The 56,973-nt window shown below is 57.0% G+C and carries 57 protein-coding genes (2 of these 57 only partly in view); 24 read left to right on the top strand and 33 right to left on the bottom strand.

The features are described from left to right. On the bottom strand, positions 1-776 hold the start of the coding sequence (gene aspS / locus AACZ19_RS15140; RefSeq protein ID WP_339635317.1) for an aspartate--tRNA ligase. The gene continues 1,009 nt to the left of window position 1, outside the view; the window shows 776 of its 1,785 coding nt (coding positions 1-776); its start codon is at positions 774-776; the stop codon falls past the left edge of the window. A gap of 201 nt (positions 777-977) precedes the next feature. On the opposite strand from aspS, the gene rnd reads away from it, so the two are divergent. Further along, positions 978-2,126: a ribonuclease D gene (gene rnd / locus AACZ19_RS15135; RefSeq protein WP_339635316.1), complete on the top strand. Its 1,149-nt coding sequence runs from the start codon at positions 978-980 to the stop codon at positions 2,124-2,126. Here the strand turns inward: rnd and AACZ19_RS15130 are convergent. The 8 genes from AACZ19_RS15130 to AACZ19_RS15095 form a co-directional block, all read right to left on the bottom strand. Continuing rightward, entirely contained in the window at positions 2,107-3,627 is a 1,521-nt protein-coding gene (locus tag AACZ19_RS15130) for a Ppx/GppA family phosphatase (RefSeq protein ID WP_339635315.1), read from the bottom strand. The two genes, rnd and AACZ19_RS15130, sit on opposite strands and share 20 nt — an antisense overlap. 36 nt (positions 3,628-3,663) lie before the next feature. Then, a complete protein-coding gene (locus AACZ19_RS15125; protein WP_339635314.1) occupies positions 3,664-5,823 on the bottom strand; it encodes an RNA degradosome polyphosphate kinase in 2,160 nt (719 codons plus the stop codon). 125 nt (positions 5,824-5,948) lie between these two features. Beyond that, a complete protein-coding gene (locus tag AACZ19_RS15120; RefSeq protein WP_339635313.1) occupies positions 5,949-6,377 on the bottom strand; it encodes a DUF2147 domain-containing protein in 429 nt (142 codons plus the stop codon). 27 nt (positions 6,378-6,404) lie between these two features. Further along, positions 6,405-7,184, bottom strand: coding sequence for an SDR family oxidoreductase (locus AACZ19_RS15115; protein ID WP_339635312.1), 780 nt, complete (start codon positions 7,182-7,184; stop codon positions 6,405-6,407). A gap of 3 nt (positions 7,185-7,187) precedes the next feature. Beyond that, positions 7,188-7,862 carry a DnaA/Hda family protein gene (locus AACZ19_RS15110; RefSeq protein WP_339635311.1) on the bottom strand — a complete coding sequence of 225 codons (675 nt, stop codon included), beginning with the start codon at positions 7,860-7,862 and terminating at the stop codon, positions 7,188-7,190. A gap of 8 nt (positions 7,863-7,870) precedes the next feature. Beyond that, positions 7,871-8,950, bottom strand: a complete 1,080-nt coding sequence (locus tag AACZ19_RS15105; RefSeq protein WP_339635310.1) for an AI-2E family transporter — start codon at positions 8,948-8,950, stop codon at positions 7,871-7,873. An 18-nt stretch (positions 8,951-8,968) separates the two neighbouring features. After that, positions 8,969-9,496: a CDP-alcohol phosphatidyltransferase family protein gene (locus tag AACZ19_RS15100; protein WP_339635309.1), complete on the bottom strand. Its 528-nt coding sequence runs from the start codon at positions 9,494-9,496 to the stop codon at positions 8,969-8,971. Between the two features lie 50 nt (positions 9,497-9,546). Further along, positions 9,547-10,692: a DUF2066 domain-containing protein gene (locus AACZ19_RS15095; protein WP_339635308.1), complete on the bottom strand. Its 1,146-nt coding sequence runs from the start codon at positions 10,690-10,692 to the stop codon at positions 9,547-9,549. 66 nt (positions 10,693-10,758) lie between these two features. On the opposite strand from AACZ19_RS15095, the gene purM reads away from it, so the two are divergent. The 3 genes from purM (at position 10,759) to AACZ19_RS15080 (ending at position 13,707) form a co-directional block, all read left to right on the top strand. Continuing rightward, positions 10,759-11,841, top strand: coding sequence for a phosphoribosylformylglycinamidine cyclo-ligase (purM, locus tag AACZ19_RS15090; RefSeq protein WP_339635307.1), 1,083 nt, complete (start codon positions 10,759-10,761; stop codon positions 11,839-11,841). Continuing rightward, positions 11,829-12,482, top strand: coding sequence for a phosphoribosylglycinamide formyltransferase (purN, locus tag AACZ19_RS15085; RefSeq protein ID WP_339635306.1), 654 nt, complete (start codon positions 11,829-11,831; stop codon positions 12,480-12,482). The genes purM and purN overlap by 13 nt, the downstream gene beginning before the upstream one ends. Positions 12,483-12,555: 73 nt before the next feature. Beyond that, positions 12,556-13,707 carry an ABC transporter substrate-binding protein gene (locus AACZ19_RS15080; RefSeq protein ID WP_339635305.1) on the top strand — a complete coding sequence of 384 codons (1,152 nt, stop codon included), beginning with the start codon at positions 12,556-12,558 and terminating at the stop codon, positions 13,705-13,707. Positions 13,708-13,731: 24 nt separating this feature from the next. Here the strand turns inward: AACZ19_RS15080 and AACZ19_RS15075 are convergent, their stop codons facing one another. After that, positions 13,732-14,151 (bottom strand): cupin domain-containing protein, encoded by a 420-nt coding sequence (locus tag AACZ19_RS15075; protein WP_339635304.1) that lies wholly within the window; start codon positions 14,149-14,151, stop codon positions 13,732-13,734. Between the two features lie 92 nt (positions 14,152-14,243). Here AACZ19_RS15075 and AACZ19_RS15070 point away from each other — a divergent pair, with 92 nt between their 5' ends. Continuing rightward, positions 14,244-14,525, top strand: coding sequence for a DUF202 domain-containing protein (locus tag AACZ19_RS15070; RefSeq protein ID WP_339635303.1), 282 nt, complete (start codon positions 14,244-14,246; stop codon positions 14,523-14,525). A gap of 68 nt (positions 14,526-14,593) precedes the next feature. Here the strand turns inward: AACZ19_RS15070 and rpsD are convergent, their stop codons facing one another. From rpsD to gabD, 12 genes are all read right to left on the bottom strand, one after another. Further along, complete coding sequence (rpsD, locus tag AACZ19_RS15065) at positions 14,594-15,211, bottom strand: 30S ribosomal protein S4 (protein WP_339635302.1); 618 nt, start codon at positions 15,209-15,211, stop codon at positions 14,594-14,596. Positions 15,212-15,298: 87 nt separating this feature from the next. Further along, the gene (locus AACZ19_RS15060) at positions 15,299-16,216 is read right to left on the bottom strand and encodes an alpha/beta hydrolase (RefSeq protein WP_339635301.1); all 918 of its coding nucleotides are present in this window, start codon (positions 16,214-16,216) and stop codon (positions 15,299-15,301) included. Then, positions 16,197-16,976: an RNA methyltransferase gene (locus AACZ19_RS15055; protein ID WP_339635300.1), complete on the bottom strand. Its 780-nt coding sequence runs from the start codon at positions 16,974-16,976 to the stop codon at positions 16,197-16,199. The genes AACZ19_RS15060 and AACZ19_RS15055 overlap by 20 nt, the downstream gene beginning before the upstream one ends. Further along, the gene (cimA, locus tag AACZ19_RS15050) at positions 16,966-18,573 is read right to left on the bottom strand and encodes a citramalate synthase (RefSeq protein WP_339635299.1); all 1,608 of its coding nucleotides are present in this window, start codon (positions 18,571-18,573) and stop codon (positions 16,966-16,968) included. The genes AACZ19_RS15055 and cimA overlap by 11 nt, the downstream gene beginning before the upstream one ends. Next, complete coding sequence (gene cysS, locus AACZ19_RS15045; RefSeq protein WP_339635298.1) at positions 18,573-20,030, bottom strand: cysteine--tRNA ligase; 1,458 nt, start codon at positions 20,028-20,030, stop codon at positions 18,573-18,575. Before cysS ends, cimA begins: the two co-directional genes overlap by 1 nt. 15 nt (positions 20,031-20,045) lie before the next feature. Further along, positions 20,046-21,377, bottom strand: a complete 1,332-nt coding sequence (gltX, locus tag AACZ19_RS15040) for a glutamate--tRNA ligase (protein WP_339635297.1) — start codon at positions 21,375-21,377, stop codon at positions 20,046-20,048. After that, a complete protein-coding gene (locus tag AACZ19_RS15035) occupies positions 21,374-23,035 on the bottom strand; it encodes an NAD+ synthase (protein WP_339635296.1) in 1,662 nt (553 codons plus the stop codon). Before AACZ19_RS15035 ends, gltX begins: the two co-directional genes overlap by 4 nt. Positions 23,036-23,116: 81 nt before the next feature. Then, the gene (locus AACZ19_RS15030; RefSeq protein WP_339635295.1) at positions 23,117-24,472 is read right to left on the bottom strand and encodes an MFS transporter; all 1,356 of its coding nucleotides are present in this window, start codon (positions 24,470-24,472) and stop codon (positions 23,117-23,119) included. A 103-nt stretch (positions 24,473-24,575) separates the two neighbouring features. Beyond that, the gene (locus AACZ19_RS15025; RefSeq protein ID WP_339635294.1) at positions 24,576-25,730 is read right to left on the bottom strand and encodes a hypothetical protein; all 1,155 of its coding nucleotides are present in this window, start codon (positions 25,728-25,730) and stop codon (positions 24,576-24,578) included. Positions 25,731-25,742: 12 nt separating this feature from the next. Continuing rightward, entirely contained in the window at positions 25,743-27,122 is a 1,380-nt protein-coding gene (locus tag AACZ19_RS15020) for a 3-deoxy-7-phosphoheptulonate synthase class II (protein WP_339635293.1), read from the bottom strand. A 147-nt stretch (positions 27,123-27,269) separates the two neighbouring features. Then, positions 27,270-28,625, bottom strand: coding sequence for a glutathione-disulfide reductase (gene gor / locus AACZ19_RS15015; protein WP_339635292.1), 1,356 nt, complete (start codon positions 28,623-28,625; stop codon positions 27,270-27,272). A 70-nt stretch (positions 28,626-28,695) separates the two neighbouring features. After that, positions 28,696-30,177, bottom strand: a complete 1,482-nt coding sequence (gene gabD / locus AACZ19_RS15010) for an NADP-dependent succinate-semialdehyde dehydrogenase (protein WP_339635291.1) — start codon at positions 30,175-30,177, stop codon at positions 28,696-28,698. A 136-nt stretch (positions 30,178-30,313) separates the two neighbouring features. Here gabD and AACZ19_RS15005 point away from each other — a divergent pair, with 136 nt between their 5' ends. The 5 genes from AACZ19_RS15005 to AACZ19_RS14985 all read left to right on the top strand — a co-directional run bounded on the left by AACZ19_RS15005 (position 30,314) and on the right by AACZ19_RS14985 (position 34,689). Continuing rightward, positions 30,314-31,333 (top strand): cation diffusion facilitator family transporter, encoded by a 1,020-nt coding sequence (locus tag AACZ19_RS15005; protein WP_339635290.1) that lies wholly within the window; start codon positions 30,314-30,316, stop codon positions 31,331-31,333. Positions 31,334-31,355: 22 nt separating this feature from the next. After that, complete coding sequence (locus AACZ19_RS15000) at positions 31,356-31,850, top strand: PAS domain-containing protein (protein WP_339635289.1); 495 nt, start codon at positions 31,356-31,358, stop codon at positions 31,848-31,850. Between the two features lie 311 nt (positions 31,851-32,161). Further along, positions 32,162-33,397, top strand: coding sequence for a cyclopropane-fatty-acyl-phospholipid synthase family protein (locus AACZ19_RS14995; protein WP_339635288.1), 1,236 nt, complete (start codon positions 32,162-32,164; stop codon positions 33,395-33,397). Between the two features lie 99 nt (positions 33,398-33,496). Then, the gene (locus AACZ19_RS14990) at positions 33,497-33,733 is read left to right on the top strand and encodes a DUF2795 domain-containing protein (protein ID WP_339635287.1); all 237 of its coding nucleotides are present in this window, start codon (positions 33,497-33,499) and stop codon (positions 33,731-33,733) included. A gap of 17 nt (positions 33,734-33,750) precedes the next feature. After that, on the top strand, positions 33,751-34,689 hold the full coding sequence (locus AACZ19_RS14985) for an SDR family oxidoreductase (protein ID WP_339635286.1): 939 nt from the start codon (positions 33,751-33,753) through the stop codon (positions 34,687-34,689). 27 nt (positions 34,690-34,716) lie between these two features. Here AACZ19_RS14985 and glmS read toward each other — a convergent pair whose 3' ends face one another. Then, positions 34,717-36,540: a glutamine--fructose-6-phosphate transaminase (isomerizing) gene (gene glmS / locus AACZ19_RS14980; protein WP_339635285.1), complete on the bottom strand. Its 1,824-nt coding sequence runs from the start codon at positions 36,538-36,540 to the stop codon at positions 34,717-34,719. A 37-nt stretch (positions 36,541-36,577) separates the two neighbouring features. Next, positions 36,578-37,915 carry a bifunctional UDP-N-acetylglucosamine diphosphorylase/glucosamine-1-phosphate N-acetyltransferase GlmU gene (glmU, locus tag AACZ19_RS14975; protein WP_339635284.1) on the bottom strand — a complete coding sequence of 446 codons (1,338 nt, stop codon included), beginning with the start codon at positions 37,913-37,915 and terminating at the stop codon, positions 36,578-36,580. A 99-nt stretch (positions 37,916-38,014) separates the two neighbouring features. On the opposite strand from glmU, the gene AACZ19_RS14970 reads away from it, so the two are divergent. Continuing rightward, on the top strand, positions 38,015-38,692 hold the full coding sequence (locus AACZ19_RS14970) for an HAD family hydrolase (RefSeq protein WP_339635283.1): 678 nt from the start codon (positions 38,015-38,017) through the stop codon (positions 38,690-38,692). Here AACZ19_RS14970 and AACZ19_RS14965 read toward each other — a convergent pair. The 5 genes from AACZ19_RS14965 to AACZ19_RS14945 form a co-directional block, all read right to left on the bottom strand. Continuing rightward, complete coding sequence (locus AACZ19_RS14965) at positions 38,689-39,120, bottom strand: DUF2846 domain-containing protein (RefSeq protein ID WP_339635282.1); 432 nt, start codon at positions 39,118-39,120, stop codon at positions 38,689-38,691. The genes AACZ19_RS14970 and AACZ19_RS14965 overlap by 4 nt on opposite strands. 84 nt (positions 39,121-39,204) lie before the next feature. After that, positions 39,205-40,185 carry a lysophospholipase gene (locus AACZ19_RS14960; RefSeq protein WP_339635281.1) on the bottom strand — a complete coding sequence of 327 codons (981 nt, stop codon included), beginning with the start codon at positions 40,183-40,185 and terminating at the stop codon, positions 39,205-39,207. Next, complete coding sequence (locus AACZ19_RS14955) at positions 40,185-40,787, bottom strand: uracil-DNA glycosylase family protein (RefSeq protein ID WP_339635280.1); 603 nt, start codon at positions 40,785-40,787, stop codon at positions 40,185-40,187. Before AACZ19_RS14955 ends, AACZ19_RS14960 begins: the two co-directional genes overlap by 1 nt. An 18-nt stretch (positions 40,788-40,805) precedes the next feature. Further along, positions 40,806-41,084 carry a hypothetical protein gene (locus tag AACZ19_RS14950; protein ID WP_339635279.1) on the bottom strand — a complete coding sequence of 93 codons (279 nt, stop codon included), beginning with the start codon at positions 41,082-41,084 and terminating at the stop codon, positions 40,806-40,808. Then, complete coding sequence (locus AACZ19_RS14945; RefSeq protein WP_339635278.1) at positions 41,077-41,877, bottom strand: crotonase/enoyl-CoA hydratase family protein; 801 nt, start codon at positions 41,875-41,877, stop codon at positions 41,077-41,079. Before AACZ19_RS14945 ends, AACZ19_RS14950 begins: the two co-directional genes overlap by 8 nt. A gap of 158 nt (positions 41,878-42,035) precedes the next feature. Between AACZ19_RS14945 and AACZ19_RS14940 the strand changes: the two genes are divergently transcribed. After that, positions 42,036-42,923 carry a DMT family transporter gene (locus AACZ19_RS14940; RefSeq protein ID WP_339635277.1) on the top strand — a complete coding sequence of 296 codons (888 nt, stop codon included), beginning with the start codon at positions 42,036-42,038 and terminating at the stop codon, positions 42,921-42,923. Between the two features lie 176 nt (positions 42,924-43,099). Then, positions 43,100-43,987 (top strand): DMT family transporter, encoded by an 888-nt coding sequence (locus tag AACZ19_RS14935; protein ID WP_339635276.1) that lies wholly within the window; start codon positions 43,100-43,102, stop codon positions 43,985-43,987. A 6-nt stretch (positions 43,988-43,993) separates the two neighbouring features. Here the strand turns inward: AACZ19_RS14935 and AACZ19_RS14930 are convergent, their stop codons facing one another. Next, entirely contained in the window at positions 43,994-44,662 is a 669-nt protein-coding gene (locus tag AACZ19_RS14930; protein WP_339635275.1) for an ureidoglycolate lyase, read from the bottom strand. Positions 44,663-44,857: 195 nt separating this feature from the next. Between AACZ19_RS14930 and AACZ19_RS14925 the strand changes: the two genes are divergently transcribed. Beyond that, positions 44,858-45,757, top strand: a complete 900-nt coding sequence (locus tag AACZ19_RS14925) for a hypothetical protein (RefSeq protein ID WP_339635274.1) — start codon at positions 44,858-44,860, stop codon at positions 45,755-45,757. A 9-nt stretch (positions 45,758-45,766) separates the two neighbouring features. On the opposite strand, the gene AACZ19_RS14920 is transcribed toward AACZ19_RS14925, so the two are convergent. The 3 genes from AACZ19_RS14920 to AACZ19_RS14910 form a co-directional block, all read right to left on the bottom strand. Further along, positions 45,767-47,002 carry a Zn-dependent hydrolase gene (locus tag AACZ19_RS14920; protein WP_339635273.1) on the bottom strand — a complete coding sequence of 412 codons (1,236 nt, stop codon included), beginning with the start codon at positions 47,000-47,002 and terminating at the stop codon, positions 45,767-45,769. A gap of 70 nt (positions 47,003-47,072) precedes the next feature. Then, on the bottom strand, positions 47,073-48,893 hold the full coding sequence (locus AACZ19_RS14915; RefSeq protein ID WP_339635272.1) for an ATP-binding cassette domain-containing protein: 1,821 nt from the start codon (positions 48,891-48,893) through the stop codon (positions 47,073-47,075). A 93-nt stretch (positions 48,894-48,986) separates the two neighbouring features. After that, positions 48,987-49,529 carry an ATP-binding protein gene (locus AACZ19_RS14910; RefSeq protein WP_339635271.1) on the bottom strand — a complete coding sequence of 181 codons (543 nt, stop codon included), beginning with the start codon at positions 49,527-49,529 and terminating at the stop codon, positions 48,987-48,989. Between the two features lie 324 nt (positions 49,530-49,853). Here AACZ19_RS14910 and AACZ19_RS14905 point away from each other — a divergent pair, with 324 nt between their 5' ends. The 10 genes from AACZ19_RS14905 to AACZ19_RS14860 all read left to right on the top strand — a co-directional run. Further along, positions 49,854-50,327, top strand: coding sequence for an SUF system Fe-S cluster assembly regulator (locus tag AACZ19_RS14905; RefSeq protein WP_339635270.1), 474 nt, complete (start codon positions 49,854-49,856; stop codon positions 50,325-50,327). A 4-nt stretch (positions 50,328-50,331) separates the two neighbouring features. Further along, complete coding sequence (sufB, locus tag AACZ19_RS14900; protein WP_339635269.1) at positions 50,332-51,801, top strand: Fe-S cluster assembly protein SufB; 1,470 nt, start codon at positions 50,332-50,334, stop codon at positions 51,799-51,801. A gap of 24 nt (positions 51,802-51,825) precedes the next feature. After that, complete coding sequence (gene sufC / locus AACZ19_RS14895) at positions 51,826-52,569, top strand: Fe-S cluster assembly ATPase SufC (protein ID WP_339635268.1); 744 nt, start codon at positions 51,826-51,828, stop codon at positions 52,567-52,569. An 11-nt stretch (positions 52,570-52,580) separates the two neighbouring features. Beyond that, positions 52,581-53,879 (top strand): Fe-S cluster assembly protein SufD, encoded by a 1,299-nt coding sequence (gene sufD, locus AACZ19_RS14890; RefSeq protein ID WP_339635267.1) that lies wholly within the window; start codon positions 52,581-52,583, stop codon positions 53,877-53,879. Between the two features lie 12 nt (positions 53,880-53,891). Then, on the top strand, positions 53,892-55,115 hold the full coding sequence (locus tag AACZ19_RS14885; protein ID WP_339635383.1) for a cysteine desulfurase: 1,224 nt from the start codon (positions 53,892-53,894) through the stop codon (positions 55,113-55,115). Positions 55,116-55,126: 11 nt separating this feature from the next. Continuing rightward, a complete protein-coding gene (gene sufU / locus AACZ19_RS14880; RefSeq protein WP_339635266.1) occupies positions 55,127-55,582 on the top strand; it encodes a Fe-S cluster assembly sulfur transfer protein SufU in 456 nt (151 codons plus the stop codon). Positions 55,583-55,585: 3 nt separating this feature from the next. Beyond that, positions 55,586-55,954 (top strand): SUF system Fe-S cluster assembly protein, encoded by a 369-nt coding sequence (locus AACZ19_RS14875; RefSeq protein WP_339635265.1) that lies wholly within the window; start codon positions 55,586-55,588, stop codon positions 55,952-55,954. A 31-nt stretch (positions 55,955-55,985) separates the two neighbouring features. After that, on the top strand, positions 55,986-56,324 hold the full coding sequence (locus AACZ19_RS14870) for an iron-sulfur cluster assembly accessory protein (RefSeq protein WP_339635264.1): 339 nt from the start codon (positions 55,986-55,988) through the stop codon (positions 56,322-56,324). 37 nt (positions 56,325-56,361) lie between these two features. Next, positions 56,362-56,757, top strand: a complete 396-nt coding sequence (locus AACZ19_RS14865) for a rhodanese-like domain-containing protein (RefSeq protein WP_339635263.1) — start codon at positions 56,362-56,364, stop codon at positions 56,755-56,757. A 110-nt stretch (positions 56,758-56,867) separates the two neighbouring features. Beyond that, on the top strand, positions 56,868-56,973 hold the 5' end (the start) of the coding sequence (locus AACZ19_RS14860; protein WP_339635262.1) for a hypothetical protein. The gene runs 1,187 nt beyond the window's last position; 106 of the gene's 1,293 nt are visible here — the first part of the coding sequence; the start codon lies at positions 56,868-56,870; its stop codon lies off the right edge, out of view.

Here is a 56,973-nt window from a genome sequence, read left to right as displayed (position 1 = left end):
TTGGTCAGCACAGGCTCAACGGCCGCGAAAACATCTTCCTGCGTCACGAACGCCATCTCGATATCGAGCTGGTAGAACTCACCCGGACTACGGTCGGCGCGGGCATCCTCGTCGCGGAAACAGGGGGCGATCTGGAAATAGCGGTCGAAGCCAGACATCATGATCAGCTGCTTGAACTGCTGTGGCGCCTGCGGCAGGGCGTAAAATTGCCCCGGATGCAGACGGCTCGGTACGAGAAAGTCGCGGGCGCCTTCGGGCGAAGAGGCCGTCAGGATCGGGGTCTGGAATTCCTGGAACCCTTGTCCGCGCATCTGGTCGCGCAACGCCGAGATAATTTCGGAACGGAGCACGATATTCTGGTGCAGCCGCTCCCGCCGGAGGTCGAGATAGCGATGGCGCAGGCGGATTTCTTCCGGATACTCCTGCTCGCCAAAGACCGGCATGGGGAGTTCTTCTGCCGCGGATTGCAGCTCGAATTCCTCGATATCCACCTCAACCGCTCCGGTTGGCAGGTTCGGGTTGATGGTCTCCGCGCTCCGGGCGACAACCTTCCCGGTAATGGTGATGACACTCTCCGAACGCAGGCTTTCCACCTTCTCAAAATTCGGAACATCATGCTCGATCACGCATTGGGTAATGCCGTAGTGATCGCGCAGGTCCACGAACAGCAGATTGCCATGGTCGCGCTTGCGATGAACCCAGCCCGACAGGCGGACGGTTTTGCCAACATCACTCTCGCGCAGTTCCGCGCAAGTATGGGTTCGGTAGCTATGCATCGATACTCTCTTAAATCTCAGGGGCCCGAAAACGGCCAAAATGGATAATGAGCGCCTGTCTTACATGGTTTTTCGCGCCTCGCCAACCTTCCTTTATCGAGAAATATGGTCTATTCTGCGATCAAATGAGCTTAGCAACGTAACAAGTAACGTTTGGGTGCCTCCGGACGTGGTTTTGTTTGGAAAGGGCACTGGAAGTTAATGCAGATAATAACAACGACAACCGCGCTCCAGGAATTGGCCGCCCGGTTCGCGAAATACCCCTATATGACCATCGATACCGAATTCCTCCGCGAGAGTACTTTTTGGCCCATCCTTTGCCTGGTACAGGTGGCAACGGACGATGAGTCGGCGATTATTGACCCGATGGCGGAGGGGATTGATCTCCAACCTCTTTTCGATCTGCTGCAGGATGAGAATGTGCTGAAGGTCTTTCATGCGGGCCGGCAGGATCTCGAGATTTTTCATCACCTGAACGGCGAAGTGCCGAAACCGATTTTCGATACGCAGGTCGCCGCGATGGTCTGCGGCTTCGGCGAATCCGTGGGTTATGATACGCTGGTTGCCAAGATTACCGGCAAAGGGATCGATAAATCCTCCCGCTTTACCGACTGGTCGCGCCGTCCCCTTTCCGAGCGGCAGCTCACCTATGCCGAGGCCGATGTGACCCATCTTCGGGATGTTTATAAATTCCTTGCGAACAAGCTGAAGGAACGCGGCCGCGAGGAGTGGGTGGCGTCGGAGATGGAAATCCTGCGCGCGCCGGAAACCTATTTCATTCCGCCGATGGAGGCATGGCAGCGCATCAAGGCCCGCAACAACAATTCAAAGTTCCTCGGTATCCTGCAAGCTGTCGCCGCCTGGCGGGAAGAGCAGGCCCACCGCCAAGATATTCCGCGCAACCGGGTCCTTCGGGATGAGGCGTTGCTGGAGATATCCTCCAATCCGCCGAAAAGCCCGGAGGCGCTTTCCCATGTTCGCGGAATCGGCCAGAAGTTCGCCGACGGCCATATGGGCCGCGGATTGCTGGCGGCGGTCGAGGCCGGGGTCAATCTGCCGCCGGAACAACGACCAACGCAGGCGAAAAAATCACCTCCGCCAAAGGGAATTGGCCCCCTAATGGAGCTTTTGCGGGTTCTTCTTAAACTGAGATGTGAAGAGAACGAGGTCGCCCAGAAGCTGGTCTGCAACATGGCCGACCTGGAAAGGATCGCCGCCGAAGACGACGCGGATATACCGGTGCTCAAAGGCTGGCGCCGTCGGGTCTTCGGGGAAGATGCACTGAAGCTGAAAAACGGGGAAATTGCCCTCTCTTCCGAAAACGGGAAGATCAGGATAATTTCCCTGTAACCACCTCGATCCCTGACTCAAGATCCAGTTCTGCCGCCAGATTTTCCAACTGGTTTACCACATGATGCCCGACCAGCGGCGACAGTGATGTCGGGATTTTCAGGATAATCGTCGTCGAGGACACCTCAAGCCGTGTCTGTGACAAAATACCGATCGTTCCGCCGCTCAAGGTATGTGAAAGGCGAAGAGCAAGGCCAATGACGAGCGCATTTTTTGCTTCCTGTTCATTGAGCAGGCGCAGGCTGTCATCCGGCGCGGGCCCGGAAAAATCACCTTTATAGCGGGCATAGACCGAAAGCGCGACCATGGCCCGGCCGCGATGGCCGATGCCGTTGAAGGGCGCGCGGAAAATCCGTCGGAATGCCTGCGCCGCGCGGTAATCCGAGTTTGCCCACCAGGCAATATCAGAGAGCGTCGCCGCCGCCAGGGTCAGCCGCTTGCTCTTGCGGTCGACCGGGCGCAGCAGATCCTCCAGCCAGTCAAAGATTTCCTCGCCATGCTCGGCGAAACGGCCCTCGCTCGCGGCCATGTCGCGGCAGGCATCCAGCAGCGGATCCCGCTTTCGGACGGATTTCTTGAGCTCGGAAAAAAGCATCCCCTCGCGCAAGCCATTGCCGGAGAAGATAATGTTGGCCGGGGTCACCTTCTCCATCAATTCCTGCATGATGATGGCGGCGGTATGCATTGTATTTGCGCGGGATTTCGGAATTCCGTTGGCGTTATAAAGTTCCTCTGGCGTCATGGCGAGAATCTCGTTGAGGAGGGCCGTCATTTCCTCCGCGCTCAGGCGATAGTTGTGGATGATGGTGAGCGGATGGTTCGTCTTGATGATGTGGTATTTAGCGAGGACACGCCAGGCGCCGCCAACGGCATAGAAATCTTTTGCGTCCAGGGCGTCGAGCCAATCGGCCTTGGCAAATTTCTTGTTGATAAACTTGCGGAGCTTTTTCTCCGGCATATTCATGTATGAGAGACGCAGGGCGCCCAAGGGGAGCGTCGCCGTTTCATGAATGCGAAAATCCGATATTTCCACAAGTTCCAGACTACCACCGCCCAAGTCCCCGGCAAGGCCATTGGCATGGGGAATGCCCGAAAGCACGCCAAGGCCAGAATAGCGGGCCTCCTGACGGCCGCTCAACACCTGGACATTGAGGTCGCATTGCTGCTCGATCTCGGAGACGAATTCCGATCCGTTGTCGGCCTCACGCACGGCGGCGGTGGCCGCGACCATGACCCGCTCGATTCCCATGTGATGGACGAGCGCGGCATAGCGCTTAAGGGCCGCAAGGGCGTCGGCCATGGCCTTCTCGCCCAGCAGCCCCGTCGTGCCGAGCTCCCTGCCCAGACCACACAAAACTTTTTCATTGAACTTGGGAAGCGGTACCCGCTGCGGTCCGTCAAAGACAACCAGCCGGACTGAGTTTGACCCAATATCGATGACGGCAGTAGACTTGTCGGACACCTTGACGACAGGGTCCAGCTCTCTATCCCGATCTTCCATTCTTTCTCAGCACCTGTGACTTAACAAGGTTCTCTCTTAACTTGGTGGAACAAGTTTGGGTACAGGTTCCTTTACAAGTAAAGCCTTGCCGCGTCCAGACAAAGACGGGTTGGTCATGAAATAATTATGCGCCGAGAAAGGTTTGCCGTCGCCCGATATACGCTCATATTCCCCGTTTTCCAGCAGTTTCCAGCTTTGCTGTGTATCTTTCAGGCAGACCACCATAATCTGGTCGAGTACCTGACGTTGGATGGTTTCGTTGGTGACGGGAACCAGGGTCTCCACTCGCCGGTCGAAGCTGCGCTGCATCCAGTCGGCGGAGGAAATAAACACCTTGGCATCGTCCGAGGGCATCTTGTTCCCTGCCCCGAAGCAGACTATGCGCGAATGCTCCAGAAAGCGGCCGACGATGCTGGTGACCTGGATATTCTCCGACATGCCCTTGATGCCGGGCCGGAGGCAGCAAATACCGCGGATCACCAGCCGGATATCGACCCCGGCGTTGCTCGCACGATAGAGTGCATCGATAATGTTTGGATCGACAAGGGAGTTGAGCTTTGCCCAGATAGCCGCCGGTTTCCCGGCCTTGGCAAACTCGATCTCCTCCTCGATCATCTCGATCAGGGAGTTGCGCAGGCTATAGGGAGAAAGGACCAGTTTCTGAAGGCCCTTCGGCTTGGCGTAACCAGTGACATAGTTGAACATCAGCGCGACATCCGACGCCAGCTCCGTATCGGTGGTGAACATCGAAAGATCGGAATAGATCGTTGCGTTGACCGGATGATAGTTTCCTGTCCCGAAATGCATGTATGTCTTCAGGTTTGTGCCCTCCCGCCGGACGACAACCGAGACTTTGGCGTGGGTTTTCAAATCGATAAAGCCGTAGATCACCTGCGCCCCTGCCCGTTCCAGGTCGCGGGCCCATTTGATATTCGCCGCCTCGTCAAAGCGGGCTTTCAACTCGATCAGCGCCGTCACGGATTTCCCCGCCTCCGCCGCCTCGATCAGGGCGCTGACAACCGGGGAGTTGGTCGAGGTCCGGTAGAGTGTATGCTTGATCGCCACCACATTTGGATCGGCTGCCGCCTGGCGCAGAAACTGGACCACGACATCGAAGCTCTCATAGGGGTGATGGACGATAAAATCCTTGTTGCTGATCGCCGAGAAAATATCGCCGCCGGTATCGCGCACCCGCTCGGGATAACGCGGCGTATACGGCTTGAAACAGAGATCGGGCCGGTCGGCGGTGATGAGCTGTGACGTGTCGGAAAGCCCCAGCAGGCCGTCCACGACGATGATGGCTCGGCCGTCAAGAGCCAGTTCAGCACTGAGATATTCGATAAAGGAGTCGGGCATTTCCTTATCCACCTTGAGGCGGATAACGCTGCCCCGGCGGCGGCGTTTCAGCGCCGTTTCAAACAGCCGGACGAGATCTTCCGCCTCTTCCTCCACTTCGATATCGCTATCACGGACAACTCGGAACATGCCCTTGCCGGCCGCCTTGTAGCCGGGAAAGAGATGATGCAGGAACAGCATCACGATATTTTCAAGGCTGATGAAGCGGATTTTCGGCCCCGGCAGGCGAACAAAGCGATCCAGCGCCTGCGGCAGGAGCAGCAAGGCTTTCAGATTGCGCTCGGACTCCTTTCGCACCAGTTCCAGGAACATGCCGAAACCGAGGTTCTGGATAAAGGGGAACGGATGCGCCGGATCGAGCGCCATCGGCGTCAGGACCGGGTAAATCTGTCGTTTGAAATAGTCCTCCAGCCAGAGATGCTCCTGCTTGGTCAGTTCCTTTGGCGTCAGAACATTGACCCCCCTGTGACGCAGCTCCTGCGTGAGGCGGATCCATTGCTGATTCTGCTCGCCGATCAGGAGGCCGGCCTTGTGGTCGACCTGCTCCAGCTGTTGTGTCGGGGTCAGGCCATCATCACTGACGGTCTTGATATTTGCCTTGATCTGGCCCCATAGGCCCGCCACGCGCACCATGTAGAATTCATCGAGGTTGGCGGCTGAAATCGACAGGAAGCGCAGCCGTTCGAACAAAGGATGAGCGGTATTCGCGGACTCCTCAAGGACCCGCCAATTGAAGGACAGCCAAGACAGCTCGCGGTTGATGAAGCGTTCCGGGCTCTCCAGAAGGCTCAGCTTGTTTTCTTCTACCTCTTTGTCCGTGTTCTTGATTTTTGTCGACATTTACATCCTGCCCTAACCCGAATCCTCACCTTTTCCGATAATATATAGGGCCTGCATCATCGAATTATGACAAAGGCTGTCACAATTATACCCCTGAAATCTTAGCCAATGCTGAACGGCGGTGATTATTCCACCCGCGTCCAGACCTGTGTCTTGCAGAATATCATCACGCATCCGTCCACTTCGAGCTCGTCCGGCTTGGTCAGGGTCAGGGTGGAGGAATAGGTCTTGCCATCTTTCGGGTTATAGATTGTGCCGTCGTCCCATTCGTTTTTGTCCTCGGGAACAAACCCTTTGAGGATTTGAAGTCCGTTGATCGGTTGGCCGCGCAGGCTGACATTCTCATTCTTGATGTCCGTCTTGGCGATCTTCTTTTCGGTCAGCGGCTCTTTCAGCCAGATGATCTTGCCACAGATCTTTTCCCCGCAAGGCTCTATTTTTACGTGACTTTCTCCGTCCACCGTCGACCAGACGCCGGTCACATCCTTGGCGGAAGCCGCAGACGAAAACAGCAGCGCCATTGCCAGTCCAAAAAAGAGTATGGAACGTCGCATCAATAGTCTCCGGTTGATTTCGTGTCCCTACAATGTACCCGGAAAGGCGCCGCCATCCAACAGGATATTCTGACCGGTAATGAAACCGGCCTTGTCGCTGCAAAGGAACGCGCAGGCCGCGCCGAATTCCTCGGCGGTGCCGAAACGTCCGGCGGGATTGCTTGCCGCCCGTTCTTTGCGGATTTCCTCGATCGATTTGCCACTCGATTTGGAGACGGCGGCGAAATTCCCGCGCAGACGGTCCGTATCAAAGGGGCCGGGCAGCAGGGCGTTTATCGTGACATTGTCGATAACGGTCTTGCGGGCAATCCCGGCGACAAAGCCCGTCAGGCCCGCCCGGGCGCCATTGGAAAGGCCGAGGATGTCAATCGGCGCCTTGACCGCACTGGAGGTGATATTGACGACGCGACCGAATTTCCGCTTCCGCATACCGTCCACAGTGGCCTTGATCAGCTCGATCGGGGTCAGCATATTGGCATTGAGGGCCTTGTTCCAGTCCTCCAGCGTCCAGTCGTGGTAATCACCGGGCGGTGGCCCGCCGGCATTGTTCACCAGTATATCCGGCGCCGAACAGGCTTCGAGGACTTCTGCCCGTCCTTCCGGCGTCGTGATGTCTCCGGCAACAGCAATCACCTCGACCGGGTTCTGGTCGCGGATATAGCTCGCGGTTTCCTCTAATGTGCTTTTGGTGCGGGCAGTGATGACGAGATTGACCCCCTCCGCCGCCAGTGCTTCGGCGCAGCCGCGACCAAGTCCCTTGCTGGAGGCGCAGACAATTGCCCATTTTCCTGATAATCCGAGATCCATGTTCTATTCCTGTTCTTCCCTGAAAACGTCACGCAGGAGCGAGACTGTTATTTTTCTTTTTTTGGCGAGCGCGCTATTGTCGAGGAGCGTGACGAACCGCCGCGCCTCGGCGAAGGAACGCTCCAGCCGCCGGACGATATAGTGAATGACTTCCGGTGTGACGGCAAGTTGCCTGTCGGAAAAAAGTTTGATCACCAGCGCCGAAAAAAGCGCGTCGTCAGGTTCGGCAATGCGGGCGACGGGAATGGTTCCGAGGCGCGATTGAAGATCACGTAGAGACAGGTTCCAACTGCCAGGCGGCGTCAGGGAGGTAAGCAAGAGGCTGCCGCCGCGCTCCTGCAGCAGGTTATAAAGATGCAGCAAGGCTTCTTGCTTGAGCCCCGGCCCTACATCCTCGATAACGAGGGGATTTGCGGCATGGCTGCTGATGTCCTCGATATCCAGTAGTACAAGTTCATCGGCGCTGAGGGCCTTTGCGCCGCTCATAGTTTGCCAGACCTGTGCAAGATGAGACTTGCCGCAGCCATGTGGGCCGACCAGAAGCAGCGCCCGCGTCGGCCAGTCCGGCCATTTGTCAATCCAGGCTACGGCCTCCTCATTCGCCTCGGTGACCAGAAAATCTTCCCGGCCCGTTACGGCGCGAAAGGAAAAATTCATTGGTATTTGAGAGGGTTGCATGAGACTTCTCAACTATCGCTTTGATTCGGCGGATGGTCACCATAAAGCGGGCTTTGCAGATACTGGTCGATCGCGAAGCGGCTGAGTACGCCGATAACCGCGGCCATCGGCACGGCAAGCAGGACACCGACAAAGCCGAACAGGCTGCCGCCCGCCAGCAATCCGAACATGACCCACACCGGATGCAGCCCGACCTTGCCCCCGACCAGATTGGGCACCAGCACATAGCCTTCCAGTATCTGACCGACGATAAAGATACCGACAACCGCGCCGATCATGATGTAGTCGGGCCAGAACTGGATCAGCGCCACCCCGACCGAGGCAATGAAGCCGATGATCGCGCCGACGAACGGAATGAAGGAGATGAGCCCGGTGATAATGCCGATCAGGAAGCCGAACTCCAGCCCGGTGAACATCAGCGCCAGCCCGTAATAGGCAGCGAGAATCAGGCAGACCAGGGATTGTCCGCGGACAAACCCGGCCAGCACATCATCTATCCGTTTCGCCAGCATGCGGATCTGTTTCGCATGTTTCTTGGGCAGCCAGCCGTCGATCCGCTCGACGATATGGTCCCAATCCCTGAGCAGGTAGAAGGCGACCACCGGGGAAATGACCAGCAAGGTGATCAGATTGACGAAGGCAAGCCCGCCGCCAACGATATTTTCCGAAAATGATGCCAGCTTCTTGGCCATTTCGCCGATATACTGCCCGACGGTGTCATTGAACTCCTCATTCTGGCGCCAGGCAGGAAGGTCAACAAACCGGTCAATAATGGGTAACAGGAAGTTGCGGATATTCTCGTAATATTCCGGCACATTGTCCATGAAGCCGAGGACCTGTTCGATCAAGATCGGGACGATCAGGATGAGGGCAATATTCACCAGAATCAGAAACATGCCGATGATCAGCGCGGTCGCTGCCGTGCGGCTCATCCCCTTCTCTTCCAGCCGGTCGGCCACGGGATCGAGGAAATAGGCAACCCCCATGCCAAGCACGAAAGGCAGCAGGATATTACTGAGCAGGACCAGGAACAGGACAAAGGCGACAAGCGCAATTACCCAGAATTTCAATTGTTGTTTCAACGTCATCGGTTACTTCTGTTCCTTTCAGGAATTCTGCCGCGCCCATTGCAGGATATAAGTAAGTCCTGACAGGACAGTAGTACCGGCAACAATAAAGACAAACAACTCGATTCCCTCGGTAAAGCCGACGTCAAACCCTATGTCGCCGAGCACAAGGGCGGCGAGCGCAATCTGGCAGAAGGTATTGAGCTTGCTGAGCTTTGACGGGACAATGGTGACACTCAGCCCCAACAGGGATGTCAGGATAATGGCGCCGACAATCAGCACATCCCGGCTGACCACCAGTATGACAAGCCAGCTTGGCAAAACTTCCTGGATACCGAGCGTGATATAGATCGACACCAGAAGCAGTTTGTCTGCCAGCGGATCGAGATAGGTGCCAAGCGGCGTAACAAGGTCGAACTGTTTGGCAATCAGCCCGTCCAGCGCGTCCGAGATTCCAGCCAGCGCAAAGACGATGAACGCCGCGAACATTTGCTCCGCAAGGATCAGCCAGACAATCACCGGCACCATTATCATCCGGATCAACGTGATACTGTTGGGGATATTCAACGCGCTTTCCAAACTCTGATAAATTAATATAAATCAATATATTACAGCAATTACTTCGGATTGAGCGTCCAGTAACCACCCTGATCCGCGAGCGTAAGGTTCCGCTGGGCCAGAGCGGCTGTCAACCGTTCCATACTGCCAACGAAGGTCACATGCCAGAACGCCTTTTGAACGGAGAGGTCCTTAATCTCGGTCTTGCTGACGGCAGAGAGGCCCTGTACCTTTTCCTGAATGGTGAGCCAGTTCGCGAGACTGGAAATATCCGTTGTCACGGCCAGCGTGTTCTCGACGCTGAAATCCAGGACATTCTGGCGCTTCCAGTCTTCCTGCATCCGCGCGAGGATATCGAAAATCACACTTTGCATCAGGGCTTCCATGTCCTCGCTTCCCCGGTAGGTCTGGACAACAGGCGGGGTCTCCTGATCAAGCCGGTTCCGGGTCACATCAAGAAGCAGGGTTCCGTTCGCATTGGTGCGGGAGCGGGCTGTGATCACCTCCACCGCAGCGGCTCCGTATATTTCCTGAATGGCACCAAGAGCCGCGGGATTGAGGTTAAGCGCCTCCGAGACATTGATCGCCTTGATATCCGTAAGGTCGCCCGACGGGACAAGTACCGGCTGGATCAACGGCTGTGCCCAGTCATCGCGTAAGCTGTCCGGTTCCTGCGGGCGCAGGCCGTAATCGACAATATCGACCCAGACTGTGCGCCAAGGATTAGGATACTCCCAAAGGTAGGCGCGATCCTCCAACTGATAGACCGGCAGAATCAGCACCGGATCGGCAACAGATTCGCTGAACGGCAGCATATTGTTGCGCAGCAGTTTGCGAATGTCGTCGCGCTTGAACTCGAACGTCAGGTCGGCGAGATAGCGTTTTGCCGACGTCCGTTCATTCGCCACCTGGAACGACGCCACCAGCGGCGTGATCATGGAGTCGTCCAGCGCCGGCAGACTGCTGTGGTATGGCATTGGTACCAGACGGCGGAAAAGCGCGTTTACCGCCCGTTCCTGCCCTTTTCTGACGGCAATTGTACGCGCTGCTGACGCCGAAGCGGCAGTTTCATCCACCGCAATATCGCGCACCACATAGAAATTATCTGCGGCCCCTGCTGACGATATTATTCCGGCGAAAGCGATCACCAGTACAACTGCGGCAGCAAGGCGCGAAAAGATTGGTTTTGGTTGTGTATCCGTCATTGCAAACCACTGGAAAAAAAGTATGTTGGCCCGATCATAGTCATAAACTCGGGTGCAGCATAACTTATGAAGACCGATAGCTCCAAAAAAAGTTACAGCTATAAAGAGGCGGGCGTTGATATTGTGGCCGGAAACTCACTGGTCGAGGCCATCAAACCCCTCGCCGCCGCTACCCGGAGGCCCGGCGCAGACGCGGATCTGGGCGGGTTTGGCGCTATCTTCGATCCAAAAGCTGCCGGGTTCAAGGATCCCCTGCTCGTCTCCGCCACCGACGGCGTCGGCACCAAGCTGAAAATCGCCATCGATATGAACCGTCATGACACGGTCGGCATTGATCTGGTGGCCATGTGCGTCAATGACCTTGTGGTTCAGGGCGCTGAGCCGTTGTTTTTCCTCGATTATTTTGCGACCGGCGGCCTTGATGTCGCGGCGGCGCGGGATATCGTTGCAGGGATCGCGGACGGCTGCAAACAGGCGGGCTGCGCACTCATTGGCGGGGAAACGGCGGAAATGCCGGGCATGTATGCCAAGGGCGATTATGATCTTGCCGGATTTACCGTAGGTGCTGTGGAACGGGATCAACTGCTGAAGGCCGATACGCTGAAGGCCGGCGATGTCCTGCTCGGCCTTGCCTCTTCCGGTCTGCATTCAAACGGTTTCTCTCTGGTGCGAAAGCTTGTCGCGGATTTCAATCTCGATTATGCCGCTCCGGCGCCATTCGATTCGTCTCGCACCCTGGGCGATGCCCTGATCGCGCCGACACGAATTTACGTGAAAAGCTGCCTTGAGGCGATCCGCGCCGGGCATATCCTCGCACTTTCGCACATTACCGGAGGCGGGCTGTTCGAAAATATCCCGCGGGTTCTGCCGAAAAACCTGAAAGCCGAAATCAATGCCAAAGCCTGGCCCCTGCCGCCGCTCTTCAAATGGTTGGCGGAAACAGGCAATATTGCGCCGCGCGAACTCGCGACGACCTTCAACTGCGGTCTCGGCATGGTTGTCGTGGTCGATGCCAGGAATGTGGCGGCGGCAACGGCGATGCTTCAGGCCGCCGGTGAGACGGTGTATTCCCTTGGTGAATTGGCTGCGCGTGAAGAAGGTGACGAGCAGGTGGTTATTTCTGAGTTGGACGAAACGTGGCAAAGCTGAAAGTCGCCGTCTTTATTTCGTCGCGCGGGACGAACATGCAATCGCTCGTGCGGGCCTGCCAGACGGCGGACTTTCCGGCGGAAATTTCCTGCGTACTCTCCAACAATCTTGAGGCGGCGGGCCTTAAGTTTGCGGCCGAAAACAGCATTCCGACCCGCACCATCGACCATCGCGACTATGAGACCCGGGAGGAATTTGAGGCGGAGATCACCGGTTATCTCGAAGAGCTGAATATCGATCTTATCTGTCTTGCCGGTTTCATGCGGCTGCTGACGGAGGAGTTTGTCAATCGCTGGCGGGATCGCATTCTCAATATCCACCCGTCCCTGCTGCCCGCCTTCAAGGGGCTGCATGTGCATGAACGGGCGATCGAATCCGGGGCGCGTTTCACCGGCTGCACCGTGCATTTCGTCCGCCCGGAAATGGATAACGGCCCGATTATCGCGCAGGCCGCAGTTCCCATTCTTGAAACGGACACGCCCGAAGAACTCGCGGCGCGCATCCTGGAGCAGGAGCATCAGATCTATCCCCTCGCCCTCCGTCTGGTGGCGGAAGGACGGGTGAAAATTCACGGTCCCCGTGCTATGATCGAGCGCGCCCATGAACAAACGCTCTCTCTATTAAATCCGAAGGTTGAATAATTCTGAAATGCTTGTATTAATTGCTTTCTAAACAACCTTAAAATTTCAACCAAAATATGGATGAGGGATGGTTATGAAACTCAGATCTTTTGCACATTACGCCCTCATGGCCATATTACTTGTTCTCGCCGCGTGTGACGATAAGAACGAGACCGTGAATATCGGCGCAATTTACAATCTGACGGGCGGTTTAAGTTCGCTCGGCGTTCCCTCGTCGGAAGGGGCGGCACTTGCGGTTGAGGCACTGAACGAGCGCGGCGGTATTCTGGGCAGAGAGGTCAATCTTGTTCTTGTTGATGGTGAAACCAATCCTGACGTCATCTCGGAGAAAACGCAGGAGCTGATCGAGGCAACAGAAAATATGCCGGTGATTATTGGCTTGACGGGGACGGATACAGCCCTGGCGGCGGCGCGCGTTGCCGCCGGGAACAAACGGGTTTTTATTACGTCGGGCGCAACGTCCCCCTTGCTACCAACGGATGTGCCGGAATATCTGTTTCTTGCCTGTTATGGAGATAATGTACAGGCAGCTGTGGCCGCCGAATGGGCGATTTCGGAGCTGAAAGCCAAGACCGTTGCAGTTCTTTATAAATCCGACATGACCTACACCAAGCTGATCCGGAAATATTTTGAAGAGGTTTTCAAGGAAAAGGGCGGCGATGTCGTTTTAAGTCAAGGCTATACGGCAGATAGCCTGAACGATGTGGCTGCCGGGCTCCCCGATGCCGACCTTATCTACTTTGCCGCCTCACCTGATGACGTGATCCCCGGAATTACGGCGATACGCGGAACGGGCTACACGGGACCCATCGCCAGCGGTGACGGGTTTGATATTGATGAAAACTGGGGAAAACTTCCGACGGAAGACAATGCCTTCTTCACCACCCATGCCGATGTAAGTGCCAGCAATACGAATTCACAGATGATTGCCTTTCGCAAAGCCTATGCCAGCAAATACCCGGATCAGGAACCAAGCGCCTTCTCGGCGTTAGCATATGATGCTGTCATGCTTATGGCAGAGGCAACCGAGAAAGCGGGCTCGCTTGACGCTGAAGCGATTCGGGAAGCGTTATCCACGTTACAGGACTATCAAGGCCTGACAGGCACGATTTCCTATAAGAATGGCAGTCGTATCCCGGTCAAGTCCGTGGCTCTGTTCAAGGTGGAGGATGGAAAGGAAGTATTTGTCCGTGAAATCACGCCCGATTCTGTTCCTGCACCCTGACCTGTTCCGGCCGTAACCGTCCTTCTATTTGTCGACTACGGTATTTTTCGCACCATCGGCGCCCATGAAGACGGCGAGGATGCGCACGGGTGTTGTTCCCGTGTTCTCGCCGACATGCCAGACATTGATTGCCTCTATCAGTGAATCGCCTGTTTTATAGATCTTTTTACCATGGCCATCATAGGAAACAGTCAATTCCCCTTCCAGCATATAACCGAAAAGAGGCACTTCATGCAGGTGTTTGGCTGTTTTCTCTCCGGGTTGCATGGTGACGATAACGGCGGTGACGCTGGCCGTGCCCGTATTTGGATATTGAAACGGCTGACCGAGAACTGTCGTCGAGCTATCCAGGAGCTTTTCAACTTCTGTATAGGGCTCCTCAGCTTGGGCAAAGCCGGTTACACAGGTGAAAACAAGTACAGATAGAAGAGCGCGGATAACCATTGATCAAACCTCTTTCAATTTTACATAGCAGTGGATTTTGCTATGCTTCTGGGGGAAATTTATTTTACTATCATACTGAGATGTCAGAGCAAATGGAAATCACGCAGAACGAGCGACGCAATGTCGATACGTTCAAACTCGCGGTGCATCGCACGGAACTTGCCAACCGGCGTACGCTGATGGCCTATATCAAAACCGTCATTGCGCTTGTCGCCTCCTCGCTCGCGCTGATCAAGCTGGTCGAGGATCAATGGCTCACGGTGGTGGGATGGGGCCTTCTGCCGCTGGCGCTCATTTGCCTGTTGGTCGGGCTTGACGACTATGCCCGCGTGAAAAAATCCATCAATGAGGAAAAACGCGACGGTGGATTGTAGCCGCAAAATTCAGGCATAAAAAAAGCCGGAGGCGGTGACGCGCTCCGGCTTTTCTGAATTGTATCTGCTTAGCGTGAGTAGAACTCGACGATCAGGTTCGGCTCCATGACGACCGGATAGGGCACGTCAGAGAGTTTCGGGATCGCGTTGAAGGTGCCCTTCATCGCCTTGTGATCGACTTCGATATATTCCGGGATGTCGCGCTCCGGGCTGTCGGCCGCTTCCAGAACGAGGGCCATCTGCTTGGATTTCTGGCGAACTTCGATAACGTCGCCCGGTTTCACCTGGTAGGAAGCGATATTCACCTTCGTACCATTGACCATGACATGGCCGTGGTTCACGAACTGGCGCGCGGCGAAGACGGTGGGCACGAACTTCATGCGGTAGACAACCGCGTCAAGACGCCGTTCCAGCAGGCCGATGAGGTTTTCCGATGTATCGCCTTTCAGGCGGACGGCTTCTTCATACAGGCGACGGAAGCCCTTCTCGGTGATGCTGCCGTAATAGCCTTTGAGTTTCTGCTTGGCGCGGAGATGGATGCCGAAGTCGGAGATTTTTCCGCGGCGACCCTGGCCATGCTGGCCCGGTCCGTATTCGCGGCGGTTAACCGGGCTCTTCGGGCGGCCCCAGAGGTTTTCACCCATGCGGCGGTCAATTTTGTATTTCGCTTGAATGCGTTTGCTCATTTACTTGATCCAGTTTTTGGTTTCAGGAAAAAGGCATGCCGACGAGGCTTGCACAAGCCGCGCATAATAGGTTTCGCGCCCGGCTTGTCAATCCTTTTCCGGCGCTTTTTTGCCGTTAAGCCCGTCAAGGAAGCTGATTATCTCAAAGGACGCGCGTTCCGGCGCCTCATGTGTGACCCAGTGGGTGATGCCGGGCAGCCGGACGATGGTGAGATCATCGACAAAATCCTCCAGTCCGTCGATATTTTCCGGAACCAGCATCTTATCCCCCTCGCCCCAGACAATCAGGGTCGGCACATGAACCCGGAAGGCATCGGGGTCAAGTCCAAAGCTCTTACCCTTTGTCTGCTCCGTCGCCGGAACCAGCGGCGAGGCGCGATAATAATTCAGCATGGCCGTCATAGCGCCGCGCTGCGCCCACGCGGTCTTGTAGGCGAATTCATCCGCCTCCGTCATCTCGCTGGTCGGGATCAGGTCGCGGAAGGTCCAGTCCCAGAGCTGTTTGCAATCCTCCGCAAGCAGTTTCGTCTCGATACCCGGAATCTGAAAGCGGGCGATATACTGGCTATGGGCGATCTGCTTGTCGTTATGGCGGAGCAGCTCGGAGAAGATATAGGGATGCGGTCCGTTGAAGATGACGAGGCCCTTCACCCGGTCCGGGTTGGCAATGGCGACGGCCCAGGCAATGGCCGCGCCCCAGTCATGAGCCACCAGATAGAATTTTTCCGCCTTGAAGTAATCCGCGAGACCGATAACGTCACCGATCAGATGCCTGATGCCATAAGCCTTGATGCCGTCGGGCTTGTCGGAGAGGTTGTAGCCGCGCATGTCCGGTGCGACCGCGTGGTATTTCTCCCCTATCGCAGGCAGTTGATCTTTCCAGCAGTACCAGAATTCCGGAAACCCATGCAGCATAAGCACCAGCTCATCATTCTCCGCCCCGCATTCCGCAAAATGCAGCGTGATGTCGCCGAGTTCTGCCCGGTCATGGTTTATCGCCGTCATCCCTGTTTTCCTTTACCTTCATGGTCAGGCCCTTGATGATGCCCTGAAAGGCGCGCACATCGGATTCCATCAGGCCGAGCCGCTGGAACATATTGCGCATATTCTGCAGGATGACCTGCTTTCGCTGCAGGATCGGATCAAAATACCCGCGCGCGTCCAACTCCTGCTCGATCCGCGCAAACAGATGCGCGAGCTCCGCCTTGTTGGCCGGGCGTTCCGCGTTATTGATGCGGACGGGCGGCGTCTCATCCCCCGCCTGAAACCATTCATAGCCGACGAGCAAAACCGCCTGCGCGAGGTTGATGGAGGAGAAATCGGGATTGAGCGGCACCGAGATAATCGTATCGGCGAGGGTCACATCCTCCTTCGAGAGGCCGACGCTTTCCTTGCCGAACAGGATACCGGTCGCGGTTCCGGCGGCCGTATGTCCGCGAAGCTCCGCCGCCGCGGCGCGGGGCGTAGCGACCTTCTTGATCACGTCGCGCGGCCGGGCCGTGGTTGCATAGACATGCTGCAGATCGGCAATGGCGTCACCGGTGGTCGCATAGACGCGGGTATTCTCCAGCACGATATCCGCTCGCGAGGCCATGGCGACGGCGCGCTCGTTGGGCCAGCCATCGCGGGGCGCGACAAGGCGGAGGTCGGTGAGGCCGAAATTCAGCATCGCTCGCGCCGCCGCGCCGATATTCTCGCCCATCTGCGGTTCGACCAGAATAATGGCGGGCATGGCGGCGTCCGTCATGGGCAGGCTACTTTCCACCCGCCGGAGCGCCTGCGCGATAAAGCTTGTAGGTGATACTGTCGATCAGCGCGGCAAAAGACGCATCGACGATATTGGGCGACACGCCGACCGTGAACCAGCGCTTGTTGGTCTTGTCCGTGCTCTCGATCAGGACGCGGGTCACCGCTTCGGTGCCGGAGGTGAGGATACGCACCTTGAAGTCCACGAGGCGCAAATCGTCGATATAATCGGAGAATTTACCTAGATCCTTGCGCAGCGCACTGTCCAGCGCATTGACCGGGCCGTTCCCCTCACCCACCGACATATATCGCTCCCCGTCGATGATCAGCTTGACCACCGCATCGGAGACGGTAAGCAGTTCGCCCCTGGCGTTATGCCGCCGCTCGACAGATACGCGGAAGCTCTCGACATCGAAATATTTCGGCACCTGCCCGAGGCGGCGGCGGGCCATCAGCTCGAAACTCGCCAGCGCGCCGTCATAGGAAAAGCCCTCGAACTCCCGGTCCTTCACCTCTTCCAGCATCCGGTCGACCTTCGGGTCCTTGGGGTCGATATCGAGGCCGAAATCACGCAACTGGGCGAGGATGTTCGACCGGCCCGCCTGATCCGAGACCAGCAGGTGCCGCTTGTTGCCGACCAGCTCCGGCGCCACATGTTCGTAGGTTTTCGGGTCCTTCTCGACCGCCGAGACATGCAAGCCCCCTTTATGAGCGAAGGCGGCGGAGCCGACATAGGCCTGATGCCGGTTCGGGGAACGGTTGAGGATATCATCGAGCAGCCGGGAAATGGCGGTGACATTCTTCAGCCCTTCCTCCGTGATGCCGGTATCGACCGTGGATTTAAACGGCTCCTTCAGCATCAGCGACGGGATGAGGGAGATGATATTGGCATTGCCGCACCGCTCGCCCAGGCCATTGAGGGTGCCCTGCACCTGCCGCACGCCAGCCTTTACCGCCATCAGCGTGTTGGCGACGGCATTTTCTGTATCGTTATGGGTATGAATGCCGAGATGGCTGCCGGGGATATGCTCTATCACCTCGGTGACGATGCGCTCCACCTCATCGGGCAGCGTGCCACCATTGGTATCGCACAGCACCATCCAGCGGGCGCCCGCGCCATAGGCCGCCTTAAGGCAGGCAAGCGCAAATTCCGGGTTGGACTTGTAGCCATCAAAGAAATGCTCCGCGTCATACATCGCCTCCCGTCCCTGCCGGACAATCTCCGCAATGCTGTCGGCGATCAGCTCCAGATTTTCTTCCAGGGTGATGCCGAGGGCGACATCGACATGGAAATCCCAGCTCTTGCCGACGATGCAGACGGCGGGTGTCTTGGCGTCGAGAATGGCGCTGAGACCCGGATCGTTGGAAACACTGCGCCCCGGCCGACGGGTCATGCCGAAGGCGGTAAAGGTTGCGTGCTGCAACTCGGGCGGATTGGCGAAAAAGGCCGTATCGCCGGGATTGGCGCCGGGCCAGCCGCCCTCGACATAGTCGATCCCGAGATCGTCCAGCGCCTTCGCAATCGTCGTTTTATCCTCGACACTGAAATCCACGCCCTGCGTCTGCGCCCCGTCGCGCAGCGTTGTGTCGAATAGATAAAGTCTCTCGCGTGCCATTAAACTCTCTTCCATGTGGTGCCGCCCGGTCCGTCTTCCAACAAGACGCCATGCGACTTAAGTTGATCGCGGATTTCATCCGCTCTCGCAAAATTCTTTTGTTTCTTTGCCTCATTACGCTCCGCGATCAGCAAGTTAATTCCGTCTTCAGTGATAGTGCTCGCGCCAACGGCTTCGGCTGTGAATTGAATTTTTGCTATCCCAACGCCTTGAAAATACTCTTGCCACGTTTTCTCCAATAGTCCCATAAGCTGACCACTTGCGATTAGTTGGCCTTTTAGTCGAGATTGCTCCGCTATATTTTTTTCTCGCCGTAACTGCTTGGCTAAATTCTGTATCGTAATAAATGCGGCATGAGTATCGAGATCATCTGATAGTGCCGAAACAACTTCGGAGTTTGGCTCAAGCGGTCCAGTTTTGACTTCATCAAAATCTTTGAGAACAATATACAGTTTACTCATTTCAGTTTTAGCTTGATCTAATCCATAGTCAGTCCAGTTCAAAGGCTTCCGATAAGGGGTCTTCAGCATATAGAGACGAACCGCCTCCCCCGGGGCATCCTCTAGAACATCCTGCACGGTGCGAAAATTGCCAAGTGATTTCGACATTTTCTTGCCATCAACCATTAGAAAACCGTTATGCACCCAGTAGCGGGCGAAGGGCGCGCCGTCATGGGCGCAGCAGCTTTGCGCGACCTCGTTTTCGTGATGCGGGAAGATCAGGTCACGGCCGCCGCCATGGATATCGAAGGTGATGCCGAGCGTCGCCTCGCTCATGACCGAGCATTCGATATGCCAGCCCGGCCGCCCGCGTCCCCAGCGGCTGTCCCATCCCGGCATGTCACCCGTTGAGGGTTTCCAGAGAACGAAATCGGCGGGATCATTTTTATGAGGTGCAATCTCTACGCGAGCACCCTCAATCATTTCTTCTCGACTACGGCCCGACAGCTTGCCATAGTCGTCGCCCATGCTGGTGACATCAAACAGCACATGGTCGTCCTTGTAATAGGCATGGCTCTTCTCGATCAGCTTGTCGATCATCTTGATCATGCCGTCAATATGCTCGGTCGCGCGCGGCTCAATCATCTTGAAACTACCATTACCAAGCTCTATTGCGCTCGGTTCTTTATTTGCTTTCAAGGCATTTAGCTCATCCATATCTTCATGGAATGCTGCGGTCGTGCGTTGGGTAAGTTCCTCAATACTTTCCCCATTCGCCTTTGCTGCCTCGATGATCTTGTCATCCACATCGGTAATATTGCGCACATAGGTTACTTCGTAGCCGAGGTGGCATAGCAGCCGCGCCAGCACATCGAAAATCACGACCGGGCGTGCATTGCCGATATGGGCGCGGTCATAGACCGTCGGCCCGCAGACATACATCCCGACCTTGCCCGGTTCCATGGGCACAAACTCTTCCTTCTTGCGGTGGGCGGTATTGTAGAGATGCAGGGTCACGATTTTTCCTTAAACTCAGTCGGCGGAGGCGGTCAGGCGCGCGAGTATATTTTCCCGGCCGATCAGGGGCAACAGATTGTTCATCTCCGGCCCGTGCGGCTGTCCGGTTAGCGCGAGACGGAGCGGCATGAAGAGCGCCTTGCCTTTTGCGCCGGTCTTCTCCTTCACCGCGGTTGTCCAGTCTTTCCAGGTCTCTTTCGTGATCTCGCCGCCCGGCAGTTCCGCCGCCGCCGCGCGGAGGAAGTCCGCATCCTCGATCACTGGCGTCATCGGTCCCTGGACTACCCGCCACCAGATTTCTGCATCTTTCAGCGTCGAGAGATTGCCCCGCACGGCATTCCAGAAGGCCTCATCCGCGCCATGCAGGGAAATCCGCTCCCGCACCTTGCTCCAGCTTGTCTCATGTAAGAGCTTGGCATTGAGGTTGGTGAGTTCCGCCGGATCGAACTTGGCGGCGGCGCGGCTGAACCGGGTGATATCGAAGCCGTCGATGAGCGATTGCAGATCATGGCAAATCTCGACATTATCCGAGGTGCCGAGACGGGCGAGCAGACTGTTGAGCGCCATGGCCTCGATCCCGCTCTCGCGCATCTCGCGGAGGCTCTGGCTCCCTTCCCGCTTGGAGAGCGGTCCGCCATCCGGCCCCATCAGCAGCGGGATATGGCCAAAGGTCGGGATTTTTGCGCCCAACGCCTTGAAAATCTGGATATGCAACGCCGTGTTGCTGACATGATCCTCCCCGCGGATGACATGGGTGACGCCGAAATCGATATCATCGACGACTGAGGGCATGTGATAGAGCGGTCGCCCATCCGAGCGGATCAGGACGGGATCGGACATGCTGGCGCCATCCACCTCGACGGTGCCGCGCACCAGATCTTCCCAGCGGATGACCTCCTGATCGAGCTTGAATCGCCAGTGCGGTTTTCTCCCTTCGGCTTCGAAGGCTGCAATCTCGTCATCCTTGAGGTTCAGGGCCGAGCGGTCATAGATGGGCGGCAGTTTGCGGGCGAGCTGGCGCTTGCGCTTGTAGTCGAGCTCCTCCCCCGTCTCGTAGCAGGGATAGAGCCGTCCCGCCTGTTTCAGGGCCTCAAACGCATTCGTATAGGCCGCGGTGCGATCCGACTGTTTCTTGAGGTCCGACCATTCCAGCCCGAGCCATTTCAGATCCTCCTGGATGGCATCCGCATATTCCTCGGTCGAGCGTTCCAGATCGGTGTCATCAAGGCGCAGGATCATCTCGCCACCGTCTTTCTGGGCAGAGAGCCAGTTGATCAGGGCAAGCCGGGCATTACCGACATGGAGATATCCGGTCGGACTCGGGGCGAATCTAAAAATCGAGGTCATCTCTTGTCCCTGAATCCATTGGTGATCGGGTAGCGCCGGTCGCGGCCAAAGCTCATTGTCGAAATCTTGACGCCGGGTGGCGATTGCCGGCGCTTGTACTCGGCGATATAGAGCAGGTTCTGGATGCGGGCGATGGTATGGGTGTCAAAGCCCTCTGTCACCAGTTCGTCGAGGGATTTTTCCTCTTCCACCAGCCCGTGGAGAATGCCGTCGAGGATTTCGTATGGCGGCAGGCTGTCCTCGTCCTTCTGATCCACGCGCAGCTCCGCCGATGGCGGCTTGGTGATCACCCGCTCGGGCATGACCGGCCCGTCCGGTCCCCGAAACAGCGGAGAATAATGCGTATTCCGCCAATCGGAGAGTTTGAAGCAGGTCATCTTGTAGACATCTTTCAGCACCGAGTAACCCCCGCACATATCCCCATAGAGCGTGGCATAGCCAACGGACATTTCCGACTTGTTACCGGTGGTCAGCACCATCGGTCCCAGCTTGTTGGAAATCGCCATCAGCGTCATGCCGCGCAGGCGCGACTGGATATTCTCCTCGGTGATATCCGGCTCCTGTCCCGCGAAGATATCCGCCAGCATCGTCTCCATGGCCTCGACGCCCGGCGCGATGGAGATGGTATCGAGCCGGGTGCCGAGCATTTCGGCGCAGCCCGCCGCGTCATCAAGGCTTTCCTGCGATGTGTATTTCGAGGGCATCATCACGCAATGCACCCGGTCCGGTCCCAACGCATCGACCGCGACGGCAGCGCTCAGGGCGCTATCGATCCCGCCGGAAAGGCCGAGGACGACGCCCGGAAACCGGTTTTTCTCGACATAATCCTTCAGCCCGAGCACCATGGCGTGATAGATCCGCTCCATCGGCGTGCCGGGATCGACCAGTTCGCTTGTCTCGCAGACCCAGCCGTCGCCCTTGCGATGCCAGTCCGTGACCAGCAGGATTTCCTTCCAGCTTGTCATCTGCACGGGGAGCGAGCGGTCGGCATTGAGCACAAAGGACGCGCCGTCGAAGACAAGCTCGTCCTGCCCGCCGATCTGGTTGACATAGACCAGCGGCAGGCCGGTTTCCGTCACCCGCTCGACCGCGTGGTTGAGCCGCTCGTCCGATTTCATATGGTCATAGGGGCTGCCGTTCGGCACGATCAGGATTTCCGCGCCGGTCTCGGCCAGGCATTCGGCAACCTCGGGGAACCACATATCCTCGCAGATCATCACCCCGAGCCGGACCCCCTTGAACGGGATGGGACCGGGAAGCGGTCCGGCCTTGAAAATACGGTATTCATCGAAGACGCCATAGTTCGGCAGCTTGTTCTTGAAGCGGCGGGCGGCGATCTTTCCCCCCTCCAGAAGGCAGACCGCGTTATAGAGCTTCCCCTCCTCGACCATCGGGGCGCTCATCAGCATGGCGGGGCCGCCATCGAGGGTCAGTTCCGCAAGGTCTTCCATCGCCTTTTGTGTGGCCCGCTGAAAAGCGGGCTTTCGGACCAGGTCTTCGGGCGGATAACCGCTCAGGAAGAGTTCCGGATAAACGACGATATCCGCACCGAGAGCCTCTGCCTCTTCGCGGAAGGCGCGGGCAAGCGCAACATTGGCCTCAAGGCTGCCGAGAGTCGGGTTGGCCTGCGCCAGCGCAATTTTCAATTGGTCTGTCATGAAGGATTTCTAACCCGCCTTGACGCGCGCCGCAATCGCCAGATCGGCTTTTGGACTGAAATCTTTCAAAAATTTCGAAAATCAGGGGTTATTCGGTCCCAGCGATGGGCCGCAATCCTGAAGGTCGGTGGCTTCCGGGTCCTCTTTGGCGGGTTCATTCTCGTCCTCCTCGCCTTCACTATAGGCGGGCGGCTCGTCATTGATCCATTCTTCGGTTTCCGGGTTGAGGGTGGCAACAACGCCACCGACACGAACCGGCATGGCGACGAAGGCTCCTTGCTCATCCATCGGCGTGGCCGGGGATTTATACATCCGATAGATGGCAAAGAAACCTATGGCAATATGGCCTACCGCCAGCCAGCCGAAGAAGACATAACTCCCCAACAGCGACATCAGCGGACCGACGATGATCGGGCCGAAAATCGCGCCGCAACCATTGACGAGAATAAGGCCGCTGCTCGCCGCCACCATTTTGTCGACTTCGATATGGTCGTTTGTATGGGCGATACAGAGTGAGTAAAGCGGTACCGAAAATCCGCCGAACAGCCCGACACTCAGAAGGAACAGCAGGAAGCTCCCGGTTTCCCCGGCATAGAGCGCCAGAACGGCCGCCGCGCCGCTTAGCATGGTTGTCACCATTAGGATCAGGCGTCGGTCAAACCTGTCCGACAGCCGCCCGACGGGCCATTGCAATAACACGCCGCCCATGATTGTCACGCTGATGAAGCTGGAAATCTGGGCAACAGACAGTCCGATATTATCGCCATACACCGCCCCCAGGCCATAGAACGCGCCGCCGGTGACGCCTTGTCCGAACATGCCGACCATGCCAAGCGGGGAAATCTTGTAGAGTTCCTTGAGTTTGAGCCGGGCACTGGCGGTGAAATTGGGCGCCGCGTTGGCCGTCAGCGCCATCGGGATCAGGGCGAGGGAAATCAGCACTGAAATAAAGATAAATAGCGTATATCCCCCGGGATCGGCAAGGTTGAGGAAAAGCTGTCCGACCGCCATGCCGCCCATCATGATGATCATATAGACCGAGAGAAGCTGCCCGCGCGTCTTGTTCGTCGCCGCATCGTTGAGCCAGCTTTCACAGACGATATAGAGTCCGGCAAAGGCAAATCCTGTCATAAGCCTCATGACGCCCCAGACGATCGGGTCCACGAAGACGACATACATCAGCGCCGCTGAGGAGGCGAGCGAGGCCAGAGCCGCAAACACGCGCACATGACCGACATTCGCAAGAATCTTCGGAGTGACGATGGAACCCAATAGGAATCCGAGATAGTAGCCGGACATGACGAAACCGGTGATCGCGGCGGGAAATCCCTCCAGCGATGCACGGATACCGACAAGGCTGATTTGCAGGCCGTTGCCGACCATCAGCAGGCCCAGCCCCAGCAAAAGAGGCCATGAATTTCTCACCGCAGCATACATCGTACTTCGTCCGCTACAAAAGGGTTCGCGTAAAGCCCGCTTTGATCACATCTGCCAGCAGTTGCCAATCAAAAAACGACACATCCTGTTCTGATAATGAATGTCAGGGTTTTTCTTTACGCAGAAGGAATTCCCGGCCGACTTTGACGCCCGGGACGCCGTCGTAAGAAATGATATCCGCCGTCGCATAAGTCTCCGGCCAAATCTCCGGCAGGAACGATCCCGTGCCGATCACATCGATGGGCGCTTTCATGTTGCCCATGGTCCGGCACTTCTCCGGCGAGAAGCCGGAGGACGCGACAATCTTCACCTTGTCGAAGCCGGCCTCATCCAGCTTTTCGCGCATCAGATAGATGGCTGCCGCCGAGACTCCGGTCCCGACCAGCCACTTCAGTTCCTGCTCCGAGCGATACTGGCGGATGCCGCGCGGCATGTGCCGTTCCAGCACCGCATAGGAAGTCGCGGGGTCAAGCCCCTCGATAAAGCGACCGCCATGGGTGTCAATGCGAACGGACACCCGGCCCTCTGCCGCCATTTCGGGAAACCGGTGACAGGTCGCCAATGCGTCGGTAATTTCCTTGCCGTAATAATCGACAAGGACTGTCAGCGGATTGTCCGGAAAGCTTTCATGGAACATTTCCGCAGCACGAACGGTGCTGCCCGCATAGCCGATAAGGGCGTGAGGCATGGTGCCCAAGCCGAATTCATTGCCGAAATAATGCGCCGTCGCGTTATTGGCGTTGCCGATAAAACCAAGGGCCCCCAGCTCCCTTACCACGGCGCGGCTGCCGACGGAGGCGGCATAGGCCATCAACTCTGCCATTTCCGACCCGGCGCAATGACGGGCGTCCATGGCGAGAAAATATGTTTCCGGCATGTGGGAGCACATGGCATAGGCGTTATAGGCCGCGACACAGGCCGACCCCAGCTTTTGCAAGTAAAGCGTTTCCAGATCGACAAGGTCGTGGAAACTGCCGGTGATATAGACAAGCGGTTCGCCGGCGCCGACCCAGTCTCCCTCCTCGAAGCAGGGTTCTATCTGGAAACTATGGCCCCGCATTTTCGCGATGCCTTCCAGCCAGTCCAGCATCAGGCGCGGGCAGAAGATAACCGGACGTCGCATGAAAACAGCGTAAGTTACTGTTTTATCGCCAAATTTCCCGATGACGCGCTTGGTCTTGTTAAAGTACTGATCCGTATGGTCAGCGATGGAGCTGTCCACCGTCTCCCGCTTGTCAACTGGCGTCTGGCTTGTCATGTCCCTGTCAGGTTACGAGGCAGCTGCGATAGCGGCGCCGTTTCCTCTTTCCTTCTTGATCATTTCGGAAATCAGGAACGCAAGTTCCAGCGCCTGGTTGGCATTAAGCCGCGGATCGCAGGCCGTATGGTAGCGATCGCTGAGGCCCTCTTCCGTCACCTCGAACGCGCCACCGATGCATTCGGTAACGTTTTGGCCTGTCATCTCGAAATGGACGCCGCCCGCATAGGTGCCTTCCGCCTGGTGCACATCGAAGAACTGCCGCACTTCGGTCAGGATACGATCAACCGGTCGGGTTTTGTAACCGGTTGAGGACTTGATCGTATTGCCATGCATCGGATCGCAGGACCAGACAACCGTCCGCCCTTCCCGTTCGACTTTCCGGATCAGATCGGGCAGATGTTTCTCCACATTGTCAGCGCCGAAGCGGCAGATGACCGTCATCCGGCCCGCTTCATTCTTCGGGTTGAGCGTATCGATCAGCCTGAGCAGGCCATCCGCGGTCTGTGTCGGGCCGGCCTTGACACCGATCGGATTGGCGACGCCGCTCAGGAATTCCACATGCGCTTCATCGGGATCGCGGGTGCGATCGCCGATCCACAGCATATGAGCCGAGGTGTCATAGTAATCGCCGGACGTGCTGTCCACGCGCGTCAGGCATTGCTCGTAGGGCAGCAACAGCGCCTCATGCGAGGTGTAGAAATCTGTCCGGCCCATTTCCGGGGTGTTGACCGATGTCACGCCGCATGCCTCCATGAAGGCGAGTGCATCATGAATGCGGTCGGCCATTTCCTGATAACGGGCGCCCTGCTTGCCGCTGGCGACGAAGCCCATGTTCCAGCTATGGACCTGATGCAGATCGGCATAACCGCCTTGTGCAAAGGCGCGCAGCAGATTGAGCGTCGAGGCTGCCTGCGAATAGGCTTTCAGGAGGCGCGCAGGATCCGGCACGCGGGCTTCCTCGGTGAAATCAAACCCGTTGATGATGTCGCCGCGGTAGCTTGGTAGTTCGACGCCATTCTGCGTTTCCGTGTCCGCAGAGCGCGGTTTCGCGAACTGACCGGCGAGACGGCCAACTTTGACAACCGGGCAATTGGCACCGAACGTCAGGACAACCGCCATCTGCAACAATACCTTGAAGGTATCGCGGATGGTGTTCGGATGGAATTCCGCGAAACTTTCGGCGCAGTCTCCGCCCTGAAGCAGGAATGCCTGCCCCGATGCCACTGCCGCGAGCTTTTTCTTAAGGCTTCTCGCCTCACCTGCAAAGACGAGGGGCGGAAAGGATGTCAGTTCATTTTCCACTGCGCCAAGCGCGTCGAGATCCGGATAGGTCGGCAGCTGGCGGGCGTTTTTGTGTCTCCAGCTGTCAGGGGTCCAGGATTTAGTCATCTCGATATTCCTCAAAATTAGTTTCGCTTCATTAACGCTATTATCTACAGCCTTTTACCGTTTTCGCAATCCATAACCAGCCATTTAATGGATAAATGACCAAAAAACAGGCTTAAATCATACGTATACGGTAAAAATCGGACGAGATTACGCCGCCACAAAGGTCTTCCGCATGGTCACGATTTCTTCCGCAAGCGAGGGGTGAACGCCGACGGTTGCGTCAAATTGTGCCTTTGTCGCCTTGCATTTGAGGGCAATGCCGACGGACTGAATGATCTCCGCCGCGTCGCCTCCGACAATATGCACACCGATGACAACATCTGACTTCTGATCGACGATCAGCTTGACGAACGCCTTCTCGGTTCCGCCGGTCAGGGTCATCTTCATCGGACGGAATTCCGATTTATAGATATCCACTTCGCCATATTTCTCCCGCGCCTCGGCCTCCGTCAGCCCGACGGTGCCGACCTGCGGCTGGGAAAAGACGGCCGAGGGGACATTTTCGTGATCCGCCGCGCTCGGGCGATCGCCAAAAACAGTCTCGGCGAAGGCCATGCCCTCATGAATGGCAACCGGCGTGAGCGCGATCCGGTCCGTCACGTCGCCGACCGCGTAGATATTATCGACAGAAGTCTGAGATTGCGCCGACACCTTCACCGCGCCATTTTCCTTGAGCTCGACCCCGACATTTTCAAGGCCGAGATCGGCGGTGTTGGGTCTGCGGCCCGTGGCATACATGATCGCGTCTGTCTCCAGCACATCTCCATCCTCCAGCGTGACTTTCAGGCCGCTGTCGGTTTTCTCGATCTTTGCCGGATTGGAATGGGTGCGCAGGTCGATACCTTTTTTCTGCAATTCGGCGGCGAGGAAATGCTGCACATCCGCATCGAAGCCGCGCAGGATCTGGGTGCTGCGGTAGAGCTGGATTACGTCCGCCCCGAGACCGTTGAAAATCCCGGCGAACTCGACGGCAATATACCCGCCGCCGACAACGATGACCCGTTCGGGAAATTTCTCAAGATGCAGCGCCTCGTTTGAGGAGATGGCATGCTCGATCCCCGGGACGTCCGGCATCACAGGAGAGCCGCCGGTGGCAATCAGGATGTATTTCGCGGTCACCGACTTATCGCCCACGCGCACGGTATTCTTATCAATGATCGTCGCCCGCGCCTGATAGAGCGTGACATTATTATCATCGAGAATGCCGTGATAGATGCCATTCAGTCGGTCGATCTCCTTGTCCTTGTTGGCAATCAGCGTTTCCCAGGAATGGCTTACGTCGCCGACGGACCAGCCATAGGCGGCGGCATCCTCGAAATCCTCCGAGAAATGGCTGGCATAGACCAGCAGCTTCTTCGGCACGCAGCCCCGGATGACGCAGGTTCCGCCGACGCGAAATTCCTCGGCGATGGCAACTTTCGCGCCGAGGCTTGACGAGATGCGAGACGCGCGGACACCACCGGAGCCGGCCCCGATGACAAACAGATCGTAATCGAATTCCACTTTATAACTTCCTCTGTCAGACGCCGGTCACGGCATCGGGTTTCTGCGGCCCCGGATAATATGGCGGCGCTTAGCTGTTGATGCCACCGATACACATGTATTTGATCTCCAGATAGTCTTCAATACCGTATTTCGAGCCTTCGCGGCCAATGCCGGACTGCTTGACGCCGCCGAACGGCGCGACCTCGGTCGAGATAATACCGGTGTTGATGCCGACGATGCCATATTCCAGCGCCTCGCCGACCCGCCAGATGCGGCCGATATCGCGGGCACAGAGATAGGCGGCCAGGCCGAATTCCGTATCATTCGCCATCCGGATGACATCGGCCTCGTCCTTGAAGGTGAAAATCGACGCCACGGGACCGAAGGTTTCCTCTTTCGCGACCTTCATGTCTTGCGTGACACCGGTCATGACCGTGGGTTCGAAGAAGGTCTGGCCGAGCGAATGGCGATGGCCGCCGAGTTCAAGTTTCGCGCCCTTGTCGAGGGCATCCTTGATATGGTTCTCGACCTTTTCGACCGCCGCCTCGGTGATCAGCGGACCTTGCGCCACGCCCTCTTCCAGGCCATTGCCGACTTTCAGCCCTTTCGCCTTTTCCGTTAGTTTTTTAACGAACGCGTCATGGATCCCTTCCTGTACATAAATCCGGTTGGCGCAGACGCAGGTCTGCCCGGCGTTGCGGTATTTAGACGCCATCGCCGCCTCCACCGCCTCATCGAGATTGGCGTCATCGAAGACAATGAAGGGCGCATTGCCGCCAAGCTCCATGGAGGTTTTCTTGACCGTGCTCGCGCATTGCTCCATCAACAGCTTTCCAACCCGGGTCGAGCCGGTGAACGTCAGCTTGGTTACAATGGGATTGGACGTCATTTCCTTGCCGATTTCAGACGAGTCGCCTGTCACAACGCCAAGGATCCCGGCGGGAATGCCCGCCCGCTCCGCCAGCACAGCCATTGCGAAAGCTGAATAGGGCGTGAGTTCCGACGGCTTGATCACCATCGGACAGCCAGCGGCAAGCGCCGGGGCGGCCTTTCGCGTGATCATGGCAATCGGGAAGTTCCAGGGCGTAATCGCCACCGTCACGCCAATCGGTTGCTTGATGACGACAATGCGTTTGTCGCTCTGATGTTCGGGGATGGTGTCGCCATAGATGCGTTTTCCCTCCTCGGCGAACCATTCGATGAAGGAGGCCGCATAGGCCACCTCGCCTTTTGCCTCGGCGAGCGGCTTGCCCATCTCGACGGTCATGATCTTGGCGAGGTCGTCGGTCGCCTCCAGCATCAGGTCATGCCATTTGCGCAGAATGTTCGCCCGCTCCTTCGCGGTTTTGCCCGCCCAGCCCGGCATGGCGTCTTTCGCGGCCTCAATCGCGCGGCGGGTCTCGGGGACACCCATATCCGGCACAGTACCGATCACGTCGCCAGTGGCCGGATTAATGACATCGATTTTGCCTCCGCCATCCGCGTCGCACCAGTTGCCGGCCACAAGTCCCTGCATTCTCAGCAGATCGGGATCCTTCAGGTTGAGGGGATTGGTATTGTTGTCCAGCATAACGGCTCCTTTTGGTTGGCTTTCTCATATGCGTTTCCCGATTTTCCGGGACGCGAGAGAAAGCGGAGTTTATGCCTGTTTATGTATGAGTCAATCTTCCATCCTCAATCCTTTTTTCGCGTTCAGGTTAAGAGTCATGTTGAAACTCGTGACAAGGCCCCGTATCTTCCTCGCGAATGATCCTTATGGATTTATCAACATATGCCGGAAGCGGCCCGGGGGATTTGTGGCAAGCGGATCAAAAAAAGTCATTTACGCGGCACTTATCGGCAACTCGCTCATCGCGGTGTCGAAGTTCACGGCGGCTTTCTTCACCGGCAGCTCGGCGATGCTGAGTGAGGGCGTGCATTCGCTGGTCGATACGGGAAACCAGGTCCTGATGCTGCACGGGCTCAAAAAAGCGGCGAAAAAGCCAGACAAGCAGCATCCTTTCGGCTACGGGATGGAGCTATATTTCTGGGCCTTCGTTGTCGCCATCCTGATTTTCGCGCTCGGCTCTGGCATTTCCCTCTATGAGGGGATCAAGCATATCCGCAATCCCGAAGTGATCACTGACCCGACATGGAACTATGTGGTGCTCGGCCTTGCTATTATCTTCGAGGGCTGGGCCTGGACTGTTGCCTATCTTGAATTCAACCGCATCCGGGGCACGCGTGGCCTGTGGCAGGAAGTGCGGCACAGCAAGGATCCGACGATCTTCACCATCCTGTTCGAGGATACAGCCGCGATGCTCGGCCTGGTCACCGCGCTTGTCGGCATTTTCCTGGCGCAGTATCTCGGGATACCGGAGCTTGACGGCGTTGCTTCCGTCGTGATTGCGGCGATCCTCGCGGCCGTCGCAGTCCTGCTCGCCATCGAATGCAAGGGGCTACTGATCGGCGAAAGTGCGGGCGGGAATGTCACCGAGGGGATCGAGCAGATCATCGGCAACGATGCCCGCATCGTCAGCCTGAACGAGTTGCTGACCATGCATATGGGGCCGACCGATATACTGGTGAATCTCAGTCTCGATTTTTCCGACGCCCTTGACTCCGTCGAGGTCGAGGCTGCCATCAGTGATTTCGAAACCCAGATCAAGCAGCAGTTCCCTAACGTCAAGCGCGTGTTTATTGAAGCCCAGAATTTTACCGCGCACCGCAAATCCATTGCCCCCTGAAATGACAAACAACGTGGTGTATATGCGTAAAATTGAAGAACAGAAGCGTTCTGATAATTTTCGCAAGGTGATCCGTGAAAGCGTCACCTCTGCGACTGACTTCGAGACCGATACTGTCCGCTCGCTGTACCAATGGTGGGAAGGCTTTCATCCAGAGTTGCCTCAGCGTGCCGACTTCGAGATATCAAAACACTGGAAAATTGCCTCGTCGCTCTATCTTCTTGAGGTGCTGGGACCGGGGAGATATCTTACCCGTCTGAACGGAGAGACCGTGGTGGATATCGTTGGGACTTCCCTGCGCGGGCATGAGATCACGCAGCAGGACCCGCTGCCCGAAATCCGGCTGTTGTCGGACTATCTCGATACCCTTGTCGCTGGCAAGACGGCACGGCGCTGTTCCGGTGTTGCCGATGTTTTTGGAAAGCAGTATCTGACGTTCGAAACCGTTGATTGCCCGCTTACCAACGCGACGGGTGACATCAGTTTCATTATCGGGGCGATGTCCCTTACCAGTTAAGATTCGCCTACACTGCACGCCCGTGAAGCAGAAAACAGGGAATTACTTGTTCCCGGCATTTAAAAATAGGCTTGATTTCTGTCCGGCAAGGTTTCAGAATTAGATAAATCTGTTTGAAACTGTTGATCTGGCAAGGCGTATTTACGGGCCCACATCACCAGACAGTCCGGGGCCCGGTCGTTGCGCATTGCTGCAGGAAGACAAGCTGGGCTCTCTTCAACGAGTTTATTTTTCAGTTGCAAGGGAACATATACGCCGCAGGAGCGTTATAATATCAGCATAGTCTTTGGCCGGACATGACGGGAGTTGATATGATACTTTTATCTCAAATCCTCAAACGCCTGATCAAGCAGGGCGCGCTCACGGTGATTGATCCGGAGGGGCGTGAAATCCTTTTTGACAGTGGCAATCCCGGTCCATCCGTCAAAATGCGCCTGCATACCAAAGCCGTCACCCGCAAGCTTGCCCTCTTCCCCAAGCTGTATCTGGGGGAAGCCTATATGGATGGCGACCTTACCCTTGAAGATGGCAACATTTATGACCTGCTGGATTTGTTTACCCGGAATATCGGCTGGGGCAAGCGTAATCCGCTGATCAGTTTTGGCGATTTCGCCTATCGCTTTTACTGGTTCTTCAACCAGTTCAACCCGAAAAGCCGTTCGCTCAAGAATGTCGCCCATCATTATGACCTGAGCGATGATTTTTATGACCTGTTCCTGGATGAGAACCGGCAGTATTCCTGCGCTTACTACAAGACTCCGAATGACAGTCTGGAACAGGCGCAGGTCCAGAAGATGGCGCATATCGCCGCCAAACTTGCGTTGAAGCCGGGGCAGAAAGTGCTGGATATCGGCTGCGGTTGGGGCGGCATGGCCCGCTTTCTCGCCGAGAATGCAGATGTGAAGGTCACTGGTGTCACGCTTTCTAAAAACCAGCTTGGCTATGCAAGCGAAAAGGCCAGGCAGACGGGCCTTTCGAACAAGGTCGATTATCGCCTCACCGATTACCGGGATGTCACCGAAAAATTCGACCGCATCGTCTCCGTCGGCATGTTCGAGCATGTGGGCGTGCCGCATTACAAACAGTATTTCAAGAAAGTAAAATCCATCCTGACCGATGACGGCGTCGCCCTGATCCATACCATCGGCACCGCAGACGGCCCGTCACCGACCAATCCGTGGATACAGAAATACATCTTCCCTGGCGGCTATATCCCGCCCTTATCGGAAGTAACCCCGGCGATTGAGAAAGCCGGGCTGTATGTGACCGATGTTGAAATTCTGCGTGTGCATTACGCGGAGACATTGCGCGACTGGCGCAAGCGCTTCATGGAGAAGCTCGAAACAGTGCGCGAGATTTATGATGACCGGTTCTGCCGGATGTGGGAATTCTATCTCGCCGCCAGCGAGGTTTCCTTCCGCAACAGCGGGCTTGTCGTGTTCCAGATACAGCTCTCGAAACGTCTCACCGACCTGCCGCTAACGCGCGACTATATTCACGAGGTCGAGGAAAAGGAACTCAATCCCGCCCGTGTCGCCGCAGAATAGCTCCGCCTGCCCTGCCATAGGGCGTTAATTTATCGGCAGTAACGAGGGAACTAATTCTTCCGTTAAACGTTGAGTTTAATGAGGAGAAAGGAGTTCCCAATGGAGCGTGCCCCACTAAACATTGAAGACGTCATTGATGGCATCTCGTTTCCCGCCGAAAAGGTCGATATCATCGCCTATGCGGCGGATCAGGACGCCGGACCGGAGGCCATGAACCTGCTGCGGGCGATGCCGGCCGGAGGCTACAACAGCATGGAGGAAATCAACGCGGCGCTGGGCCTGATCGAAGAGGAACCCGGTCAGATGAACCTGTGGCCATCGAAAAAGGCGCGCTAACGGAGAAGGAGAGAGTGATGAAGGAAAAGGATGTTGACGAGGCCCTGGACGAATCCTTTCCGGCCAGCGATCCGCCGTCCTGGTCACCGGGAACAGCGCATCCGGAAGCGGAGCCACGGCCGCCGCAGCATCAGGATCATCAACCCGGCGACGAGAGCAAGATGACGCCAGCCCCGGAATCCTTCATGCGTCATTACAAGGCGGCCGGAAAGCTGGAGGGGCGGATTGCCCTGATCAGCGGTGGCGACAGTGGCATCGGCCGCGCCATCTCCATCGGTTTCGCCAAAGAAGGCGCAGATATCGCCTTTATCTATCTCGATGAAGAGGACGACGCAGCGGAGACCGTCCGCCATATTAATGCAGAGGGCCGAAAGGCACTCGCCATCAAGGGCGATATTGCGGACCGCCAGTTTTGTATAAACGCTGTTAAATGTACCATCAAAACCCTTGGCGGGCTTAATATCCTCGTGAATAACGCGGCGGAACAACATGTCCAGGAAAGGCTTGAGGATATTTCGGAAGAGCAGCTTCGCCGGACGTTCGATACCAATTTCTTCGGCCTCTTTTTCCTCACCCAGGCCGCCCTGCCGCATCTGAAGGAGAAGGATTGCATCATCAATACCGCCTCTATCGTCGCCTATCGCGGGAAGGATGTGCTGATGGATTATGCGGCAACCAAGGGGGCTATTGTCGGCCTGACCCGCTCCCTCGCGTCCAACCTGACGGAGAGGAACATCCGTGTGAATGCGGTCGCGCCGGGACCGATCTGGACGCCGCTCATCCCGGCCTCTTTCGACGCCGAGCAGGTAACCGAATTCGGTGAAAGTTCGCCTATGGGCCGCGCGGGACAGCCCGACGAAGTCGCGCCGAGCTATATCTTCCTTGCCTCCGACGACGCCAGCTATATCACTGGCCAGGTCATCCATCCCAATGGCGGCACCGTCATCGGCGGATAGGAATTAATGCTGCCGTAAAGCCTTCCCCTACTCCACCGTGACGGATTTGGCGAGGTTGCGGGGCTGGTCCACGTCGGTGCCCTTCAGGACAGCGACGTGATAGGCCAATATCTGCACCGGGATCGCATAGAGGATCGGCGCGACGAACGGGTCTACCGTCGGCAGCTCGATGGAGCCAAGCGCACGGTCACCGAGTTGCTTGATCCCTGCGGCATCAGACATGAAAATCACCCGCGCGTTCCGGGCCATTACTTCCTGCATGTTGGAGGCCGTCTTCTCGAAATAAGGATCGCTCGGCGCCACCACGATGACCGGCACCAGCTCGTCGATGAGCGCGATGGGCCCGTGCTTGAGTTCGCCCGCCGCATAGCCCTCCGCATGGATATAGGAAATCTCTTTCAGCTTCAGCGCTCCTTCGAGAGCGATGGGATAACCCGTGCCACGGCCGATATAGAGCACGTCCCGCGCCTCGAAAATCGCTTCGGCAAGCGCCTTGATATTCTCGTCCCCGTCAAGGATTTCGGCGGCCCGCGCCGGCACCTCGGAAAGCGCCGCGCAGAGCCGCGCCTCTTCTGCGTGGTCGATGACCCCGCGCTTCACCCCGGCATCGATGGCAATACAGGCGAGCGTCACCAGCTGACAGGTGAAGGCCTTGGTCGAGGCCACGCCGATTTCCGGACCGGCCTGGGTATGGAAGACGAAATCCGACTCCCGGCCCATAGAGCTTTCCTCGACATTAACGATGGAGGCGATATGCTGGCCATGCTCCTTGGCGTATTTCAGCGCCGCGAGGGTATCCGCCGTCTCCCCGGACTGGGAGATAAAGAGCGCCAGCCCGCCTTTTTTCAGCGGCATCTGCCGGTAGCGGAATTCCGACGCGATATCCACCTCCACATTGAGATCGGCAATCCCCTCGAACCAGTATTTCGCGATCATCCCCGCATAGAAGGAGGTGCCGCAGGCGACAATGGTCATTTTTGGCAGATCGTTCCAGTCAAACGGAAGATCAGGGAGCGTGATGGTCCGGCTTTTCGGGTTGAAGAAGCTGTTCAGAGTCTCCCCCATCACCGCCGGCTGCTCGGCGATTTCCTTCATCATGTAGTGGCGATGGTTGCCCTTGCCGAGCATCGCCCCGGAAAGCTGCGTTTGCTTGATCGGACGTTCGACCTTGGTATGAGTCTTGTCATAGAAGGTTGCGCCGTCGCGGGTGAGGACGGCACAGTCATCTTCTTCAAGATAAGAAATCTTGAGCGTGAGCGGCGCCAATGCCAGCGCATCGGAGCCGAGGAACATCTCCCCGTCGCCCCAGCCGACCGCCAGCGGCGCGCCGCGCCGCGCGCCGATCATCAGGTTGTCATGGCCCTTGAAGATCACGGCGAGCGAGAACGCGCCATGGAGGTTTTTAAGCGCCTCGGTCATCGCCTCTTCGGGCGTCATCCCGTCATCGAGGAAGCTGGTAATCAGCTGCGCCGCAATCTCCGTATCCGTTTCAGATTCAAAGACATAACCCTTTTTGCTCAGCCGCTCCGCCAGTTCCCGGTAATTCTCAATAATGCCGTTATGGACGAGCGCGATCTGCTGGGTCATATGCGGATGGGCGTTGACCTCGTTCGGTACGCCATGGGTCGCCCAGCGGGTATGGCCAATCCCGGCAAGACCGGAAAGCCCATCCGTTTTCAGCACTTTTTCGAGATTTTCGAGTTTGCCTTCCGCGCGACGGCGATCGATCCCGTCCTTGGTTAGCGTCGCGATCCCGGCGCTGTCATAGCCGCGATATTCAAGGCGCTTCAGCCCGCCGACTAACGACGGCACCACATCCTGTTTGCCGAGAACCCCGATAATTCCACACATATTTCGCGTACCTTATAATAAAAACAATATAGTAGCGTTATTTCGTAACTTTTTTCTTTAAGTCACGGAACCGCTTAGCCCAGCCGGCTTTCTGTTTCTCATCGGCCCGTTCTATCCCGAGGGCGTCGGCCTCGACATTCTTCGAGATGGTGCTGCCCGCGCCGATAATGGCCCCGTCGCCGATCTTTACCGGCGCGACAAGCGCAGTATTGGAGCCGATGAAGGCCCCCGCCCCGATATCGGTCTTGAACTTGTCATAGCCGTCATAATTGCAGGTGATCGTGCCGGCGCCGATATTCGCCTCTGCGCCCACGCGGGCATCGCCGATATAGGAGAGATGGCTGACTTTCGCGCCGCTCTCAAGCCGGGATTTCTTGATCTCGACGAAATTGCCGATTTTCACATTGTCGGCGATCTCGGCGCCCGGGCGCAGCCGAGCAAATGGACCAATCTGCGAATTCTCACCGATGGTTGTCCCTTCCAGATGGCTGTAGGCCTTGATGCGGACATTATCTCCGACCGTCACCCTGGGTCCGAAGAAGGCGCCGGGCTCGATCACCACATCACGCCCCAGTTTCGTATCATGGCTGAACCAGACGGTCTCGGGATCGATCAGCGTCGCGCCCTCCGTCATCGCCGCCGCACGCCAGCGGTTCTGCGCGATGGCTTCGGCCTCGGCAAGCTGCAGACGGTTGTTGACGCCGAGAAGCTCTTCCTCCTCGCCCTTCACATAGGCGCAAGTGAGACCCTTTTTAATCGCGATCTCGACGATATCGGTCAGGTAATATTCGCCCTTGGCATTCTTGTTATCGACCGCGTTGATCAGATCGGCGAGATGGGCGCCATCGATGGCCATGACCCCGGAATTACAGAGCCGGACGGCGCGTTCTTCCGCGTTCGCGTCGGCAAATTCGACAATGGCGGTGAGGTTACCGCCCGCATCCGTCACCAGCCGGCCATATTCCAGCGGATCAATCGGCTCGAACCCCAGCACGACAACAGCGCAATTCCCGCTTGCGCGGCGTTTCTCGATCATCTTGTGGAGCGTTTCCGCCTCGATCAGCGGGGTGTCGCCATAGAGAATGAGCACATCGCCCGCAAACCCTTCAAGCGCGTCAAGCGCCGCGGCGACCGCATGGCCGGTGCCCAATGCCTCCTGCTGTATGGCAATCTCGGCGGGCGCAACCTCCTCCTGCACGCTTTCCATGGCGGGCGATGTCACGACCACGACTTTGGCCGGATCAAGCGCCCCCACGGTCCCCAGAAGGTGGGAAATCATCGGTCGTCCACCGATTTCATGCATGACTTTCGGCTTGGCCGATTTCATGCGGGTTCCGGCTCCGGCGGCAAGGACAACGGCGGCAATAGAGGTCATTTTACGATACGGCCTTTTTACATACTCACGATTTCGGCTTTAATAACACCTAACCATAGACTAAAAACAAATAAAATAATGTTACCGGATTTTTCAAAAATGCAGAATTTTAGCCTAATTTTCGATCTCGACGGCACACTGGTAGACAGCGCGCCCGACCTTTTCGCCGCGCTCAACTTTTGCCTGAGCCATGCGGGGCGGGAGACGATCGACCTTGACCATGTTCGCCATATGGTCGGCCAAGGCGCGCGGGCGCTGCTGGAAAAAGGGCTGATCAGGACGGGCGGCATGCTGGAACGGGACGAATTTGAGGCGCTCGCCCAGGAATTCTTTCTGTTCTATGAAGATCATCTGAGCGATGCGACCCTACCCTATCCGGGCGTGGTAAACGCGCTTGAGACGTTCCGGGCGGAAAATGTGCCGCTTGCCGTCTGTACAAACAAGCCCGTTGGTTTTGCCCGGAAACTGCTTGATGAGCTGGAGATGAGCCGCTATTTCCGTGCCGTGACTGGCGGCGACAGCTTCAAGATGCGCAAGCCCGCCGCGGGCCATATCACGGGCACGCTCGCCGAGATGGCGCATCGCGGCGATGCTGCCTTCATGATCGGCGATTCCGCCACCGACATCAACGCCGCCCACAACGCCAGCATTCCCTGCATCGCGGTCAGCTACGGCTATACGGAAACCCCGGTCCACGATCTCGGTCCTGACCATATCATCGATCACTTCGATGAGCTGGTTCCGCTGATCCGGCGCCTCACGGAGACCCCGGCCTAATCCCCCTGATAGCGCATTTCCCTGAGGTCGATAATAGCTTCTTCTTTCGGGACAAGGACTGTATTGAAAACCATGCGCCACACTCCCTGAGTGAAAATTTTCAAATAGTATGTCTGTCCTTCCACGACATCCAATGTCAGCGGTTCGTCCACCGCGATAACGTCTGTCCGAAATTCATGCATCCCCGGATCAGTTTGAAAGGTGATATATCCGCCTCGGTTCAATGATCCGACCTGTTGTCCGTTGTCCAAGAATGGTGAGGTTACACCGGATCCCCGGAACTGATCCAAGCGATACACATAAATGAGCGCCTTGCCGGGTTCGGGCTTCAGGTCCGGCGTGGCGGAGCTTTGCTCGGAGAAGGTAGGACCGGTCGCCGTGCAGCCTGCGAGAATGACAAACGCAAGAACGGAAAGAATAGAACGCATAAAAAACACCTGACTGGATTGAGATAGATTATTTTTACTATCGCAATGCGGTGGTCTGCGCAATCTGTAATTTAGTGAACTGCCCTAGTCTTCGCCCTTGAAGATCGGCAGTTTGGCGATTTTCTTACCAGAGGGAATATCGCGGGAGAAGATCCAGTCGGCGATGTCCTTCCAGACGATCGGCGCCTGCAGGTCGCGCATCAGCATATGCCAGCCGTCCTCATAGAAGACGATATCCGTCCCTTCGGGCAGGCGGGCGGCGATTTCCTCTACCGGTTTCTTTGGTACCAGCTGATCATTCGCGCCATAGAGCAGCAGCACAGGCGGGGTAATCTCTTCCGCCACGTCATAGGCGGCATCCATGATCGAGACGAGACCGAAAAGGGAATCGATGCGGGTTTCCTTGATGAACAGCGGATCGGCGCCGAGATTTTGTAGCATCGAGATATTGTCGGAGGCCTGAATGCCCATGCCCTTGCCCGTCAGTGTCGTCTCGGGGAATGTATGCGCCGCCGTCCAGAGCACGGCCTTGTAGAAGATATTGAGGGATTTCCAGCCCCAGACCGCCGGGGCCGAGAGGATGACGCCATCGACCTCCGGAAAGCTGTCCGAGGTGACGGCGGTCATCACTACGGCGCCGCCCATGCTCTCACCGATGAGATAGACAGGCTTGCCGGGATATTTCTCCCGCACTTCGCGGACCATGACGGCGAGATCCTTTACCAGCAGGTCCTGCCCCGGCCAGATGCCGAAATTCGGCGCCTCCCCGAAGCCCCGCTGGTCATAGGCGATGGTGGTCAGCCCCTGCCCCATCCACCAGCTTCCCGGAAAGGCGTAGGTGTTGCTGTAATCATTAAAGCCATGCACGGCGATCAGCACCGCCCGTGTCTCCTCCGCCTCCCATGTCTTGACGGGGAGCCGCATGCCGTCGGCAGTGTCGAGATAACGGTCGTTCAGCATCGGCTCGCCATTTTCCGGTCCGGCCTGCTGCACTACCGGCGAGCAGGACACGGCGAGCAAAAGGGCCGCAAGACTTAGGAACAGGAGGCGCATATGGGACATCATCAACTTTCTTCCAGCAGGGCCGCGACACGCCCGCGCAAATGCGGCACGATCTCGGCCTCGAACCACTCATTTTTCTTCATCCAACCCTGCACCCGCCAGCTCGGATGGGGCAGCGGCAGGATATCGGGCGCATATTGCAAATAGGTGGCAACGGTTTCCGTCAGAGTCTTCTTCCGCCGCTTTCCCAGATAATATTTATGGGCATATTGGCCGACCGCAAGGATAAGCCGCACATTGGGCAGCATCGGGATCAGCGTCGGATGCCAGGTGGCGGCGCATTCGGGCCGCGGCGGGGCGTCGCCGCCCTTGTCCAGCTTGCCCGGATAACAGAAGCCCTGCGGGACAATCGCGAAATTTTCGGGGTTGTAGAAGGTTTCCTTGTCAACATCGAGCCAGTCCCGGAGCCGGTCCCCCGATGGATCATCCCACGGAATGCCGCTTTCATGAACTTTCGTACCCGGTGCCTGCCCCGCGATGAGGACGGGGGCGCGATGATCGGCGACCAGCACCGGACGGGGGCCGAGCGGCAGATGCGCCTCGCACAGGCGGCAGGCGCGGATATCGGTTAGAAGATTGGTTAGCGGTTCGGGATTTTCCGTCATCGGGCGGCTCCCTCGCCTCTAGTGGCAGTGGCGGATGATGTCGTTGAGGCGGGGTGCGTCTCTCAGGCCGGGGCGGTGCAGAAGGACGCCATCTGGAGCCCCTTCCGCCCATCTTTCTTCTATTTTTTCCGTTATGGCAGAGCCCTTTACAAGGCAGACATTCCGTTTCACCTTAACGATAATATCGTCTTCCCCTTGCGGATAGCAGGCCGGGCTGGCGAGGCCGACGTTGTAGTCCAGCATGCCCAGCCAGCAGGCCGCCCGCTCTCCTTCAAGGATCAGAAAGGGATCACTCACCTTTGAAATCGCCCTCTCGTTTATCAAAAAAGGCCGAGATGGCCTCCTCATGGTCCTTGGTGTAATGGGCCAGTGCCTGAAACGAAGCCGACATTTCCAGCAGGCTGTCGAGGCGCATATGCTCCCCTTCGCGCATCAGCTTTTTCGCCATGCGGAGCGAATGCGGCGGGTTGACGGCGATCCGTTTTGCCAGGTCCATGGCGGCGTCCATCAGCTTGCCGTCGTCGACAATGCGCGACACAAGCCCCCAGTCGAGCGCGGTCTCGGCATCGATCATTTCCCCGGTAAAGGTCATTTCCGCGGCGCGGCTGCGGCTGATGACCCGCGGCAGGAACCAGGCCCCGCCATCGCCCGGAATAATCCCGAGACGGACGAAGCTTTCGGCGAAGCGGGCGGAGCTGGCGGCAATGCGGATATCGCACATGCAGGCCAGGTCGAACCCGGCGCCGACCGCCGGACCGTTCACGGCCGCGATGGTTGGTACGTCTAGGTTATAGAAGGACAGCGGTATCTTCTGGATGCCGTGGCGGTAGCCATCCCGGATCTGGGCGGGAGAGCCGGCGAACAGCCCCTCCTTGTCGCGCATATGCTTGACATTACCCCCGGCGGAGAAGGCTTTCCCCGCGCCTGTCAGGATAACACAGCGTACCGAGTTGTCCTTGTTGATCCGATCCGCCGCGGTCAGGAACGCGTCGAAGATTTTATCATCGGAGAGGGCATTGCGCTCCTCCGGCCGATTGATCGTGAGGGTTACGATGCCCTCATCTTGTTTATATATTAATGGTTCAGTCATGACGGACAAGCTACCCAATTGCCCGCAAAATAGGAAGCGGGAAATTGTACTTCAGCGAAGATGGTGTCGGAAAACTTGACAACATTCTAGAATAAGGGGATCGTTGAAAACAATCAGGGGTTCGACCTCAAAAAACAAAAAAGCGATCAAGGACCCCAATGACAGCATCCTCCCGCCCCGCAGATTCCGGTTTTTCCTACAAAGGAATATTCCTTTTCTGCATTGCCATCTTCTTTTTTGCGGTTATGGATACGACTGTCAAATACGCGAATGAGACTTATCCGCCGGTCCAGGTCGTCTGGGCCCGCTATTTTTTCCATACAATCCTGATGGCGGTGATTTTTCTGCCGAAGCACGGCATGCAGCTTATCAGGACCAACCAGTTGAAGATGCAGCTTATCCGCTCCGTTTTTCTGCTGCTCGCGACGGTCTGCTTTTTCACGGCGGTGAAATATGTCCCGCTTGCCGATGCGGCTGCCCTCGGGGCGACGACGCCACTCTTCGTGATTATATTCTCCGTCATCCTCCTCAAGGAGAAAGTCAATGCCCGGCGGTGGGCGGCGGTGATCATTGGCTTTGGCGGCGCCATGATTGTTCTCCGGCCTGGCATGATCGAGGTTCATCCGGCGCTTTTTCTGGTCATCGGAACGTCGATCTTCTATTCACTCTACCAGATCGCCACACGGTTTCTCTCGGGACTGGACAGCCCGGTGACTACCATCACTTATTCCGCGCTGATCGGCACCATCGGTATGAGTTTTGTTGTTCCCTTCTTCTGGGTCATGCCGGATCTCAAGGGCTGGCTTATACTGAGCCTGATCGGCTTTATCGGCGGATTCAGTCACTTTATCATCATCAAGGCATTTGATTACACAGAAGCCTCGACCGTTGCGCCATTCCAATATACGCAGCTCATCTGGCTGGCCTTTTTCGGTTATATCTTCTTCGGGAATTTCCCAGACAATTTCACGATCCTCGGCGCGGCGATCATCGTCGGCAGCGGGCTCTACATTCTCTATCGGGAGCGACAGATCAAGGAGAGCTGAACGGGCGTTCCGAACGGACAGCGGCTCCTGATGATCGATAGCCATAACCCGGAGCCTATCAGTATCCATATGGAAATCATCGGAAAACTTGACATCAATCCGGAATAAGGGGATCGTTTTACAAAAGCGGGAGTAGTTTGGCCCAAAAATAATAATAATAAATTCAGGATACCCCGATGACAGTTATTTCCAACCCGCAGCTCCCCGCCGCCTCTTATCGCGGTATTTTCCTGTTTTGCACGGCGGTGTTCCTGTTCGCGGTGATGGACAGCTTCGCCAAACTGGCCGGGCAGACCTTCAGTCCGCTTCAGGTTGTCTGGGCGCGCTGCTTTTTCCATATCCTGCTGCTGGTGATCTTTCTCGGGCCGTCCCACGGGCTTGAGCTGATCCGGACGAAAAACCTGAAAGTGCAGATAATCCGCTCCATGCTGCTGCTCGGCGCGACGATCTGCATCTTCACGGCGGTGAAATACATCCCGCTCGCCGATGCGGGCGCGATTGCCGCGACCTCACCGCTGTTCGTCATTGTGCTTTCCGTATTGCTGCTGAAGGAGAAAATCAGCGTTCGCCGCTGGGCCGCCGTCGCCTGCGGTTTTGCCGGGGCGATGATCGTGCTCCGGCCCGGCCTCTCGATGGTGCATCCGGCGATGTTCCTGGTAGTGTTGATGTCGCTCTTCTATGCGCTTTACCAACTGACGACGCGCTTCCTCGCCGGGGTCGACAGCTCGGCGACGACCGCCTTCTATTCGGTGCTGGTAGGCACCATCGTTATGAGCTGCGTCGCCCCCTTCATCTGGATCGCGCCGGACCTACAAGGCTGGCTGTTGCTGGCGCTCGTCGGCTTTATCGGCGGGGTCAGCCATTTCATCATGATCGTCGCCTTCAAATATACCGTCGCCTCGACTGTCGCACCGTTCAACTATACGCAGATCATCTGGATGGCGGTCATCGGCTATTTCGCCTTCGGCAACCTGCCGGACGGATTCACCATTCTCGGCGCCGCCATCATCGTCGCCAGCGGCCTCTATATCATCCACCGGGAGCGGGTGAACAAGGAGGCCTAGGCGGTTCTACGGCGCAACAAGCGGGACGCGCAGCAGCATCCCGAATTCCTCGGCGAAATTGACGGAGACGCGGGCATGGACCTTGCCCTGCCGGTCATAGAACCGCCCCGTGTTGCCAATGGGGAAAACGCCTTCATGCCAGATGCTCGGGTGGATATAGAGCCCCTTCGTTCCGTCGCAATAGAAGGAGACGAAATCCTCCGGCTGCACATCATCGCCCGGCAGTGCCAGCGGCACCATGAAGGGCGTCCCGTCCAGCGAATAGAAGAGCTGTCCGCCGTCGGGATGATAATTCGCATGCCAGAGCAGCACCTGATCCTGCTCCCGCGTGGCGACCTTGCTGTCCGCCTCCTCTGGGTTGCGGGACCAGCCGAGAATATAGGTATCCTTCACCGCGTTATTACGGCCCCAGAGGACATCGCCCTCCCACCAGAACTCGAAAATGCCTTCCGCCGTGCCGCCCTGATTTCCGGTTCCCTCATCCACCTTGCGCGAGCCGGAGGTCGGCCAGGTGACAATCTCGATCGGAAAATTCTCGTAATCCTCGACAAGGCAGCCATATCCGTCCAGCGACTCATCGGTGGCAACAATGACCGGCATATCGAGATGCGGTAATTCTTCCGGGATTTCCGGGTTCAGGAAATCCGGCGCGTCGGCGGTGGCAGATGTCAGCATAACTCTTTCCCTATTTGATTTTTAATGATTGTAATCGCTCCCGTCTCAACTGACAAGATTGCCGACAAGTCAAAAAAATCAGGCTTGGAGATTAAGTGTCACTAAAGTCGAGCAATATTGCTGCGCAGGCTTAAATAGATTATTCTAAATTAAACTACTATTCATGATTATACGTATTCGAGGTACCGTGTTGCTATGTCAGATGATGCATTAGTAAAGAATATTGACCGTGATGTTCAGTGGTATGAGGATGATATACCAATTCGTGGATGTCAGCTTACCTTACAGCAAATTAAAGCCGCCTATCGTGAGCTTGCAATTCTCACAAAAAACGAAGGTGAGAAAATCGTCGATTCAATCATAAAGCCAGAAGACGTAAATGAGGAAGAATTCAAAAAGCAAAACGAATTTTTAAAGGATGACGCCTTTCGAATAACAGTCTCAATCGTTGGATTTGACGGTCAAACAACATATGGCAAAACTGAGCAAATATTTGATTCTAATAATCTACCTTTTCCCATCAGAACCATATTTTTCACAAATCAGAATTCCTTCAAAAGATATGCCAACGAGACATTGCCGCCAAATCGTTTTTTGCTTTGGCTCCACTTCGACAAGCCACCGCTGTTTGATCCTAGTCCTGTAGTTTCTGAGCCGACACCGAACGCTAGCAAAGTTGAGATAAGTGCTGAAGATGTAGGGTATTATCGTGCTGTTCAGAAGATAGTGAGTTCTAAGATCAGCTCAAATAGAAAGTGGTATTCATTCCTGCACGAGAAATTTTCTTATGATATAGGTCTTTGGTTTATAGCGTTACCAATCGCACTTTATTGGGTGACAATATTTTCAGATGCCCTTTTCCCTCCTGATGGTAAACTTGCTTCGTTTCATATAGCATTCTTTATTTATGGCTTAGGCCTGTCGCTCCTGATCTACAGAGCACTTTTCTCATATATAAAATGGGCTTTTCCATTGAATATATTAGAGGAAAACAAAGATCGAGCGACGCGGCACCGCATTATACTTGGGGCAATAATGTTCGCCCTAATCGTGTCAGGTATAAAATCTGTGGTTGGCTTGGTCACAGGTTTTTAATTACGAGATTCACGTAACATTCGCGCGCTCGACCACGGCGTGCAGGAGAACGTTGCAGCCGGCCGCGAGATCCTCGGGTGTTGCCTCCTCTGCCTCGTTATGGCTGATGCCATCCTCGCAGGGCACGAAGATCATGCCCGTCGGTGCGACGCGGGAGATGTAGCAGGCGTCATGCCCGGCGCCGGAAATGATTTCCATATGGCTGAAGCCGGCGGTTTCCGCCCCGTTCCGGACCGCATTCACACAGTCCGCATCGAACTCGATCGGCGGGGAATACCAGATTTCCTCGAACGCCATCTCGAAGCCGCCCTCGGTCACGATTTTTTCCGCGAAGCCCCGGAGCTCCGCGTCCATCTTGCTCAAAACCTCGTCCTTCGGGTGGCGGAAATCGACGGTGAAGAAAACCTGCCCCGGGATGGTGTTGCGCGAATTCGGGCTTGACTGGATCATCCCGACGGTGGCGCAGGCGAATGGCTGGTTGTCGAGGCCGATGCGGTTCACTTCCGCGATGATTTTCGACGCCGCGACGAGCGCGTCTTTGCGCCGCGCCATCGGGGTCGGTCCGGCATGCGCCTCCTGCCCCGTAATGGTAATCTCGTACCAGCGTTGACCCTGCGCGCCCATGACGACACCGATGGTCTTTTTTTCATGTTCAAGGATCGGGCCTTGCTCGATATGCGCCTCGAAAAAGGCCTTTATCTCGCGGCCGCCGACCTCCTCCGGGCCTGCATAACCGATGCGTTCCAGCTCCTCGCCCATGGTCTTGCCGTCGATATCGGCGCGGCTCAGCCCGTAGTCGAGATCGAACGCGCCCGCGAACACGCCGGAGGCCACCATGGCCGGGGCGAAACGCGATCCTTCCTCATTCGTCCAGACGGCAACCTCGACCGGATGCTCGGTCGTCACGTCGAAATCATTGAGGGTGCGGAGAACTTCGAGGCCCGCGAGGACGCCATAAACCCCGTCATATTTTCCGCCCGTCGGCTGGGTATCGAGATGCGAGCCCGTCATCACCGGTGGCAGATCATCTCGCGCACCCTCGCGCCGGGCGAAAATATTGCCCATCTTGTCCACCTTGATGGTGCAGCCCGCCTCCTTACACCAGGATGAGAAAAGATCGCGTCCCTCGCGGTCGAGATCGGTGAGCGCAAGGCGGCAGCAGCCCCCTTTCTCCGTCGCGCCGATCTTCGCCATCTCCATCAGGCTCTCCCAAAGGCGATCGGCCTTGACGTTCATATTCTGCATGTTAGTCACCTCCCTGCTTTGGTGTGGATGATTACAGGCACGTCCGAACTTGTCCAGCGTTTCCCCGGAGTCAGCTCCCCGCGATTTCTTCCTGCAAAATCTCCAGTTCGAGCCAGCGGGTCTCCAACGCGTCCTTGTCGGCCTGTGCCTTGGCGAGTTCGGCGGCTTTTTCCTTGAATTTCTCCGGAGTCCTGGTGAACAGGTCGGGGTTGGCGAGCTCGGCTTCCAGCGTTTTAATGCTCGTCTCCAGCTCCTCGATCACGGCGGGGAGCCGCTCATAGTCCCGCTGGTCCTTGTAGGTGAGCTTCTTGCGCGGTGCGGCGGATTTCTGAGGGGTATCCTTCGATTTATTGGCCTTCGCGGCCTTCTTTTCCGTGCCGCTCTTCGCACGCTTATAGTCGGAATAGCCGCCGACGAATTCCTCCACCTTGCCCCCCTTATCGATCACGATGATCGAGGTCACGAGCTGGTCGAGGAATTCACGGTCATGGCTGACAACCAGCAGCGTTCCGTCATAGCCCGAAAGCATTTCCTGCAACAGGTCGAGGGTTTCCATATCGAGATCGTTGGTCGGCTCATCGAGGACGAGGAGATTACTCTCCCGTGCCAGCAGTTTCGCGAGCAGGAGACGGTTCTTCTCGCCGCCGGAAAGCGCCTTCACCGGGCTTTTCGCCTGCCGGTCCTCAAACAGGAAATCGCGCAAGTACGCCACCACATGGCGCACCTCGCCGCGCACCAGAAGCTGCCCGCTGCCGGGATCGGCGAGCGTGTCCCAGAGGCTCATCTCCGGATCGAGGCTTTCGCGGTTCTGGTCGAATATTGCCGGTGTCAGGTTGGTGCCGAGTTTGACCGTGCCGGATGTCGGCGTGAGCTTGCCCATGAGGATATTGAGGAGCGTCGTCTTGCCTGCGCCATTGGCCCCGATAATACCGACCCGGTCCCCTCTTTGTATTTTGGTGGAGAAATTCTCTATAACGTCATGTTTTTGGCCGTTATCATCGACATAGGTCATCGAGATTTTTTCGGCCTCGACCACCGTTTTACCGCTTTTAGATCCGCTGCTGACCGTCAGCTTGGCGCTGCCGACAGGCGCCTGCCGCTCCGCCCGCTCCGCCCGGAGGCGATGCAGCGCGCGGATACGGCCTTCATTACGGGCACGGCGGGCGGTGATTCCTTTACGCGACCAGTCGGTTTCCTCGGCGATTTTCTTGTCCAGCTTTTTCGCCTCGACTTCCTCACGGCGGAGGATTTCCTCGGACCATTCCTCGAAGGCGGAAAACCCCTTGCCATGGGTGCGGAGCACGCCCCGGTCGAGCCAGAACAGCCGGTTGGTGAGGTTTTTCAGGAACTGCCGGTCATGGCTGATGATCATCAGCGCGCCCTTGAAGCTCTTCAGCTCCTCCTCCAGCCAGAGGATGGTGGTGATATCGAGATGGTTGGTCGGTTCGTCAAGCAGCAACACATCCGGCTCCGAGACCAGCGCCTCGGCAAGGGACACGCGCCGCGCCTCTCCCCCGGAAAGCGTTTCCAGCAGGCGGTCGCCCTTGATACCGACGCCGTCCAGCACCTGATCGACGAGATATCCCATATCGCCATCCTGATCGCCGCCATTGAGGCCGCTTTGCACCTGTTCATAGACGCTGCGGCCAGGGATAACCAAAGGCTGCTGACGGAGATAGCTGACCTTCACGCCGCTCTGCTGGAAGCGTTCCCCGCCGTCGAGATCGATATCGCCGGCGAGCGCCTTTAAGAGCGTCGACTTGCCCGAGCCGTTCCGCCCCATGAGCGCAATGCGCATCCCCGGCTCGATCCCGAGCGAGATATCAGAGAACAGATCGCCGCCACCAAAGGTGATGCGGGCGTCTTGCAGGGCCAGAATAGGAGCCGCCATGGAAATTACGTGCCGTTAAGTTGGAATTGTCCGTTGGAGAGGCTTCTAGCATTGAAGCACCCTCTACCGCAATTCCCGTGACGGCTTTGCACATTATTTCACATGGCGGACGACGTTGAAGCCTTCTTCGGGCATCGGCGGGATGAAGAAGCGGCTGAACATGTCGAACTCCGCATCGCTCGCCTTGAACGGATGATCGCCGGTCTTGTTCCGTGCCCTCAGGCGGGATTTGCAGACCGTGTTCGGGATATCGAGATAATGCAGCTCATGCGTGACCTCCGCCGCCTCGAACAGCTCGCGGCCCCAGCGGCGGCTCTCCGGCGTATTGGCGGGAAAGTCGAGCACGACCGAGGATCCGGCCCTCAGCAGCGCGACGATATGGTCCTTCAGCGCATATTTCAGCCGGATGGAGGAACGAATATAATCGCTGATGTCGTTGATCTCGCCGTTATAGAGCTCGGCCAGCAGGGTGTCTTCGGACAGCAGAAAGGTGCCCGGCTGCCGCGCGAGGCGGGCCGCCAGTGTCGATTTGCCTGCGCCAATCTTGCCGGACAGAAGGTAGAGGACGGGCGCGTTATGCCCTCTGTCCGGTTCGCGGCCGGGCGGGGTATTTTCCTGGGGTCTCTCTTGTAACATTGTATCGTCTCCTGATTTTAAGGGCCTTCGGAGACGGAGCAATAAAAAACCGCCTCAGAGGGCGGTTGGATCGTTGCCGTTAGGGCATACAGATTTCCGCCATTCGGGGAATGGTGATAATCTTCGCCACAAGAATGTTCATGCAGTATGCCATGCGCGTATTTAAACGACAGGTTGGGGCCGTTTGTCAAGGCACTTGCGTAAAAATGATCTGAGAGCGGGGAAAATTTCCTTTCCTTCTTTAGAACGGCTCTATACAAGACCAAATTCGTCTGTTATAAACCCCTTGAAAACAGACTAAATTGGTACGATATAGATAACATCATGATCAAGCTGAGCAAAATGACCGATTATGGCGTGGTGATCATGTCCGAGATGGCGCGTCTGCCGGGCCGGACGATGACGGCGCCGGACGTGTCGCTGCATACGGGCCTGCCGGTGCCGACGGCGGCGAAGATCCTCAGGATTCTGGCGAAAAGCCCGTTCCTCACCTCGCAGCGCGGCGCCCATGGCGGCTATCACCTGACTCACGCGCCGGAAGATATCTCGATTGCCGAGATTGTCCGCGCCATGGAAGGACCGGTTGCGGTTACCTCCTGCGTCGATGACAGCATCGAGGATTGCTCGGTCCAGTCCTGCTGCCCCATGCGCGGTGGCTGGGAAAAGATCAACCGGGCGCTCAATACCGCGCTCGAAGACGTGACATTGGCCGATATGTGCGATGACACGAAAAATGTAATCACCGAACGGAGGGGGCGAGAGACCGTTTCGCCCGCCTCCCAACTTCAAGCGGAGTAATATTATGGCTATTGCCCGAGAAACCGTCGACCAGGTCGCCGCTGTTTCCGACAAATATAAATACGGCTTTTTCAGCGACATCGAATCCGATACCGCGCCGATTGGCCTGAATGAGGATATCGTCCGCTTTATTTCCGCGAAAAAGGAAGAGCCGGAATGGCTGCTGGAATGGCGGCTGAAGGCCTATCGCCACTGGCTGACCATGATCGAGCCGGAATGGGCGAATGTGCATTATCCGAAGATCGATTTTCAGAATATCTACTATTATTCCGCGCCAAAGGAAAAGTATCAGCCGAAAAGTCTCGACGAGGTCGATCCGGAGCTGCTGGAAGTCTACAAGAAACTCGGTATCCCGTTGAAGGAACAGGAAGTCCTTGCCGGTGTCGAAGGCGCGCATAACGTCGCCGTCGATGCGGTATTTGACAGTGTGTCCGTCGCCACGACCTTCAAGGCACGGCTGGAAAAGGAAGGCGTGATCTTCTGCCCGATTTCGGAGGCCGTGCGCGATCATCCCGAGTTGGTGCAGAAATATATGGGCTCTGTTGTTCCTTATACAGATAACTACTATGCGGCGCTCAATTCGGCTGTCTTCACTGACGGCTCCTTCTGCTACATCCCGAAGGGCGTGCGCTGCCCGATGGAGCTATCGACCTATTTCCGCATTAATGCGGCCCAGACCGGCCAGTTCGAGCGGACATTGATCATCGCCGAGGATGAGAGCTATGTGAGTTACCTCGAAGGCTGTACGGCGCCGATGCGCGACGAGAACCAGCTTCATGCGGCGGTGGTCGAACTTGTCATCATGAAAGATGCCGAGATCAAATACTCAACCGTGCAGAACTGGTATCCGGGCGATGAGAATGGCGTTGGTGGTATCTACAACTTCGTGACAAAACGCGCCGCCTGCCGCGGGGAGAATGCGAAAGTCTCCTGGACGCAGGTCGAGACCGGCTCGGCGATTACCTGGAAATACCCCTCCTGCATCCTGCAGGGCGACAACTCGGTCGGGGAGTTCTACTCCATCGCCATCGCCAACAACATGCAGCAGGCGGATACCGGCACCAAGATGATCCATCTTGGCAAGAACACGTCGAGCACGATCATCTCCAAGGGTATTTCGGCCGGACGCGCGCAGAATACCTATCGCGGCCTCGTCCGCATGGGAAAAAAGGCGGAGAATGCCCGCAACCACACGGTCTGCGACAGCCTTCTCATCGGCGATAAATGCGGCGCCCATACGGTGCCCTATATCGAGAACCAGAGCCGTACCGCCAAGATCGAACATGAGGCGACCACCTCGAAAGTGAGCGAGGAGCAGCTTTTCTATTGCCAGCAGCGCGGCCTCACGGAAGAGGAGAGCATGGCGCTGATCGTCAATGGTTTCTGCAAGGAAGTATTGCAGAAGCTCCCCATGGAATTCGCGGTGGAAGCCCAGAAACTCGTCGGCATCAGCCTTGAAGGCAGTGTCGGCTAAAGGAAATTGAGAGAATATAATACTATGTTGGAAATCAAGAACTTACACGCCACCGTCGGCGGCAAGGAAATCCTGAAGGGCATCAATCTCACCATCAATGCGGGCGAGATTCATGCGGTTATGGGCCCGAACGGCGCCGGCAAGAGCACGCTGTCCTATGTCCTCGCGGGTCGCGACGGCTATGAAGTGACCGAGGGCGAAGTCCTCTACAAGGGCGAAGACCTGCTGGCCCTCTCTCCGGATGAGCGCGCCTGCCACGGCATCTTTCTCGCCTTTCAGTATCCGGTGGAAATCCCGGGCGTGGCCTCGGCCACCTTCCTGAAGACCGCCTATAATGCACAGCGCAAGTTTCGCGGCGAGCCGGAAGTGGACGCGATGGAGTTCCTCAAGCTCATCCGCGAGAAAACGAAGGAGCTCGAGATCAAGGACGACATGCTGAAACGCGCCGTCAATGTCGGCTTCTCCGGCGGCGAGAAGAAGCGCAACGAGGTGTTGCAGATGTCGCTGCTTGAGCCGGACCTGATGCTGCTCGACGAGACCGACAGCGGTCTTGATATCGACGCGCTCAAGATCGCGGCGGACGGCGTGAACCGTCTGCGCAGCCCCAAGCGCGCCGGGCTGATCATTACCCATTACCAGCGGCTGCTCGACTATATCGTGCCGGATTTCGTCCATGTGCTGGCGGACGGGAAGATCGTCAAGTCGGGCGACAAGAGCCTCGCCCATGAACTGGAAGAAAAAGGCTACGCGGCACTGAGTGCGGCCTGATCGGAATATTGATGAGTAAAATGAAAAGCTTAACGCCTTTAGCTCAGAATTACGTTGATCGCTTCGATGCGCTGCGGACGACCCTGCCCGGCCATGGCAATCCGCTGGTGGCAAGCGCCCGGGAAGCCGGGCTTGCCCGCTTTGCCGCGCTCGATTTTCCGGGCCGCAAAGTTGAGGACTGGCGCTTTACCAACCTCTCGCCGCTGACCAAGGGGTTCGAGACGGAAGGCGCCCCGGCATCGGATGAAGTCCCGGCGCCGGAGTTTGAGACGCCGCATGTGATGACCTTTATCAATGGCCGTTTCTCTGGCGATGACAGCCGTCTGGGCGACCTGCCGGACGGCATCAAACTTGCCTCCCTCGCGGCGGAGCTGGAAGCGGACAACAACGCCCTGCCCGATAGCGCCGCCGAGGAATCCCGCGCCGTCGTTGCACTCAACACCGCCTTTATGGAGGATGGTTTTGTCCTGACGGCAGAGCCAGACGTGAAAATCGATGAGCCGATCCTGATCCGTTTTCTGAGCCAGACGGGCACATCCGAGAATGCGCGGCATATGCGCAATATTATCCGCCTAGGCGCAAACGCCGAGGTGACATTGCTGGAGGAACATGCCGGGATTAACGGCCATGCCTATTTCGCCAATCCGGTGACCGATATCGCCCTTGAAGAGGGATCGTGGCTCCATCACTACAAGCTGCAGGCCGAGAGCGACACAGCCTTTCACCTTGCCAATGTCGATTGCAACGTCCCGAAAGGCGCGACTTACGAGAATTTCAGCCTGTCCACCGGCGCGCGGCTCAGCCGCAACGAACTGGCGACCCGCATTACAGGGTCCGGTGCGACCAGCATTCTGAACGGCGCCTATCTGATGCGGGGCAAGCAGCATTGCGACACCACCACCATCACCCGCCATCTGGTGCCGGAGAATGACAGCCGTCAAGTCTATAAAGGCATTCTCGATGATGACGCGCAAGGCGTCTTCCAGGGCAAGATCCATATCGCCCCGGATGCGCAGAAGGTCGCGGGCGATCAGCTGAGCCGGGCGCTGCTGCTTTCCGAGCGGGCCTCCGTCGCGGTCAAGCCGGAGCTTGAGATTTACGCCGATGACGTGAAATGCAGCCACGGGGCCTCCTCCGGCGAGCTGGATGCGGATGCCTATTTTTACCTGCAATCACGCGGGATCGATGAGAAGACGGCGCGGAAAATACTGATCGATGCCTTCCTCGCCGACGTGCTGGAGGAAGTCTCGAACGAGGCGGTGCGCAGCTATTTTGCCGATATCACCGCCCGCTGGATGGACGAGGTATAGGCCATGAATGACATGACAACATTCGATGTAGAGAAAATCCGCAAGGACTTCCCGATTTTTGGTCGCGAAGTCCATGGCAAGCCCCTCGCCTTCCTCGACAGCGGCGCGTCGGCGCAGAAGCCGACCGTGGTGCTGGAGGCGATCGAGAAGGCTTATTCGGAAACCTATGCCAATGTGCATCGCGGCGTTCATTATCTCAGTCAGGTCTCGACGGATCTCTATGAATGCGCGCGGGAAACCGTACGGGCGCATCTCAATGCCGCCAGCGTCGAGGAAATCATCTTCACCAAGAACGCAACCGAGAGCATCAATCTGGTCGCCTATTCCTACGGCTGGACAAATCTGAAGCCGGGAGACGAAATCCTGCTCTCGACGCTGGAGCATCATTCGAACATCGTGCCCTGGCAACTGATCGCCGAAAAAACCGGCGCCGTCGTGAAGGCCGTGCCCATCGACGCGCATGGCGAGTTCATGATGGAGGCCTATCATGATATGCTGGGCCCGAAGACGAAGATCGTCGCCGTCACCCATATCTCCAACGCCATCGGCACGATCACGCCGGTCAAGAAGATTATCGAGGCCGCCCATGACGCGGGCGCGGTAATCCTGATCGACGGATCACAGGCCGCGCCCCATATGAAGCTTGATATGCAGAGCCTTGGCGCGGATTTCTATGTCTTCACCGGCCACAAGGTCTTCGGCCCCACGGGGATCGGCGTGCTCTATGGCCGTGAGGCACTGCTGGAGGCCATGCCGCCGTTTCTGGGCGGCGGCGATATGGTCGGGCGGGTCACCTTCGAAAAGACAACCTATGCCAAGGGCCATTCGAAATTCGAGGCCGGGACACCGCCGATTGTGCAGGCCATCGGCCTTGGCGCCGCGATTGACTATATAAATAACATTGGGCTCGAAAAGATCGGCGCGCATGAGCAGGCCCTGCTCGCCTACGCCACCGAACAGCTCGGCCAGATCAACAGCCTGCGGATTATCGGGCAAGCGCGGCACAAGGCGCCGATCATCTCCTTCACGCTCGACGGGGTGCATCCGCATGACATCGGGACGATCGTCGATCGCGGCGGCGTCGCCATCCGCGTCGGCCATCACTGCGCCCAGCCGTTGATGGATCATTTCGATGTGGCGGCAACGGCCCGCGCCTCAATGGCACTTTACAACAACCGCGCCGATATCGATGCCCTGGTGGAATCGGTGAAATCGGTACAGGAAATTTTTGGCTAGGACAGATCGCTATGATGGATGAACTAAGAGAGCTTTATCAGGAAGTGATCCTTGATCACAGCAAGAACCCCCGCAACTTCCGCCATCCCGAAGATGCGAACCATGAGGCGCATGGCTATAACCCGCTCTGCGGCGATACGGTGAATGTCTATCTCCGGCTCGGCCATAACGGCCTGATCGAGGATGCCGCGTTCGAGGGTAAGGGCTGCGCGATTTCGCTCGCCTCCGCCTCGATGATGACGGATATCATCAAGGGCAAGACAGAAGCCGAGGCGCGGGAAATTTTCAGTGGCTTCAAGAAGCTGGTGACCGGCGAGGAAAATAATTTCGACGCCGGGGAGGATACGGACCGGCTGATGATGCTGGCCGGGGTCAAGGAATTTCCCATGCGCGTCAAATGCGCGACCCTGCCCTGGCACGCCATGACCTCGGCCATGGATGAAAAGCCGGAAGTGACAACGGAGTAAGCAATGACGGCAATGGATAAAATAGAGCGCCCTGTCGCCACCGGCCCGTTTGAGGAAGGCACGACCGGCTCCCCGCTGGAGGAGCCCATCGTGGCGGCGCTGCGCGAGGTGTATGATCCGGAAATTCCGGTCAATATCTTCGATCTCGGCCTCATCTATGTGATCGATATCGGTGAGAACGGCGATGTCTTCGTCGGCATGACCCTGACTGCGCCGGGCTGTCCTGTCGCCGGGGAAATCCCGATCTGGGTCCGCGATGCCGTCATGCCTGTCGAGGGCGTGAAGGATGTCGAGGTGGAAATCCTCTGGGATCCACCCTGGAATCCTGATAATATGTCCGACGCGGCGAAGCTAGACCTTGGAATGTTCTAAGTTGTTATTATATAAGGCCCATAGGTGATATATGACTGATACGCAAATTATGACATTGACGGACAGCGCCGCGAAGCGCGTGAAATCCCTGCTCGGCAAGGCGAGTGAGACCCCGCTTGGCCTGCGCATCGGGATCACCAACACCGGCTGCAACGGCCTGACCTATACCATGGATTACGCAACGGACCGGAAACCCGACGATGCGATCGTGGATTCAGGCGATATCACCCTGCTGATCGACCATGACGCCGTGCAATATGTCGCGGGCACCGAGATGGACTGGCTTGAAGAAGGGCTGCAATCGCGCTTCACCTTTGAAAATCCCAACGAAAAAGGCCGCTGCGGCTGTGGCTCCTCCTTCCACGTCTAGGACTTCAAGAAAATCAGGCCTGATTCTGGCCGGGGTCGTGCTGGCGGTCGTCTCGTCTGCCCTGATTGCCATGACCCTCGTTCAGGCGGACGACAGCTACAAGGAATATGGATACCATATGATAACCCCGCTGGAAGCCGACGCCCTGTTGAAACAGCAGCCCGATGCCGTTGTCCTGGATATCCGCACGCCGGAGGAATTCAACGCTGGCCATATCGCGGGCGCCGTCAATATCGATTACTTCGCCGCCGATTTCGCAGACCGGATTGCCGGTCTCGATCCCGAAAAAACCTATGTCCTGCATTGCAAGTCCGGCGGGCGCAGCGATCGCTCCCTCCCCCTCCTCCGCGCGAGCAATATTACCAACGTCCATCATCTCGAAGCTGGATTTGACGGCTGGAAAGCCGCCGGTCTGCCGATCGCCAGACCCTGAGCCGTCGATCTTCCCTTCTTTTCGCGCATCCCAAACCCGTTCGTGACATAAACTGGCCGAATTGCTAGTCTTTACTGACAATTCAGGACAAGAACGAGGAATAAAGCAGGATGCAGGACCGTTACGGCAATGAGGTCAGCACAGGATCACGGGCGGCGCTTGACGCCTATATCGAGGGGGTCGACCATTTTCTGGCCGCCCAGGTCGCAGCCGAGG

It is taken from the genome of uncultured Sneathiella sp. (assembly GCF_963973085.1).
Classification (GTDB): Bacteria; Pseudomonadota; Alphaproteobacteria; order Sneathiellales; family Sneathiellaceae; genus Sneathiella.
The sequence above is the reverse complement of the archived record's forward strand: the minus strand, read 5'-3'. Positions and strand labels throughout refer to the sequence as shown.

Coding starts and splice junctions, on each gene's coding strand:
- rnd (WP_339635316.1), top strand. CDS start 978: ATGCAGATAATAACAACGACAACCGCGCTCCAGGAATTGGCCGCCCGG.
- AACZ19_RS15130 (WP_339635315.1), bottom strand. CDS start 3,627: ATGGAAGATCGGGATAGAGAGCTGGACCCTGTCGTCAAGGTGTCCGAC.
- AACZ19_RS15125 (WP_339635314.1), bottom strand. CDS start 5,823: ATGTCGACAAAAATCAAGAACACGGACAAAGAGGTAGAAGAAAACAAG.
- AACZ19_RS15120 (WP_339635313.1), bottom strand. CDS start 6,377: ATGCGACGTTCCATACTCTTTTTTGGACTGGCAATGGCGCTGCTGTTT.
- AACZ19_RS15115 (WP_339635312.1), bottom strand. CDS start 7,184: ATGGATCTCGGATTATCAGGAAAATGGGCAATTGTCTGCGCCTCCAGC.
- AACZ19_RS15110 (WP_339635311.1), bottom strand. CDS start 7,862: ATGCAACCCTCTCAAATACCAATGAATTTTTCCTTTCGCGCCGTAACG.
- AACZ19_RS15105 (WP_339635310.1), bottom strand. CDS start 8,950: ATGACGTTGAAACAACAATTGAAATTCTGGGTAATTGCGCTTGTCGCC.
- AACZ19_RS15095 (WP_339635308.1), bottom strand. CDS start 10,692: ATGACGGATACACAACCAAAACCAATCTTTTCGCGCCTTGCTGCCGCA.
- purM (WP_339635307.1), top strand. CDS start 10,759: ATGAAGACCGATAGCTCCAAAAAAAGTTACAGCTATAAAGAGGCGGGC.
- AACZ19_RS15080 (WP_339635305.1), top strand. CDS start 12,556: ATGAAACTCAGATCTTTTGCACATTACGCCCTCATGGCCATATTACTT.
- AACZ19_RS15075 (WP_339635304.1), bottom strand. CDS start 14,151: ATGGTTATCCGCGCTCTTCTATCTGTACTTGTTTTCACCTGTGTAACC.
- AACZ19_RS15070 (WP_339635303.1), top strand. CDS start 14,244: ATGGAAATCACGCAGAACGAGCGACGCAATGTCGATACGTTCAAACTC.
- rpsD (WP_339635302.1), bottom strand. CDS start 15,211: ATGAGCAAACGCATTCAAGCGAAATACAAAATTGACCGCCGCATGGGT.
- AACZ19_RS15060 (WP_339635301.1), bottom strand. CDS start 16,216: ATGACGGCGATAAACCATGACCGGGCAGAACTCGGCGACATCACGCTG.
- cimA (WP_339635299.1), bottom strand. CDS start 18,573: ATGGCACGCGAGAGACTTTATCTATTCGACACAACGCTGCGCGACGGG.
- gltX (WP_339635297.1), bottom strand. CDS start 21,377: ATGACCTCGATTTTTAGATTCGCCCCGAGTCCGACCGGATATCTCCAT.
- AACZ19_RS15035 (WP_339635296.1), bottom strand. CDS start 23,035: ATGACAGACCAATTGAAAATTGCGCTGGCGCAGGCCAACCCGACTCTC.
- AACZ19_RS15030 (WP_339635295.1), bottom strand. CDS start 24,472: ATGTATGCTGCGGTGAGAAATTCATGGCCTCTTTTGCTGGGGCTGGGC.
- AACZ19_RS15025 (WP_339635294.1), bottom strand. CDS start 25,730: ATGACAAGCCAGACGCCAGTTGACAAGCGGGAGACGGTGGACAGCTCC.
- AACZ19_RS15020 (WP_339635293.1), bottom strand. CDS start 27,122: ATGACTAAATCCTGGACCCCTGACAGCTGGAGACACAAAAACGCCCGC.
- gabD (WP_339635291.1), bottom strand. CDS start 30,177: ATGCTGGACAACAATACCAATCCCCTCAACCTGAAGGATCCCGATCTG.
- AACZ19_RS15005 (WP_339635290.1), top strand. CDS start 30,314: ATGTTGAAACTCGTGACAAGGCCCCGTATCTTCCTCGCGAATGATCCT.
- AACZ19_RS15000 (WP_339635289.1), top strand. CDS start 31,356: ATGCGTAAAATTGAAGAACAGAAGCGTTCTGATAATTTTCGCAAGGTG.
- AACZ19_RS14995 (WP_339635288.1), top strand. CDS start 32,162: ATGATACTTTTATCTCAAATCCTCAAACGCCTGATCAAGCAGGGCGCG.
- AACZ19_RS14990 (WP_339635287.1), top strand. CDS start 33,497: ATGGAGCGTGCCCCACTAAACATTGAAGACGTCATTGATGGCATCTCG.
- AACZ19_RS14985 (WP_339635286.1), top strand. CDS start 33,751: ATGAAGGAAAAGGATGTTGACGAGGCCCTGGACGAATCCTTTCCGGCC.
- glmS (WP_339635285.1), bottom strand. CDS start 36,540: ATGTGTGGAATTATCGGGGTTCTCGGCAAACAGGATGTGGTGCCGTCG.
- glmU (WP_339635284.1), bottom strand. CDS start 37,915: ATGACCTCTATTGCCGCCGTTGTCCTTGCCGCCGGAGCCGGAACCCGC.
- AACZ19_RS14970 (WP_339635283.1), top strand. CDS start 38,015: ATGCAGAATTTTAGCCTAATTTTCGATCTCGACGGCACACTGGTAGAC.
- AACZ19_RS14965 (WP_339635282.1), bottom strand. CDS start 39,120: ATGCGTTCTATTCTTTCCGTTCTTGCGTTTGTCATTCTCGCAGGCTGC.
- AACZ19_RS14960 (WP_339635281.1), bottom strand. CDS start 40,185: ATGATGTCCCATATGCGCCTCCTGTTCCTAAGTCTTGCGGCCCTTTTG.
- AACZ19_RS14955 (WP_339635280.1), bottom strand. CDS start 40,787: ATGACGGAAAATCCCGAACCGCTAACCAATCTTCTAACCGATATCCGC.
- AACZ19_RS14945 (WP_339635278.1), bottom strand. CDS start 41,877: ATGACTGAACCATTAATATATAAACAAGATGAGGGCATCGTAACCCTC.
- AACZ19_RS14940 (WP_339635277.1), top strand. CDS start 42,036: ATGACAGCATCCTCCCGCCCCGCAGATTCCGGTTTTTCCTACAAAGGA.
- AACZ19_RS14935 (WP_339635276.1), top strand. CDS start 43,100: ATGACAGTTATTTCCAACCCGCAGCTCCCCGCCGCCTCTTATCGCGGT.
- AACZ19_RS14930 (WP_339635275.1), bottom strand. CDS start 44,662: ATGCTGACATCTGCCACCGCCGACGCGCCGGATTTCCTGAACCCGGAA.
- AACZ19_RS14925 (WP_339635274.1), top strand. CDS start 44,858: ATGTCAGATGATGCATTAGTAAAGAATATTGACCGTGATGTTCAGTGG.
- AACZ19_RS14920 (WP_339635273.1), bottom strand. CDS start 47,002: ATGCAGAATATGAACGTCAAGGCCGATCGCCTTTGGGAGAGCCTGATG.
- AACZ19_RS14915 (WP_339635272.1), bottom strand. CDS start 48,893: ATGGCGGCTCCTATTCTGGCCCTGCAAGACGCCCGCATCACCTTTGGT.
- AACZ19_RS14910 (WP_339635271.1), bottom strand. CDS start 49,529: ATGTTACAAGAGAGACCCCAGGAAAATACCCCGCCCGGCCGCGAACCG.
- AACZ19_RS14905 (WP_339635270.1), top strand. CDS start 49,854: ATGATCAAGCTGAGCAAAATGACCGATTATGGCGTGGTGATCATGTCC.
- sufB (WP_339635269.1), top strand. CDS start 50,332: ATGGCTATTGCCCGAGAAACCGTCGACCAGGTCGCCGCTGTTTCCGAC.
- sufC (WP_339635268.1), top strand. CDS start 51,826: ATGTTGGAAATCAAGAACTTACACGCCACCGTCGGCGGCAAGGAAATC.
- sufD (WP_339635267.1), top strand. CDS start 52,581: ATGAGTAAAATGAAAAGCTTAACGCCTTTAGCTCAGAATTACGTTGAT.
- AACZ19_RS14885 (WP_339635383.1), top strand. CDS start 53,892: ATGACAACATTCGATGTAGAGAAAATCCGCAAGGACTTCCCGATTTTT.
- sufU (WP_339635266.1), top strand. CDS start 55,127: ATGATGGATGAACTAAGAGAGCTTTATCAGGAAGTGATCCTTGATCAC.
- AACZ19_RS14875 (WP_339635265.1), top strand. CDS start 55,586: ATGACGGCAATGGATAAAATAGAGCGCCCTGTCGCCACCGGCCCGTTT.
- AACZ19_RS14870 (WP_339635264.1), top strand. CDS start 55,986: ATGACTGATACGCAAATTATGACATTGACGGACAGCGCCGCGAAGCGC.